At 72.4% G+C, this 54,032-nt stretch carries 47 protein-coding genes and 3 pseudogenes (1 of these 50 only partly in view); 26 read left to right on the top strand and 24 right to left on the bottom strand.

The window, feature by feature from the left end:
- The 4 genes from D7318_RS19295 to D7318_RS19310 form a co-directional block, all read left to right on the top strand.
- Positions 1-143, top strand: partial view of a GNAT family N-acetyltransferase gene (locus tag D7318_RS19295; RefSeq protein WP_120698356.1) — the 3' portion only. 622 nt of this gene lie to the left of the window's left edge; the window shows 143 of its 765 coding nt (coding positions 623-765); its start codon lies off the left edge, out of view; the stop codon is at positions 141-143.
- 33 nt (positions 144-176) lie between these two features.
- Positions 177-851, top strand: a complete 675-nt coding sequence (locus tag D7318_RS19300) for an ATP-dependent endonuclease (RefSeq protein ID WP_120698357.1) — start codon at positions 177-179, stop codon at positions 849-851.
- 8 nt (positions 852-859) lie between these two features.
- A complete protein-coding gene (locus D7318_RS19305) occupies positions 860-1,588 on the top strand; it encodes a PH domain-containing protein (protein ID WP_120698358.1) in 729 nt (242 codons plus the stop codon).
- A gap of 128 nt (positions 1,589-1,716) precedes the next feature.
- Positions 1,717-2,439 (top strand): DinB family protein, encoded by a 723-nt coding sequence (locus D7318_RS19310; RefSeq protein WP_120698359.1) that lies wholly within the window; start codon positions 1,717-1,719, stop codon positions 2,437-2,439.
- A gap of 94 nt (positions 2,440-2,533) precedes the next feature.
- On the opposite strand, the gene D7318_RS19315 is transcribed toward D7318_RS19310, so the two are convergent.
- Positions 2,534-3,223 carry a class I SAM-dependent methyltransferase gene (locus D7318_RS19315; protein WP_120698360.1) on the bottom strand — a complete coding sequence of 230 codons (690 nt, stop codon included), beginning with the start codon at positions 3,221-3,223 and terminating at the stop codon, positions 2,534-2,536.
- Positions 3,224-3,347: 124 nt separating this feature from the next.
- Complete coding sequence (locus D7318_RS19320) at positions 3,348-3,806, bottom strand: glycine-rich domain-containing protein (protein WP_120698361.1); 459 nt, start codon at positions 3,804-3,806, stop codon at positions 3,348-3,350.
- A 246-nt stretch (positions 3,807-4,052) separates the two neighbouring features.
- Here D7318_RS19320 and D7318_RS34045 point away from each other — a divergent pair.
- A pseudogene (locus D7318_RS34045) lies at positions 4,053-4,190 on the top strand (helix-turn-helix domain-containing protein); the annotation flags it as partial.
- Positions 4,191-4,259: 69 nt separating this feature from the next.
- On the opposite strand, the gene D7318_RS32900 reads toward D7318_RS34045, so the two are convergent.
- From D7318_RS32900 to D7318_RS19345, 5 genes are all read right to left on the bottom strand, one after another.
- Positions 4,260-5,060 carry an aminoglycoside phosphotransferase/kinase family protein gene (locus D7318_RS32900; protein ID WP_183091551.1) on the bottom strand — a complete coding sequence of 267 codons (801 nt, stop codon included), beginning with the start codon at positions 5,058-5,060 and terminating at the stop codon, positions 4,260-4,262.
- 139 nt (positions 5,061-5,199) lie between these two features.
- Complete coding sequence (locus D7318_RS19330) at positions 5,200-5,940, bottom strand: protein kinase family protein (RefSeq protein WP_230423892.1); 741 nt, start codon at positions 5,938-5,940, stop codon at positions 5,200-5,202.
- 63 nt (positions 5,941-6,003) lie between these two features.
- Entirely contained in the window at positions 6,004-6,915 is a 912-nt protein-coding gene (locus D7318_RS19335) for a radical SAM protein (RefSeq protein ID WP_120698362.1), read from the bottom strand.
- A 219-nt stretch (positions 6,916-7,134) separates the two neighbouring features.
- Positions 7,135-7,356: a DUF397 domain-containing protein gene (locus tag D7318_RS19340; RefSeq protein ID WP_120698363.1), complete on the bottom strand. Its 222-nt coding sequence runs from the start codon at positions 7,354-7,356 to the stop codon at positions 7,135-7,137.
- Positions 7,353-8,228: a helix-turn-helix domain-containing protein gene (locus D7318_RS19345; protein ID WP_120698364.1), complete on the bottom strand. Its 876-nt coding sequence runs from the start codon at positions 8,226-8,228 to the stop codon at positions 7,353-7,355. The genes D7318_RS19340 and D7318_RS19345 overlap by 4 nt, the downstream gene beginning before the upstream one ends.
- A gap of 493 nt (positions 8,229-8,721) precedes the next feature.
- Here D7318_RS19345 and D7318_RS19350 point away from each other — a divergent pair, with 493 nt between their 5' ends.
- Complete coding sequence (locus D7318_RS19350) at positions 8,722-9,405, top strand: hypothetical protein (protein ID WP_147437759.1); 684 nt, start codon at positions 8,722-8,724, stop codon at positions 9,403-9,405.
- Here the strand turns inward: D7318_RS19350 and D7318_RS19355 are convergent.
- From D7318_RS19355 to D7318_RS19380, 6 genes are all read right to left on the bottom strand, one after another.
- A complete protein-coding gene (locus D7318_RS19355) occupies positions 9,377-10,384 on the bottom strand; it encodes a CehA/McbA family metallohydrolase (protein WP_120698366.1) in 1,008 nt (335 codons plus the stop codon). The genes D7318_RS19350 and D7318_RS19355 overlap by 29 nt on opposite strands.
- Positions 10,385-10,469: 85 nt before the next feature.
- On the bottom strand, positions 10,470-11,096 hold the full coding sequence (locus D7318_RS32905; RefSeq protein WP_183091543.1) for a hypothetical protein: 627 nt from the start codon (positions 11,094-11,096) through the stop codon (positions 10,470-10,472).
- Between the two features lie 136 nt (positions 11,097-11,232).
- Positions 11,233-11,826 (bottom strand): hypothetical protein, encoded by a 594-nt coding sequence (locus D7318_RS19365; RefSeq protein WP_183091542.1) that lies wholly within the window; start codon positions 11,824-11,826, stop codon positions 11,233-11,235.
- The gene (locus tag D7318_RS19370; RefSeq protein ID WP_120698368.1) at positions 11,819-12,373 is read right to left on the bottom strand and encodes a SigE family RNA polymerase sigma factor; all 555 of its coding nucleotides are present in this window, start codon (positions 12,371-12,373) and stop codon (positions 11,819-11,821) included. Before D7318_RS19370 ends, D7318_RS19365 begins: the two co-directional genes overlap by 8 nt.
- 88 nt (positions 12,374-12,461) lie before the next feature.
- Positions 12,462-13,403 (bottom strand): hypothetical protein, encoded by a 942-nt coding sequence (locus tag D7318_RS19375; protein WP_183091541.1) that lies wholly within the window; start codon positions 13,401-13,403, stop codon positions 12,462-12,464.
- Positions 13,404-13,642: 239 nt separating this feature from the next.
- Complete coding sequence (locus D7318_RS19380; RefSeq protein WP_120698370.1) at positions 13,643-14,683, bottom strand: LacI family DNA-binding transcriptional regulator; 1,041 nt, start codon at positions 14,681-14,683, stop codon at positions 13,643-13,645.
- A gap of 183 nt (positions 14,684-14,866) precedes the next feature.
- On the opposite strand from D7318_RS19380, the gene D7318_RS19385 reads away from it, so the two are divergent.
- The 6 genes from D7318_RS19385 (at position 14,867) to D7318_RS19410 (ending at position 22,900) form a co-directional block, all read left to right on the top strand.
- A complete protein-coding gene (locus tag D7318_RS19385) occupies positions 14,867-16,201 on the top strand; it encodes an extracellular solute-binding protein (RefSeq protein ID WP_120698371.1) in 1,335 nt (444 codons plus the stop codon).
- 50 nt (positions 16,202-16,251) lie between these two features.
- Positions 16,252-17,220 carry a carbohydrate ABC transporter permease gene (locus D7318_RS19390; protein WP_408055511.1) on the top strand — a complete coding sequence of 323 codons (969 nt, stop codon included), beginning with the start codon at positions 16,252-16,254 and terminating at the stop codon, positions 17,218-17,220.
- 101 nt (positions 17,221-17,321) lie between these two features.
- Positions 17,322-18,155, top strand: a complete 834-nt coding sequence (locus D7318_RS19395; protein ID WP_120698372.1) for a carbohydrate ABC transporter permease — start codon at positions 17,322-17,324, stop codon at positions 18,153-18,155.
- Positions 18,156-18,232: 77 nt separating this feature from the next.
- Entirely contained in the window at positions 18,233-20,050 is a 1,818-nt protein-coding gene (locus D7318_RS19400; protein WP_120698373.1) for a glycoside hydrolase family 2 protein, read from the top strand.
- Between the two features lie 71 nt (positions 20,051-20,121).
- Entirely contained in the window at positions 20,122-20,922 is an 801-nt protein-coding gene (locus D7318_RS19405) for a DUF427 domain-containing protein (RefSeq protein WP_120698374.1), read from the top strand.
- Between the two features lie 91 nt (positions 20,923-21,013).
- Positions 21,014-22,900 (top strand): heparinase II/III domain-containing protein, encoded by a 1,887-nt coding sequence (locus D7318_RS19410; protein ID WP_120698375.1) that lies wholly within the window; start codon positions 21,014-21,016, stop codon positions 22,898-22,900.
- Here D7318_RS19410 and D7318_RS19415 read toward each other — a convergent pair.
- A pseudogene (locus tag D7318_RS19415) lies at positions 22,897-23,535 on the bottom strand (aminotransferase class I/II-fold pyridoxal phosphate-dependent enzyme); the annotation flags it as partial. The gene D7318_RS19410 and the pseudogene D7318_RS19415 overlap by 4 nt on opposite strands.
- Positions 23,536-23,752: 217 nt before the next feature.
- On the opposite strand from D7318_RS19415, the gene D7318_RS19425 reads away from it, so the two are divergent.
- The 3 genes and pseudogenes from D7318_RS19425 (at position 23,753) to D7318_RS19435 (ending at position 26,479) form a co-directional block, all read left to right on the top strand.
- Positions 23,753-24,928, top strand: a complete 1,176-nt coding sequence (locus D7318_RS19425) for a CapA family protein (RefSeq protein WP_120698377.1) — start codon at positions 23,753-23,755, stop codon at positions 24,926-24,928.
- A gap of 10 nt (positions 24,929-24,938) precedes the next feature.
- Positions 24,939-25,669: pseudogene (locus D7318_RS34050) on the top strand (DNA-formamidopyrimidine glycosylase family protein).
- A 42-nt stretch (positions 25,670-25,711) separates the two neighbouring features.
- Positions 25,712-26,479: a sulfite exporter TauE/SafE family protein gene (locus D7318_RS19435; protein WP_120698378.1), complete on the top strand. Its 768-nt coding sequence runs from the start codon at positions 25,712-25,714 to the stop codon at positions 26,477-26,479.
- A gap of 19 nt (positions 26,480-26,498) precedes the next feature.
- Here the strand turns inward: D7318_RS19435 and D7318_RS19440 are convergent, their stop codons facing one another.
- Both D7318_RS19440 and D7318_RS19445 read right to left on the bottom strand, forming a co-directional pair.
- Complete coding sequence (locus D7318_RS19440; protein WP_120698379.1) at positions 26,499-27,938, bottom strand: ATP-binding protein; 1,440 nt, start codon at positions 27,936-27,938, stop codon at positions 26,499-26,501.
- Positions 27,939-28,304: 366 nt separating this feature from the next.
- Positions 28,305-29,246 carry an acetamidase/formamidase family protein gene (locus D7318_RS19445; RefSeq protein ID WP_220729701.1) on the bottom strand — a complete coding sequence of 314 codons (942 nt, stop codon included), beginning with the start codon at positions 29,244-29,246 and terminating at the stop codon, positions 28,305-28,307.
- A 172-nt stretch (positions 29,247-29,418) separates the two neighbouring features.
- On the opposite strand from D7318_RS19445, the gene D7318_RS19450 reads away from it, so the two are divergent.
- Positions 29,419-30,519 carry a Gfo/Idh/MocA family protein gene (locus tag D7318_RS19450; protein ID WP_120698417.1) on the top strand — a complete coding sequence of 367 codons (1,101 nt, stop codon included), beginning with the start codon at positions 29,419-29,421 and terminating at the stop codon, positions 30,517-30,519.
- A gap of 163 nt (positions 30,520-30,682) precedes the next feature.
- Here the strand turns inward: D7318_RS19450 and D7318_RS19455 are convergent, their stop codons facing one another.
- The gene (locus D7318_RS19455; RefSeq protein ID WP_120698380.1) at positions 30,683-31,258 is read right to left on the bottom strand and encodes a TerD family protein; all 576 of its coding nucleotides are present in this window, start codon (positions 31,256-31,258) and stop codon (positions 30,683-30,685) included.
- Between the two features lie 166 nt (positions 31,259-31,424).
- Entirely contained in the window at positions 31,425-32,210 is a 786-nt protein-coding gene (locus D7318_RS19460) for an IclR family transcriptional regulator (RefSeq protein WP_120698381.1), read from the bottom strand.
- A gap of 117 nt (positions 32,211-32,327) precedes the next feature.
- Between D7318_RS19460 and D7318_RS19465 the strand changes: the two genes are divergently transcribed.
- Complete coding sequence (locus D7318_RS19465) at positions 32,328-32,939, top strand: Ldh family oxidoreductase (protein ID WP_120698382.1); 612 nt, start codon at positions 32,328-32,330, stop codon at positions 32,937-32,939.
- 555 nt (positions 32,940-33,494) lie between these two features.
- On the opposite strand, the gene D7318_RS19475 is transcribed toward D7318_RS19465, so the two are convergent.
- The gene (locus D7318_RS19475; protein ID WP_120698384.1) at positions 33,495-36,581 is read right to left on the bottom strand and encodes an AfsR/SARP family transcriptional regulator; all 3,087 of its coding nucleotides are present in this window, start codon (positions 36,579-36,581) and stop codon (positions 33,495-33,497) included.
- A gap of 205 nt (positions 36,582-36,786) precedes the next feature.
- Between D7318_RS19475 and D7318_RS19480 the strand changes: the two genes are divergently transcribed.
- Positions 36,787-39,357 carry a tetratricopeptide repeat protein gene (locus tag D7318_RS19480; protein ID WP_230423895.1) on the top strand — a complete coding sequence of 857 codons (2,571 nt, stop codon included), beginning with the start codon at positions 36,787-36,789 and terminating at the stop codon, positions 39,355-39,357.
- Between the two features lie 62 nt (positions 39,358-39,419).
- Here D7318_RS19480 and D7318_RS19485 read toward each other — a convergent pair whose 3' ends face one another.
- Positions 39,420-40,658, bottom strand: a complete 1,239-nt coding sequence (locus tag D7318_RS19485) for a hypothetical protein (protein ID WP_230423897.1) — start codon at positions 40,656-40,658, stop codon at positions 39,420-39,422.
- A 284-nt stretch (positions 40,659-40,942) separates the two neighbouring features.
- Between D7318_RS19485 and D7318_RS19490 the strand changes: the two genes are divergently transcribed.
- Together D7318_RS19490 and D7318_RS19495 are read left to right on the top strand one after the other, a co-directional pair.
- A complete protein-coding gene (locus D7318_RS19490; protein WP_120698385.1) occupies positions 40,943-41,521 on the top strand; it encodes a TerD family protein in 579 nt (192 codons plus the stop codon).
- 120 nt (positions 41,522-41,641) lie between these two features.
- Entirely contained in the window at positions 41,642-43,381 is a 1,740-nt protein-coding gene (locus tag D7318_RS19495; protein WP_120698386.1) for a TerD family protein, read from the top strand.
- A 239-nt stretch (positions 43,382-43,620) separates the two neighbouring features.
- Here D7318_RS19495 and D7318_RS19500 read toward each other — a convergent pair whose 3' ends face one another.
- Complete coding sequence (locus D7318_RS19500) at positions 43,621-44,235, bottom strand: TIGR04141 family sporadically distributed protein (protein WP_230423898.1); 615 nt, start codon at positions 44,233-44,235, stop codon at positions 43,621-43,623.
- A 62-nt stretch (positions 44,236-44,297) separates the two neighbouring features.
- Here D7318_RS19500 and D7318_RS19505 point away from each other — a divergent pair, with 62 nt between their 5' ends.
- The 4 genes from D7318_RS19505 to D7318_RS19520 all read left to right on the top strand — a co-directional run bounded on the left by D7318_RS19505 (position 44,298) and on the right by D7318_RS19520 (position 49,254).
- Entirely contained in the window at positions 44,298-45,401 is a 1,104-nt protein-coding gene (locus D7318_RS19505) for a hypothetical protein (RefSeq protein WP_120698388.1), read from the top strand.
- Positions 45,398-46,906, top strand: a complete 1,509-nt coding sequence (locus D7318_RS19510; protein ID WP_120698389.1) for a hypothetical protein — start codon at positions 45,398-45,400, stop codon at positions 46,904-46,906. The genes D7318_RS19505 and D7318_RS19510 overlap by 4 nt, the downstream gene beginning before the upstream one ends.
- A gap of 14 nt (positions 46,907-46,920) precedes the next feature.
- A complete protein-coding gene (locus tag D7318_RS19515; RefSeq protein WP_220729703.1) occupies positions 46,921-48,258 on the top strand; it encodes an AAA family ATPase in 1,338 nt (445 codons plus the stop codon).
- A 201-nt stretch (positions 48,259-48,459) separates the two neighbouring features.
- On the top strand, positions 48,460-49,254 hold the full coding sequence (locus D7318_RS19520; protein ID WP_120698391.1) for an SGNH/GDSL hydrolase family protein: 795 nt from the start codon (positions 48,460-48,462) through the stop codon (positions 49,252-49,254).
- Between the two features lie 70 nt (positions 49,255-49,324).
- Here the strand turns inward: D7318_RS19520 and aceA are convergent, their stop codons facing one another.
- On the bottom strand, positions 49,325-50,647 hold the full coding sequence (aceA, locus tag D7318_RS19525; protein WP_120698392.1) for an isocitrate lyase: 1,323 nt from the start codon (positions 50,645-50,647) through the stop codon (positions 49,325-49,327).
- A 302-nt stretch (positions 50,648-50,949) separates the two neighbouring features.
- On the opposite strand from aceA, the gene D7318_RS19530 reads away from it, so the two are divergent.
- Positions 50,950-52,362 carry a short-chain fatty acyl-CoA regulator family protein gene (locus D7318_RS19530; protein ID WP_120698393.1) on the top strand — a complete coding sequence of 471 codons (1,413 nt, stop codon included), beginning with the start codon at positions 50,950-50,952 and terminating at the stop codon, positions 52,360-52,362.
- Here D7318_RS19530 and D7318_RS19535 read toward each other — a convergent pair.
- Positions 52,329-52,727, bottom strand: coding sequence for a MerR family transcriptional regulator (locus D7318_RS19535; protein WP_120698419.1), 399 nt, complete (start codon positions 52,725-52,727; stop codon positions 52,329-52,331). The genes D7318_RS19530 and D7318_RS19535 overlap by 34 nt on opposite strands.
- Positions 52,728-52,760: 33 nt before the next feature.
- Positions 52,761-53,519 carry an SDR family NAD(P)-dependent oxidoreductase gene (locus D7318_RS19540; RefSeq protein WP_230423899.1) on the bottom strand — a complete coding sequence of 253 codons (759 nt, stop codon included), beginning with the start codon at positions 53,517-53,519 and terminating at the stop codon, positions 52,761-52,763.
- Between the two features lie 198 nt (positions 53,520-53,717).
- Between D7318_RS19540 and D7318_RS19545 the strand changes: the two genes are divergently transcribed.
- Positions 53,718-53,909 (top strand): hypothetical protein, encoded by a 192-nt coding sequence (locus D7318_RS19545; protein ID WP_120698394.1) that lies wholly within the window; start codon positions 53,718-53,720, stop codon positions 53,907-53,909.
- Positions 53,910-54,032 lie beyond the last annotated feature (123 nt).

The raw sequence follows: 54,032 nt of genomic DNA on the forward strand, positions 1-54,032 counted from the left end.
TGACCACGGCCCTCCACCTGGCGTCGGCGGCGGGCTGCGCGACCCGTTTCCTCGTGGCGTCCGAGGACGACTGGCCGCGTCACTGGTACGCGCGCCGGGGCTTCACCGCGATCGGCCGCACCCACACGTTCGAACGCGGGTGAGTGGATTGCGAGACTGAGCCCATGAACGGGCCCATGAACGAGATGGCACGCTTCCGCCGGGCGCTCGTCGCCGGGGCGGCGGGCGGCGCGGCGGCAGCGACGACGGCGACCGCGACGGCGGTGGCGACGGCGCACGACCTGGCCGCCGCCGTCGGCCTGCGCACGGTCGTGCTCGTCGAAGGGGGCAGCGACCAGGTCGCGGTGGAGGCGCTTGCCGCGCGCCGCGGCCGTGACCTCGACGCCGAGGGCGTCGCGGTCGTGCCGCTCGGCGGCGTCACCAACATCGGCAAGTTCCTTGCCCTGTGCGGCCCTTCGGGCCTCGACGTCCGGCTGGCCGGTCTGTGCGACGCGGGCGAGGAGCGCTTCTTCCAACGCGGCCTCGAACGCGTCGGCCTCGGTACCGACTTGACGCGCGCCGCGCTTGAGCCGCTCGGCTTCTACGTGTGCGTCGCCGACCTGGAGGACGAGCTGATCCGCGCCCTCGGCGCCGACGCCGTGCGGGAAGTCGTCGACGCGCAGGGCGAGTCGCGCCCGTTCCGCACGTTCCAGAACCAGCCCGCGCAGCGCCGACGCACCGTCGAGCAGCAGCTCCGCCGCTTCATGGGCACCCACAGCGGCCGCAAGTCCCTCTACGCCCAAGCCTTGATCGAACACCTCCCCCCACCCCGCACCCCCCGCCCCCTTGACCGGCTGCTCGCCCACATCTGACTCCGCTCATGAGCGATACGACGGAGGTGAGGGCGCCGAAGCGGATGTACCGGGCCTCGGTGGTGCGGCGGACGGGCGTCACGCTCGTCGTGTGCTGCGCGGCGGCGCTGGTCGTGCAACTCCTGGTGTCCGCCTGGTTCTTCGGGACCGCCCTGGTGCTCCTGGTGGTGGCGCCCGTGCCGGGCGCGATGCTCGGCTTCATGCTGCTCGACGTCTGGAGCGCCACCACGGTCGACGAGCGCGGGGTCGCGGTGCGCCGACTGTTCCGGGTGCGGCGAACGGCGTGGCGCGACGTCCTCGCGATCGAGGCCGAGGGCGAGCCCGCGACCCATGTCACGATGTACGCGCACCCTGGCCGCGCGATCGTGCTCCCCAAGGTCGACGGCGGGCGCGGGCCGTCGCCGCGCGACGAGATCCACGCCCTGCGCGCGACATGGGAGCGGCACCGCGGCGCGGACTGGACGCCCAGGCCCGGACTCGTCGAGGCGGCGAACGCGAGGGCGCGGGACGACCGGCGGACCGAGGACGCGCTCGGCTCGGCCGGGTGGGCCGCGTGGACGGCGATCCGGATCGCGGTGTTCGGCGTGCTGCCCGCGGCGCTCCTGGCCGCCCTGTGCGTCGGCGCGCTCGACGCCGTGCTCGACATCCCGTGGCGGGCGTTCATCTGGTCCGTCGTGGGCGTGGCGGCGGCGACGTTCGTGGGCGTCTTCCTCAGGAAGCGGCGCCGGGCCCGTTGAACGTCCGAACGCGGGCCGCGGCCGTTCGGGTACGGGCCGGTCGGAAACCTGTCGCGCCGCGCGCGGGTGAGCCGTTAGCCTCCGCCTGAGCGGGGCCAGGGACGCCACCGCGAAAGGGGGAGCTCGGCATGGAGACCATTGCGGGCGTGCGCACCGATCGACTCGGCCTGCTGCTCGACCAGTTCGACAAGGCCAGGGAGATGGGCCAGGTGCGGCTGGCGGGGCTCGGCGACGAGGAGTACCTGTGGGAGCCGGTGCCCGGCTGCTGGTCGATCCGGCGCCGGGGCGAGGCGGAGACGCCGAGGGCGTTCGGGCCGGGCGACTGGCTGCTCGACCGGGGCGCCCCCGACATCCCGGCGAGCGAGTACGCCGAGATCGCGCGGCAGGCCGCGGGCGGCATGTCGGTCGCCAAGATCGCCGAGGACTGGAGCGTGAGCGCCGAGCGCGTCGAGGAGGTCCTCGCCCACACCGGCCCGGTGGAGCCCGACGAGACCCCGGTCACGACGATCGCGTGGCGGCTCAGCCACCTGCACTTCTGCTTCGCGGGCAGCTGGGAGTGGACCTTCGGCGAACGGCGCGTGGACCCCACGCTGCTGGTCGACTTCACACCCGACGCCGCCGTTGCCGTCGAACGCTTCTGGGCGTTGATGGACCGCTGGCGCGACAGCATCGCCACCGTGACCGAGGCGCAGCTCGACACGGTCGGCTTCTCGCAGTACCCGTACGGCTCCGACCCGGACGAGCCGTACGCGTCCGCGCTGGCGGGCTGCAACCTCGAGTTCATCCACCACATGGCCGAGATCGCCCTGCTCCGCGACCTCTGGCGCGCCCGCACGCCCGGGCGCGGATAGCGCGGGGAGCGGGGGGCGCGCGGGGCGGCGCCGGTCAGCGACGGTGTCGTCGGCGCGGGCGACCCGACCCGGGCGTGGTCATCTGGTGGGGCGTTCAGGTCGGCCGTGTCGCGGTCACCAGCAGGGCGTCGGCGGTGCGCGTGCCCTGAACGTCGGCGCGGAGCAGGTCCGTGTTGATCCGCGTGAACCCGGCCTCGCCGAGCAGTGTGGTCCACGTGCGCTCCTGGAGCACCCAGCGGCGCATCGTGGTCGCCTCGTCGTGGGGTGTCGTCGCCGGGATGTCGGTGTGCGTCACGTCGGGTCGGGCGGGCGCGCCGTCGAGGTGGTGGGCGAGGGTGGCGAACACGAGCCGTCCGCTCGGCCGCAGAGCGTCCGCCGCCGTGGGCAGCAGGTCGCGTGGGTCGGTGAAGTCGACGGCGCCGAAGACGCTGTAGAGGGCGTCGTAGGTGCTCGGCCTTTGCCGGAGGTGGGCCACGGCGTCGGCGTGGAACAGGCGCAGGCGTGGGGTGAGGTGGGCGTAGAGGTCGGTGGCCATGGCGTGCTGGGCTGCGGAGGCGTCGATGGCGTCCACCCGGGCGGGCTGGTGATGGGTCGCCAGGTGGGCGGCGTGGCGGGCGGCCCCGGCACCGAGGTCGCCGACGCGCAGGCCGGTGAGGTCGCCGAGCGTTTCGGCGCCGGGCCCGGTGTTCTGGCTCCAGGCCCAGCGGAAGGTCGCCGGGACGGTCCGGTCGGTGGTGGCACGGGTGCGCCCGTAGTGGTGCCAGAGGTCTGGGGTGGTGATCACCGCCTCATCCTGGCCGGTGCGTCGCGGCCACGGGTCCGGTTCCGGGAGATCTCACCCTGGCGTGCCCAAGGGCCCGGCCGAGTCGGGTCGGCCGGGCCCTGGCGCGCTCCGTGCTACGAGGTGGTCAGTGGGCGTCGTTGCCGGGGTGGCACGGGCCGCACTCGGCGGCGTCGGCCCACAGCGGCAGGTCGACCTCCCAGCCGTCGGCTGCGATCAGCTGGGCGGTCTTGAGTACGGAGCCGTCGTTCTTGAACTCAACCTTGGGGACGTGGTGCAGGAAGCGCCCGTCGTTGTGGCGGTCGCACAGCTCGGCGTAGGCAACGGTGTCGAGGATGATCGTGTGGACGCCGATGTCGACGAGCGTGCTGGGCGCGAGCCCGAGCTGCTGACCGCGATGCCTCATCGCGGTCAGCAGGTAGGCGTAGCCCTGGTCCAGGACGCGAGCGGCCATGATCGAGTCGTAGGGGTAGTCGCGCTGGAGGAGCCCGACCTGCTTGTCCCACAGGTCGCTGGGCACGATGTCGCGTGCGGAGCGGCGCGGGCCGGTTGTCGGATTGCTGGTCAAGAAGGGTGCGATTGCCATGGTGCCTCCGATGGGGCGGCGCCCCGCGATTCGGGGCGGCAGTTCAAGCACACCGCGCCGACGGCCTGACGAGCGATCAATTGTCTTGCGACGCAAGGATTTTGCACGTGCTGCAAGCGGTCTGGTCGAAGGCCGCGTCGCGGCCGTACCGTGGAAGGCCCCGGTCGCGCGGCGTGGGAGGGGCCGGTGTCCGTTGACCCGCTCTGGAACAGCACACGAGCGCGCGAGGCGGCCGCGCAGCGGCGTGTGGGTGCGTTGATCCGGCTCGGCCGCGAGCACCGTGCGTGGACGCTGGCCGCGCTCGGGGACCGGCTGGGCTGCTCGCCGTCCACGGTATCCCGGCTGGAGCGCCGCACGCGGATCGCCGACCTAGGCCTGGTGCACCGCGCCGCGCGTATCGGCTGTTCCTGCTGGGACGCCGCGCGGAGCGGATCGAGACGTTGGCGGAGTCGTTCAGGACGGTGTGAGGCCGCGGTGGGCGGCCCAGGCTGCCGTTGCCGTGAGCATGGCTTGGCGCGCGGCCACGTGTGGCTTGCGTTCGGTCATCTCGTGCCGCATGCGGAGGTATGCGGCGGCGAAGGCGTCGACGGCCTCGGGGCTCGCGTCGCGCCAGGCCGCGCAGCCGCTCACCCAGCTCTCGGCGCCAGCGGGTGTGTGTCCGGAGGCGATGAGCTGGACGACGAGCATGGCCGGGTCGATGAGTCCGGCGCCCCGGGTGGGCCATCCCCAGTCGAGCGCCCTGATCCCGTTCGCCTCGATCAGCAGGTTGTACGGGTTGAGATCCGCGTGGAGCAACGTGTCACCGCGGAACAGTTCGCGTTCGGACTCCCGCGTCACGAACCGGTCCCATCGGGTCTCCGTCCAGGTCAGGGCGGGCTCGGGGAGCTCGATCGATCCGATCCGGTCGACGAGCTCGACGACGGCGGGCAGATCGGGGGAGTCCGGGCCGAAGTCGGGCGTTCTGCCGTCCACGACGTCGAGGCCGAGCGCGATCCACTCGTCGTCGCCCGCGTCCCAGTGCAGCGTGGGTGCGAGGGGGGCGAGGAACGGGGTGATCAGCCGCTCGCGATTGATGGAGGCGCACCGCCACCCCTCGTTGCGCATGGCCTTGACGAAGAACGGCCCCTTCTCACACGTGACCACCCCGGCGAAATCCGTCCAGCCAACGGTCTCGGCGCGGCGGAATCCGGTCACGACTCCGGTGTGTGGGCGGATGAGCTCTCGGAACGGCAACGTCGTCGGATCGTCGGTCATGGCACTCACCACCCCAGGTTCTCAGCCGAATGCCGGGCGTTCGCCGTTTCGGACAGCGATCTCTCGCCGGACGCGCGCAACGTGACCGCCTTCGGGTGGCGGAACTCCGCGAGCAACGGCGGCGCCTCCCACGTTGAGGTCAGAACGGCTCGAGGCCCCGGTGGGCGGCCCACGTTTCCGTGGCGTCGGCCATGGCGCCGAGCCAGGGCTGATCCGGCTTGCGCAGGGCTCGGTGGCGGTGCATGCGGGTGTGGGCGATGACGAAGGCGTCGATGGCTTCGGGGTCGGCGTTGGTCCAGGCCGGGCACTTGGCCGCCCATGCCTCGGCGTTCCCGGGTGTGTGCTCGGCGGCGATGAGCTGGAATACCAGCATGGCGGGGTCGATGAACGCGGCTCCGCGCGTGGGCCAGGACCAGTCGACGAGCCAGGAACGCCGGTCGTCGATGAGGAAGTTGCTGGGGTTGATGTCCGCGTGGAGGAACGCGTTCCCGCGGAACAACGCGGGGGCGCCGCGGTCGGCCCACCAGTCCCAGCGGGTTTCTGTCCAGTCCTCGGCGATCTCGGGGAGGGGCAGCTCGCCGACGCGGTTGATGAGGTCGACGACCACCGGCACGTCCGGCGAGTCGGGCGCGAAGTCCGTTTCCCGGCCGTTCACGCACTCGAATCCGAGCACGATCCACTCGTCGTCCTCGGCGGACCACAAGAGCGCCGGGGCGAGAGACCGGACGAACGGATTGATGTCCCTCTCCCGCAACATCTGATCACGCCGCCCACCGGGCCGGTTCCGCATGGCTTTGACGAAGAAACGGCCGAGTTCCCCGGTCACCACGGCCGTCAGGTCCGTGCTGAACGCCCTTTCGATCAGCTGGATTTCGGTCACGGCCCCGACAAGGGGACGGATCAGTTCCCGGAACGCGGGGTCGGGATCGCTTGCGGTGGACACTTATCTCCTGGGGCGGCATTCGATGCTTGGGACGCCGGGGCCACATTCCTCGTCGTCGGGGTTGCACGCCTCGGGGAAATCCCCCTTGGGAGCGCAGGGTGTGTTCGCAGGGTAACAGGGGGTCTGGTTGGGATAGCACTTGGGCTGACAATCCCCTTTACTCGCCACGCGGCGGATGGCGCTGTTGGCCTCCGCCATGGCCTTGCTCGTGAGGACCGAGACCAGCGGGCTACGCCGGACATTACCGACCCCCATCCAGGTGGAGAAGACGCACGGACTGACCCGGCCGTCCGGTCCGATGGCCGCCCGGCCGTCGCCGCACCGCCCACACAGGTTGGCCGCATCCGGGGCTTCGCCACCTGAACCTCGGCCGAACTCTCGGATGCGGTCGACACCGATTCTTGTCACTCCCAGGGACTCGAGATCGGCTCTCGCCTCGACGGCGCGCTGGTTGTCGCTGGCGACGATGATCCCGGCGCGTAAGGGGATGCCGAGGCGGACGGCCTTGGCGATGTTGGCCCTGGTACGGGCGTGGCTGGGGCGGCCGGTCATGGCGTTGTGTTCACCGGCCTGGTCGGAGTAGTACGACGTGGCGAGCGAAACACCCTCGCGTCGGTACAACTCCCAGTGCGCGTCGGGCACGTGGACGAGGTTGCTGAATACCTCGGCCTCCAGGCCGAGCGCCCACGCGTGGTCCAGTATCTCGGTGAAGTGCGGGTGCAACGTCGGCTCTCCGCCGATGAGTTGAACGTTGCGGACACCGGCGTCCCGCGCCTGATCGAGGACGCCGATCCAGTCCTCGCGCGTCATCACGCCATGGGAGCCGTCCGACCCGGATGCGTTGTAGCAGTGAACGCACGCGAGTTGGCACTTGCGGGTCAGGTCGAGCCACAGCAGTCGAGGTGCTGGCATCGGGGCCCCTTCTCGCCGGTTGGTGGACGCCGGATGCCTTTCACCTTGCGGTGTCATCGGTGTCCCGCCGAGCGGGCGCACGAGGCATGAGGGCGGCGCGACGGAGCGTTGGGGGGCGCGCGAGTTCTGCGGGTATGAACGGAGTCGATCGGGTAGAGGGGTGGGGCGGGGCCGTCTTTCCCCGGCTCTCTCGGGGGAAGACGGCCCCGTTCGTTCGATTTACAGCGTGCCGTCGAGGATGGCCTGGCGGAACGCGTTCCACTCGGCGGCCGTGTAACGCAACGCCTCCCGCTCGGGGTTCTTCGAGTCGCGCATCGCGACCCCGCCGCCGGGGAGGTCGGTGATCTCGACGCAGTTGTTCGCTCCGTTGCTGCGGGGGGACTTGCGCCAAACCGCGTTCGACAGGTCGAGGGCGTAGAGGTCTTCCTTGAGGGCGTTCACTTGCTGTTCCTTTCCAGGAGGGTCTTGATGAGCTGCCGTGAGTCATCCACGGACAATGCGGCGGCGACGACGCGTTCGAAGGCGGCCTCGAAGGCCCTTACGTCTTCCATGCCTTCGATGAAGTGACCACCCTGGATGTTCTCCAGCATGACCACGGTGGGCCAGGGGTGCGGGAAGCGCACGATCTCGAAGTGGCCCAGCATGCCCGGGTGCGGAGTGCCGACCAGCGGCATCACCTGGATGGTGATGTTCGGGAGGTCGATCATGTCCAGCAAATGCCGGAGTTGCTGGCGCATGAGATATGGCAGCCCAGCGAACCGCTGGTGCAACGCGGCCTCGTGGATGACGGCCCACAGCCTCAACGGCTGGCCGTCCGCCCTGGTCGTCAGGATGGCCTGACGCGTCTTGCGGACCTCGGCGAGGGCGGCAACCTCCTGCGGTGTGAGCGAGCCATCGATTGCCGCGATGATCTCACGGGCGTAGGCGCCGGTTTGGAGCAGTCCGGGGATCAGTCCCGGCGTGAAGATATGGAGGCTCTCCGCGTCCGTTTCCAGGGCCAGATAGTCCTTGTAGCTCAGACCGAGGGTGCCGCCGTACGCCTGCCACCAGCCCTGCTTTCCGGCGTCCTTGGCCAATTCCTCCAGTGCCCTGATCACCGACAGGTCGCTGACGCCGTACTGCGCCAGCAGCTTGGCGACGTCCTGGGGGAGGAGGCGTGCGACGGCGTTCTCCATGCGGGAGAGCTTGCTGTCGTCCCACCCCATCGCTCTGGCCGCAGTGACCAGAGTGATCCCGGCGTCGTTCCGGTACCTCCGGATGGTTTGGCCGAGCCGCCGCCTGCGCAGCGTGGGGATCGCTCGAACATTCGGCATGGTGCTATTTCACACTCCCTGGGTGTCGGAACAGAAGCTCTGGGTGCGCGTTCGGCCCCCTCGGGTGCGACAGACAAGCCCTGTGGTGCCTCAACTTCTGGCAATTGGGCATCCAACGTTGCCTGTTGACCCTTCGTAGTCGCATTCTTCCTCACCCGGCGCGATGTCGCAGCCCGCTGCGGATCGCTCACCGGGAGTCGAACGCCCCCACGGCGACAAGGGGTTAAACCATGCCCAAAGCCTTGGCCCCCCGGCCACCCGACTGGTTGACGTTCGGTGCCCGCGTGCGTGATGCGGGGACCGGCAGTGTTGGCACCGTTCAACTCCTCCAGGACGCACGGCACTTGGTCACCACACGCCGCATGGAACGGCCCGTGCGCGTCCTGTTGAGGCCGGAGTGCCGGGAGCGGTGTCCGTGGTGGGCGTCCGTCTGTGACCTCGAACTCGCGCCGGTCCGACCGTCCACCCTCTTTTGAGAAGGACCTCAATTGCCATGCCTGTTCGCGCTGTTCCCGCTCCGCCGCGTCTCCTCTCCTGGGGGCCGAGGTCCCTGCCCGTTCCGTATGCCGCCGCGTGGACGGGGGAAGGCGGGGGCCTGGTGGGCGCGTTGACCGTTCGGCCCGACGGGAAGGGGCTCGGCTACCGCGACGAGGTGCCTCAAGACCGCGACGCGCAGGGCGTGTTGTGGACGCGGATGAGTGAGGCGCCGGGGAAGGGGCGGCCTGACTTCGGGGCGTTGCACCCCGCGCGGCAGCGGAACGCGTTGCTCAACAAGCTGTGCCAGGTCTGTGGCGGGCAGGCGAGCCGGACGTCGCAGGGCTGGCTGTTCCTCATCGAGGGGTCCGAGATGCCGGAGTGGGCGGGCGACGACTGGCCCGAGGGAGCGCTCTCCACCAAGCCGCCGATCTGCCGCCCGTGCGCCGCGTTGGCCGTGCGGCACTGCCCGCACCTGCGGCACCCGTTGCTGATCCACTCGCGCAAACCCCGCACCTGGGGCGTCTTCGGCGGCTTCTTCACGCCCGACGCGGTCGGCACTCCCCGCCCCCACCCCACCGACGGGTACCTGCCCTACGGCCACCCGTCCGCGCCGTGGTTCATGGCGTCGCAGCTGCTCGTCGAACTCACCCGCTGCACCGTCGACTTCGAATTCAGTCCAGCTCGCGTTCATCCAGGATGACCGGATTGCCCAGCGCCGCCATGTGCCCGTGGGGATGGCGCACTTCGACGCGGACGAAGCCCGATTCGTCGGCGCCGGTGCGCCACTCGACGGTGCCCGCGCCCGTGGTGGGCAGCGAGGCGCGGTGCGCCGTTCCCGCCTCGGTGTGCAGGCTGACCGTTCCCGAGGGCACGCCGCGGACCTCCACCCGCACCACGGTCGGGGCGCCGCGGGTCGCCAACCGCTCGCCGAACTCCGCGCGGCGATCACCGGCCGAGGCCGTGCACGCCAGCTCGACGGCGGCGGACTCGGCGATCCAACTCCGGCCTGCCCGCAGCCCGTCGAGGATCGCCCCGGTGCTCAGCTCGTCGGCCTGCACCACGGTGTGCGGGGTGCCGAGCTGGCCGCTCAGATGGGCGTCGCTGTTGCCCACCGCGGGGCGCCAACGGCCCCGGTGGACGTCGGCGGCGAGGGCGCGGCCCCACTCGGCGAGGGCGGCCTCGTTGTCGGCGTTCCACGGCTGGTCCGACGCCCACAGCCCGTTCCACACCTCGACCACGTCGAACCCCTGGTACGGGTACATGAACGTGCCGGACGCATACGGCGCGAACGGGTGCGCCGCCACGCACAGGCCGCCGACGCCGTGCACCTCGTCCAGGTGCCGTTCGACCGCCGCGTCCCGCACCCCGTACCGCCAGTCGATCACCTGACCGGGGCGGATGCCGAGCGCGAGCCAGTGCCCGGTCCTCGTGGTGACCTCCTCGCCCAGGATCACCAGCAGGTCGTCGCCCGCATGACGCCCCCAAGCGCCGTGCGTGGCCGTGGACTTGTGTTCGGTCGTCGCGAGAAAGTCAAGCCCCGCCGCCCTGGCCTCGGCCGCCAGCTGCCCGGGCGTCAACTCCCCGCCGTCCGAGGCCGCCGAGTGCACATGAAGATCCCCGCGATACCAGCCGGGCCCCCGCCCGGGCACCCGCATCGGCGGAACGTCCGACTCCGGCATTCCTCCCCCTTCGCCGATCGGCCCCCTTCGCGGGTCCGCGCCCTACGATACGGGCGGACCCGGACGAGGTCAGGGCCCCGCGCGTTCAGGACGTGTACAGCGACTCCAGCCTGGTCACCTGGCCCTCTCCGTCGAAGCTCAGGTCGTACCCGAAGCGCGGGCGGACCGAGGGCGACTGGGCCGTCAGCCTGCTGACGAACTCGGCCTGGGAGTACGACGATGCCGCGGATTCGTCGCCGAGCGGGACCGCGAGCAGCACCTGGGCGTCCTCGGCCAGAAGCACCTCGGTGAAGGGACCCTCGCTCGGGACGACCACCCATGCCTCGGAGTGGTCGGTGACGTGCGCCTCCTTCTCGGCGGGCCGCACCGACAGGTACGTCCTTCCGTCCTCGCTCCAGGCGTCGTCGATCTGCACGAACTGTCTGGCCCCCGCCCAGGGGTTCGCACCGGTCGACGCCGATGCGTCGTCGGCGTCGGTCTCGGTGTCGGTGTCGGCGTCGTCCGTGTCGGCGGCGGCGTCGGTGTCCGCCGCGTCGTCCGTGTCCGCGGCGTCCGCCGTCTCGTCGGCCGAGGCGGAAGGCGCCGCCGATGTCTCGGGCGCGGCGGCGGCCTCCTGCCCTTCGCTCTCGTCGGCGCACCCGGTCAGGGCCGCGAGGCCGAAGGCGAGAACGGTGAGGTAGCGGACGGCGGCCCGTCGGCGTGAGTGGTACATGGGAAAGGTCCCCCAAGGATCAGGTGCGTTCTGGATACATGGGCTCTACGCGCTGGCCCACCCCTCGGGTTGCACCCCGATCCCCACTTCTTCGCCGACCGCCCCCCTCGACCACCCCCTGAACTCACCGGGGGACTCACCCGGAGAGCCAGTACGCCTCCCGCAGCGAGTGCACGCGGCCCTCGCTGTCGTAGTCGATGGCGAACACCCACCGCGGCCCGCCGGACAGCTGATCCACCAGCTCGCCCAGCTCCACGTCCGCGGGGCTCCCTTCGGTCAGCTGCCGCGCCTCGACGAGCGTCCGCCGTGGCAGGGTCAACGTGTGCACCACACCGACGGGTGCGACGTTTCCGCCCTCGGCGCGGACCTGCTCGACGGTGACCCGCACCGTGTCCCCCGTCAGCGCCGCGCCATACACATAGCCCAGCTCGCTCGCGTACTCCTCACCCGGAGCGGGCGTCGGCGGCACGAACAGCGAGGCGGTCGGCGTCGGGTCCACGGCGGTCGGCTCGGGCCCCTGGGCGGCCCGGGTCAGCGACACCCCTCCCACGGCCAGGGCCACGGCGAGCACCGCGCCGCCGGACGCCAGAGCGGCCCGCCTGCGGCGCAGGCGCCGTTCACCGCGCGCCCGGATCCGCTCCGCGGCGAGCGGCTCCGCGTGCCGCCGACCCGACTCGGCCAGGTCGGCCAGGTCGGCGAGGTAGCCCTCCAGCTCAGTCCCGTCAGCCATGACGCACCTCCGACACGCGGGCGGTCCGCGGATCCAGCTCAGTATCGGCCAGCAGCCGTGCCAACGCCGCCCGCCCCCGGCTCAGGTGCGCCTTGACCGTGCCGATGGGGCAGTCGGCCTCGGCGGCCACCTGCTCGACCGTCAGGTCGCACAGGTGGTGGAGCACCACGGCCCGTCGCTGGGCCTCGGGGATCTGCCGCAACGCCTGGACCAGCAGCACATGGTGCGGCTCAGGTGGCGGCACCGCGGCCGGGGGGCCCTGGCGCCTGGCGAAGGCGAGCGCGGTGCGCACCCGCCGCCACCGGCTGACCGCGAGCCGCCAGGCCACCGTGCGCACCCACGCCTCGGGTGCGGCGTCCAGGTCCAGCTCGTCCCGGCGTTCCCAGGCCCGGACGAAGGCCTCCTGGACCACATCCTGCGCCTCGGCGAGGTCGCCTGTCATCGCGTACAGCTGCCCGATGAGCCTGCCGACGCTCGCGGTGTAGAAGGCGTCGAACGCGTGTTCGTCCGCACCCCGGCCGCCGCGCGGTTCTTCTGGTGGTCGCATGACTCTCCTATCACGCCGCACGGTGCCACCCGCGTCCCTCGCAGCACAAGCGGTCGGCGACGTGCGCGGCCCCGGGCCCCGGTGACCCTCAGTGGCCGAGGCCGGGACCGCGCTCCCGCGTCGGCCACAGCAGCAGGGCGAAGCCCGCCACGGCCAGCGGGATCGAGACGACGTGGGTCAGCAGGTCGAGCACCCCGCGCGTGGAGTCGAACGACTCGTCCCACCAGTCGAGTTGGAAGCGCAGCGTGATCGCCCGAACCTCCAGGTACGTCAGCAGCGCCAGCACCACCACGCCCGCGCCGCGCGCCGCCGGGCGGTTCGCCACGGCCAGGGCGCCGACCACCACGGCCGCGACGAGCAGCGCCGCCTCGTGGAAGTAGACGCCGCCGCTGAGCGAAAGCGGCGCGTGCAGGAGCGAGGGGTCCACCAGGTCGCGGGCGTAGTCGCCCCACGAGAACGCGTTCACGTCGGCCAGGATCCGCTGGCGGTCGATCACCCACGCGATGTGGATCGCGGCCAGGACCAGCAGCACCGCGCCGCCGAGCGGGGCGGTCACCGAGGAGCGGCGCTCCTCGCGCGCCCGCAGCAGCGACACGACGATCGCCACCGCGATCACGAAGCCGCCGACATAGGTGAGGGCCGTCCAGGCGCCGTAGTCGGGGTCGTCGAAGCCCTCGCGGTAGGTCGCGTCCAACGCCCCCACGCCCTGCCGCAGGCACAGCGCGAGCAGCACGAACGCCAGCAGCAGCGCGCCGCCCCGCGCGAACCGCCGTTGTGCGAGCGCCAGCAGGCCCACCGCGACCAGCGCGACCGTGAACACCCACTCGTACGGCGCCAGCAGCCGCTCGGGCACCGGGTGCGTCGGGTCGAAGAACGCCTTGATCAGGTCGATCGGCCGGGCGCCGGACTGGTCGAGCCCGTTGAGCAGCCAGGCGAGCACGCCCCCCGCGAAGACCAGCAGCAGCGTGCCGCTCAGCAGGTACGCGCCCCGCTGCGCGCCCGGCGCGCGCCCGTCACCGGGGCCTCGCACCGGGGGCGGCGGCGGCCCCCAGGGCGGCGGGCCCCACGGCGGAGGCGGCCCTGGCGGCGGCCCCGGCGGACCCCACGAAGGCGGCGGTGGTGGTGGTGCGTTCCCTGTGGCCATGCGACCCCCCGAAGACACGCGCCCTGCGGGCACCCTGCTCCGACGATCCCAGAAGCGTGACCCGGGAGGAAAGGGACAACAGACGCTTGTGGCACGACCGTTGCGTACCGGCGACCCGCGTCAGCTCAGCGCGGACCGCCCGTGCTCTCCCGCACCACCAGGCGGTGCGGCACCACCCGGTTCCTCGGGGGCAGCGGCGGGAGCCCCTCGGCGCGCGCCGCGATCCGGTCCACCAGCAGCTCAACGGCCACCCGCGCCACCGCCGCCTTGTCCGGCGCGACCGTGGTGAGCGACGGCACGCTGAAACGCCCCGCCTCCACGTCGTCGAACCCCACCACCGCCACGTCCTCGGGCACCCGCAGGCCCCGCTCGTGCAGGGTGCGCAGCGTGCCGAGCGCCATCTGGTCGTTGAGGCACAGGATCGCGTCGGGCTTGTGGCCCGCGGCCAGATACCGTTCCACCGCGGCCGCCCCGTCCGGCGTCCTGAACTGCCGCACCGGCAGCACCGCCGCCGGGTCGTAGGGCAGGCCCGCCGTCTGGAGCGCCTCGCGGAAGCCGCGCGTGCGGACCTGCGCGGTGCCCGTCGTCGCGGGCTCGGGGCCGCCCGCCTCCTTGCCGCCCACCGCCACGATCGAGCGGCGGCCCATGCCGACGAGGTGCTCGGTGGCCTCGCGGGTGGCCAGGACGTTGTCGATCGCGACGTGGTCGGCGCCCTCCTGGATCAGCTCGCCGAGCAGCACCACGGGCAGGTGCCCGCCGCGTTCGGCCACGTCGTCCGCCGTGAGCGCGAGCGGCGACATCAGCAGCCCGTCCACGAAGTCCGAGCCGAAGCCGTCCAACGCGGTGAGCTCGTGCTGCCGGTCGGCCAGCGTCTGGTGCACGAGCACGGTCAGGCCGCGCCGCTCGGCCTCGGCGATCACATGCGTCGCGACCTCGCCGAAGTAGGAGAAGTCCAGCTCGGGGAGGATCAGCGCGATGATCCCCGTGCGCCCGCGCCGCAGGTGGCGACCCGCGAGGTTGACCCGGTACCCCAGCTCGTCTATGGCCTGCCTGACCGCGGCCCGCGTGCGGTCGGAGACGTGCTCGTAGTCGTTGATCACGTTGGAGACGGTCTTCTCCGAGACTCCGGCGAGCCGCGCCACATCCTTGATCCTCGGCCTCGCCACCGCACACCCCTTACCCACCCACCCAGACACAGGACCCGACGATCGTAGCTCTCGCGAACGAGGGGCGGCACAGGTCTTTACAGGCCATGTACATCGATGTAAAAACGGGATCGGGACAACGGCCGCCCCAGGTTCACCCTCCGTGTTCGGGCGGGCGTCCGACCGAGCCTGAAAGGGTCGACGATGAGCCTTCCTCCCCCCGCCCGCGGGATCAGCCGCCGGGGCCTGCTGCGCGCGGGCCTCGCCGGGACGGGCGCGCTGCTCGCCACCGGGTCGCTCGCCTCGTGCGCCTCGCCCGCCGCCTCGACCGGGGCGTCGTCGCTCCAGGTGTGGGACCCGTTCTCGGGCGGCGACGGCATGTTGATGGACGAGATGATCGCCGCCGTGTCCTCGGGGCCCGACGGCTTCACGGTCGACCGGACCATCCTGGAGTGGGGCGCCTCGTACTACACGAAGCTCGCGATGTCCGCGGCGGGCGGCCGGGCCGCCGACGTGGCGGTGCTGCACCTCTCCCGCCTCGCCGGATACGCGCCAGGCGGGCTGCTCGACCCGTGGGACCTCGACCTGCTGGCCGAGTTCGGCGTCACCGAGCGTGACTTCACGCCCGCGATCTGGAGCCGCGTGCAGCACGAGGGAACGGTGTACGGGATTCCCCTCGACACCCACCCGTTCATCGCGTTCTTCAACGTCGACCTCGCCGATCAGGCCGGACTGCTCGACTCCGAGGGGCAGTTGCTGCCGCTCGCCTCGCCCGAGGCGCTGATCGCCGCGGGCGAGGCGCTCGCCGGGGCGAGCGGCGGCCAGGGGATCGTTTTCGGCCATGTCAACGACACCGCGCAGAACTGGCGGCAGTTCTTCGGCCTCTACTCCCAGACCGGCGCGGAGTTCACGCTGCCCGACGGCGGCACCCCGCGGGTGGACAGGGACCAGGCGGTGCGCGTGGCGTCGTTCATCCGGGAGCTCTACGGCGGCGGCCCCAACCCAGGAGGGCTCGACTACAACGGCGCGATGGCCTCCTTCATGGGCGGGCGCGCCGGGATGCTGATGTCGGGGGAGTGGGAGCTGCCCACCCTGCGGGACTCGGGGATAGCGCTGGGCGCCGCGCCCTATCCGCAGGTCTTCGAGCAGCCCGCCGCGTACGCCGACTCGCACGCGTTCGTGCTGCCGCGCCAGGAGCGGCCCGACGCCGAGCGGCGGCGCGAGGCCCACCGTTATGTGGCCAGCATGATCAAGGACAGCCTGACGTGGGCGGGGGCGGGCCACATCCCGGCGTACCAGCCGGTGATCTCCCGGCCCGAGTACGCCGAGCTGACGCCGCAGTCCTCCTATGTCGAGGCGGGCGAGTTCGTCGTCCTCGACCCGGCCAACTGGTTCGCGGGCGCCGGGTCGAACTTCCAGAACGCCATGAGCCAGCAGCTCCAGTCGATGCTGCTCGGCAACTCCTCGGCCGAGCAGGCGGTGGACCGGATGATCTCCGAGGCCCGCACCCTCCTCGACCAGCCCAACCCGGTCGCCTGACGGCGGGCCGAGCGAGTCAGCGAGTCAGCGAGTACGAGGGAGCGACTTACGTGAGTACCACCGCTTCGACAGGCGCCGCGGGCCCAAGGCCCTTGAGTGAGGGGGCCGCGCGGGACAGCGCCGCACGCCCCGCCGTGACCGAGGCCGCGCCCGGGGGACCGGGCAGGCGCGGGCGCACCGGGCTGCTGTTCGTGCTGCCGTTCACGGTGGCGTTCGGCCTGTTCATGGTGTGGCCGATCGTCTACGGGATCTGGATGAGCTTCACCGACGAGTCGCTGTCGCTGCGCGGCACGAGCTTCGTCGGGTTCGACAACTACGCGGAGGCGTTCGGCGACCCCGACGTGTGGAGCAGCCTGGGGAACACGGTGTTCTTCACGCTGATATCCAGCGTCCCGCTCGTCGTGATCGCCCTGGCCATGGCGCTGCTTGTGCACACCGGGCTCGCGGGCCAGTGGGTGTGGCGGCTGGCGTTCTTCGCCCCTTACCTGCTGCCCGTGACCGTGGTGACGCTCATCTGGAGCTGGCTCTACCAGCCCGATCTGGGCCTGGGGAACGAGCTGGTGACGGCGATCGGCCTGGAGCCGGTGGGCTGGCTCTCGGACGAGTCGGTGGCGATGTGGTCGATGGCCGTGCTGACCATCTGGTGGACGGTGGGGTTCAACTTCCTGCTCTACCTCGCCGCGCTCCAGTCGCTCCCCGACTCCCTCCACGAGGCGGCGGCGCTCGACGGCGCGGGCGCGTGGCGGCGGCTGTGGTCGGTCGTGCTGCCGCAGCTGCGCCGGACGACGGGCCTGGTGGTGATGCTCCAGATCCTGGCGTCGCTCAAGGTGTTCGACCAGATCTACATCCTGACCAAGGGCGGCCCGAACGAGTCGACCCGGCCGATCCTCGAGTACATCTACGACGTCGGCTTCACCGGCTACCGGCTCGGCTACGCGTCGTCCATCTCGTACCTCTTCTTCGCGATCGTCATCATCGTCTCGATCGCGCAGCTCCGCTTCTTCCGGCAGGGGGACTGACCGTGTCCGCGACTGTTTCTTCCCGGCCCTCCTCCGGGCGGACCCGCCGCCCCGCGGGCCCCCCGCGCCGCCGCGCGCCCCGTGAGGCGCAGGGCTCCCCGATGCTGCTCGGCGCCGGGCGGTGGCCGCGCGCGCTGGGCGGGACCGCGTTGATCGTGATGGCCGCCGTGTGGCTGCTGCCGTTCGTGTGGGCGGTGGTCACGTCGTTCCAGAGCGAGGCGGATGTCACGACGCCGGGGCTCTCGCCGTTCAAGGGCGCCTTCACGCTGGAGTCGTACCGCGAGGTCTTCGACCGGGGCAACCTGCCGGTCTGGGCGTTCAACAGCCTGCTGATCGCCGCGGTCGTGACGGCGCTGACCGTCGCGATCTCGACGCTGGCGGCGTACGGCTTCTCGCGCGGGACGTTCCGCGGGCGGCGCGCGCTCATGGCGCTCACGGTCGCGTCGATCATGGTGCCGCCGCAGCTGCTGATCGTGCCGCTCTTCCGGCAGATGCTGGCGTTCGACCTGGTGGACACCTACTGGGCGGTGATCCTGCCGCAGATCGTCGCGCCGATGATGGTCTTCATCCTCAAGCGCTTCTTCGACGGGATCCCGCGCGAGCTGGAGGAGGCCGCGCGCATCGACGGCGCCTCCGACCTGCGGGTCTTCTGGTCGATCGTGCTGCCGCTCTCCCGGCCGATCGTGGCGGCGGTGGGCATCTTCGTGTTCATCGGCGCCTGGAACAATTTCCTGTGGCCGTTCATTGTGACGAACGACTCCGACCTGATGACCCTGCCTGTCGGGCTCGCCACCGTGAAGGACGCCTATGGCACCGTCTACGCGCAGTCGATGGCGTCCGCGCTGCTGGCCGCGCTGCCGCTGATCGTGGTCTTCCTGCTGTTCCAGCGGCGCATCGTCCGGTCGGTCGCGACCACCGGACTCGGCGGGACGTGAGGCCGACCTCACGCGCCGCCGACTCGCTTCACCCGCCCGGTTCCACCTGCTCAACCCGTATCCCCCCAGGAGCACCCGTGCCCTCTCACTCCGCCGTACCCCGTCCGGAGTACCCGCGCCCGCAGTTCGCCCGTCACGACTGGCTGAACCTGAACGGCACCTGGCAGTTCGAGCTCGACCGCGGCGACAGCGGTCTCGAGAGGGGGCTGACCGACCGCGAGTTGAGCGGCGAGATCCTGGTCCCCTTCCCGCCGGAGTCCGAGCTCTCGGGCATAGGCGAGACCGACTTCCTCCACGCCGTCTGGTACCGGCGCACCGTGACCCTGCCCGCCGAGTGGGCCGGGCGGCGCGTGCTGCTGCACTTCGGGGCCGTCGACTACGACACCACCGTGTGGGTCAACGGCACCGAGGTCGCCCGCCACCGCGGCGGCTTCACCCCGTTCACCGCCGACCTGGACGGCGTCGCCGAGCCGGGCGACGAGGCCGTGATCACCGTCAGGGCCCGCGACCCCAGGTCGGGCCCCCAGGCGCGCGGCAAGCAGGCGATCAAGTACGCCAACCACGACTGCAACTACACGCGCGTCACCGGCATCTGGCAGACGGTGTGGCTCGAGCCGGTGGCCGACCTGCACCTGCGCCGCCCCCGGATCACCCCCGACCTGGCGGGCTCGGCGTTCCACCTCGAGCTGCCGCTCTCGGGCAACCGCGAGGGCCACCGTGTCGCCGCCGTCCTCACCGACGCCGACGGCGAGGTGGCGCGCGCCGAGGCGCGCGCGGACCTCGACCTCGCGCCCCGCCTGTATCTGCCGGTGCCCGAGGACCGGCGCCGCGAGTGGAGCCCCGACGACCCGCACCTCTACGGGCTGCGGCTCGCGCTGCTCGACGCCGAGGGCGTCGAGGTGGACGCCGCCGAGAGCTACGCCGGGCTGCGCGCGGTCGGCATCCGCGGCAAGGCGATCACGCTCAACGGGCGCACCGTCTTCCAGCGCCTCGTCCTCGACCAGGGCTGGTACCCCGACGGGCTGATGACCGCGCCCACCGACGAGGCCCTGGTCCGCGACATCGAGCTGGCCATGGCGGCGGGCTTCAACGGCGCGCGGCTGCACCAGAAGGTCTTCGAGGAGCGTTTCCTCTACCACGCCGACCGGCTCGGCTACCTGGTGTGGGGCGAGTTCGGCGACTGGGGCTGCGAGGTCGGCGGCTCCTCGGGCGACAACCAGCAGCCCGACGCGTCCTACGTCGGCCAGTGGCTCGAGGCGATCGAGCGCGACTACAGCCACCCGTCGATCGTCGGCTGGTGCCCGCTCAACGAGACCTACCAGAAGCTCCACGACCGCGTCACCCAGCTCGACTCGGTCACCCGCGCGATGTTCCTCGCCACCAAGGCCCTTGACACCACGCGCCCGGTCGTCGACGCCTCCGGCTACGCCCACCGCGTCGCCGAGACCGACGTCTACGACTCGCACTCCTACGAGCAGGACCCCGCCGCGTTCGCCCGCCAGCAGGCCGGGCTCGCCGACGGCACCCCCTACGTCAACCGCCACGCCGACGGCACCGCGTACTCGCTGCCCTACCGCGGACAGCCGTACTTCGTCAGCGAGTTCGGCGGCATCTGGTGGGACCCCGAGGCCGCGGCGACGGCCGCGGGCGACGACAGGACCGCGTCGTGGGGATATGGCGACAGACCGCGCGACGAGGAGGAGTTCCACGCCCGCTTCGAGGGCCTGACCGGCGTGCTGCTCGGCGACCCCGACATGTTCGGCTACTGCTACACGCAGCTCACCGACGTGTTCCAGGAGCAGAACGGCGTCTACCGCTTCGACCGCACGACCAAGCTCGACGTGGAGCGCGTGCGCGCGGCGCAGGTCCGCCGCGCGGCGATCGAGGAGCGCTAGGGCCTGCCGCTAACGTCGTGGCCGGGGCGCCCGCGCGGTGCGGGCGCCCCGGCGAGCGATTGGCACGGAACGTGACACTGACCCACGCCCACGGACCCCTCTCCCCGACCCCGCCCGAGACCGTCAACTACACGATCGAGGGCCCCGAACACCGCCTCCTCCTGACGCCCTTCCCACGCCGGGTGCGCGCCGAGTTCGGCGGCGCGGTCGTCCTCGACACGCGCGAGGGCAAGCTGCTCTACGAGACCGGTCTGCTGCCCCAGCTCTACGTCCCCACCGCGGACGTCGACCACGAGCTGCTGACGAGGACCGAGCACAGCACCTACTGCCCGTTCAAGGGCGACGCCTCCTACTGGACCATCGCCGTCGGCGACCGCCGCGCCGAGAACGCCGTCTGGGCCTACGAGCGGCCGCGCGCGGAGTCCGCGTGGCTCGCCGGGCACCTCGCGCCCTACTGGGAGGCGGCCGACGCCTGGTACGACGAGGAGGAGCGCGTCGAGGGACACCTGCGCGACCTCTACCACCGCGTGGACGTGCGGCGCAGCGGCAGACATGTGCGGGTGCTGCTCGACGACCGCGTGCTCGCCGAGACCGACCGGCCCGGGCTGCTGAGCGAGACCGGGCTGCCCAACCGGTACTACATCCCCGTCGAGGACGTACGCCTCGATCTCCTGACCGAGAGCACCACGCGCGCCGTGTGCCCCTACAAGGGAACGGCCCACTACTGGTCGTACACCGGCGAAGGGCCGCGCGTCGACGACGTGGCCTGGTCATATCCCCACCCGCTCGAGGCCGCGTCCAAGGTGAAGGGCGAGCTCTGCTTCGCACACCAGCGCGTCACCACGGAAGTGGACGGCGAAACCGTCGTATGAGCCCGCCACCGGGGTAGGGGAGCGGTGCCGCGCCGGGTGCGCACGACGTCCCCGGCGCGGCGCACCGCAGCACCACCAGGAGGATCCCCCCGTGTCCGACAGCCCGCTCTCCGACCTGCTCCCCGCCGACCGCCTCGCCGCGGCCCTGCCCCGCCCCGGCACCTGGCGCCCGCTGCCCCCGGCGGCGGACCGCGCCACGTGGGGGCGCGTGCCCGTCGCGCCCCGCGCACGCCTGGCGCGTTGGGCCGAGGAGCGCCTGGCCGGGTCGTGGCCGCCGCTGCCACCCGACGGCTTCGAGGCGTTCGGCGTGCGCGGGGACCGGGTGCACCACGAGGGCCCCTACTTCGCCCGCCGCTCCAGGATGACCGCGGCCGTGGTGCGCACCCTGCTCGCGGGGCCCGGCGCCGCCACCGACCAACTGATCGAGGGCGTACGGGAGTTGTGCGGCGAGCCGACCTGGTGCCTGCCCGCGCACGAGCGGTCGCCCCGGCCGGGGGGGACCCCCGCGCCCGACCCGGAGCGGCCCACCGTCGACCTGTTCGCCGCCGAGACGGCGGGGCTGCTGGCGTTCACCTCGCTGCTCGTGGGCGACGAGCTGCCGCCCGAGGAGCGCGGGACGATCGAGGCCGAGGTGCGCCACCGCGTCCTGGCGCCGTTCCGCGAACGCGACTGGCCCTGGCTCGGCCTGCGCGGCGAGCCGCTCAACAACTGGACGCCCTGGATCCTCTCCAACGTCCTGCCCGCCACCCTCCTCCTCGACGACGACCCCGGCACACAGGCGTTCGGCGTCGCCCGCGCCGTCGCCGCCCTCGACCGCTACCTCGCCTCGGTGCCCGCCGACGGCGGCTGCGACGAGGGCATCCACTACTGGTGGCGCGCGGCGGCGTCGTTCTTCGAGTGCCTCGAACACCTCGCGTCCGCCACCGGCGAGGACGGGGCGTTCCGGCTGCCCGTCGTCGCCAGCATGGCCCGTTACCCCGTGGCCGCCCACCTCGGCGGCGAGTGGTACGTCAACTTCGCCGACGGCCGCCCCGTGCTGCGCGCCGCCGAGCCCGGGCTGCTCTACCGCTACGGCGTGCGCACCGGCGACGCCGACGTGCGCGCCCAGGCCGCCTCGATGCCCCCCGCCACCGACCTCGACGCCCCCGACCACTCGCTGGCCAGGCTCGTCACCCCGCTCATCGACGACGGCTGGCACCAGGCCCGCCACACGCCCCCCGCCGCGCCCCTGCCCCGGCAGACGTGGCTGCCCGACACCCAGGTGCTCACCGCGCGCGAGCAGGCCGGGGACTCCGGCGGCCTGTTCGTGGCCGCCAAGGCGGGCCACAACGACGAGTCGCACAACCACAACGATGTCGGCTCGTTCATCGTCGGCGTCAACGCCCGCCCCGTCGTCATCGACCTGGGCGTGGGGACCTACGACAGGAGCACGTTCGGGCCCGACCGCTACCGCATCTGGACCATGCGCTCGGCCTGGCACAACCTCCCGCTGATCGACGGCCACGAGCAGGCCGCGGGCCGCCACCACACCGCGGCCGACGTGGGCGCGCAGCTCTCCGCGACCGTCGCCACGCTGACCCTCGACCTCGCGGGGGCGTGGCCGCAGGAGGCGGGCGTCCGCTCATGGCGGCGCGAGCTGACCCTCGCGCGCGGCGCGAAGCCCGCCACCCTGACCGTGCGGGACGACTGGCACCTGGCGGAGCAGCCAGGCGACCTGGCGCTGCACCTGGTCACCACGGGCCCGGTCGCCGTCGACCAGGCCGCGGGCACGCTCGCGCTCGGCCCCGATGGGCACCGGCTCGCCGTCAGGTTCGACGCGGCGGGCTACCGGGCCGAGACGGAGGAACGGTCCGTCACCGACGCCAAGTTGCGCGCGGTGTGGGGCCCGGTCGTGCACCGCGTGCGGCTGGTGGCGGTACGGCCCGAGGCGTCGGGGGCGACGGTGCTGACGTTCCAGGCGGCGAGAAACACCCCCTAGCGGACCGCGTCGGCGATGCGGCGCACGGCCTCGGCGAGGATCTCGGGCGAGGTGGCCAGGTTGAGCCTGGCATGTCCCGCCCCGCCGGTGCCGAACGCGGGACCCGGGCCTCGGGCAGCCGCTCGGCCAGCAGCGTGGCGAGCAGGGCGCGGTTCTCGGCGAGCCCGGCGAGCAGCGCGGCGAGCCAGGGGCCGCCCTCGGCGAACGCGGCGGTGTGCCTTGGCCCCGGCGAGGTTCCAGCCCTTGGACGCGGACATGAGCGAGAAGCCACGCTCGGCGCCGGGGACGGAGAGATAGGGGACATGACGCGCCCCCGCGGCCACCAGGGGCGCGTGGATCTCGTCCGCGACCACGCGCACGCCGTACCGTTCGGCCAACGCGGTCGCCTCGGCCAGCTCATCGGCGGAGTGCGCGACGCCCGTGGGGTTGTGCGGGTTGCACAGCAGAAAGACGGCGCGCGCCCCACCCGCCGTCGCGCGCCGGAACGCCTCGTCGAGCGCCGCCGGGTCGAGCCCTTCCCAGCCCCACCGCCCGGCCGCGAATCGCGACAGCGCCTCCGCGTACGCGTCGCCGTGGGCGTAGCCGGTGTCGCCCCGCGCCACCGCGTCGGTGAGCGCGCGGGCCACGGGCTCGGCGGGCTCGGCGGAACGTGCTGGCTCGGCGGGGTGGGCGGGCTCGGCGGGGTGGGCGGGTGGGGCGAAACGTCGCGTATGCCGTCCATGTGGCCCATGGCAGGCGCGGCCTCCCGGGTGGCGGGAGGCGTCCGTTGCGGTGAGGAGGCCGCTCCCGGGGGCCCGCGTGGTCCGGTTTCTCCATATAAGTATGACTATCTGATCTTCAGGTCATACGAGCATGGAGCCGCATGTGTCTCAGCACCCTCCCCTCCCCGGATCCGCGGCGCTCACCGGCGCCCTGCTGCTCACCGTCGCCGCCCTCACCGCCTGCGGCGGGGACGGCTCCCCCTCGTCGCCCGCGGAGAAGAAGTCGGCCGCCGACGCGGGGGCGACCGAGTTCACGCTGGTGGCCACCGGCGACCTGCTGGTCCACGACTCCGTGATCCGCCAGGCGGTGGCCGACTCGGGAGGCGGCGGCCACGACTTCGGCCGCATGCTCGCGGGCGCGAAGCCGATGGTGGAGGGCGCCGACCTCGCGGTGTGCCACATGGAGACCGTCTACGGCGCGGACGGGGGCCCGTTCACCGGCTATCCGCTGTTCAAGACCCCGCCCCAACTCGCCGAGTCCACCAAGGACCTGGGCTATGACTCCTGCTCCACCGCCTCCAACCACACCCTCGACGCGGGCGTCGACGGCGTGACCCGCACCCTGGCGGCCATGGACGCCGCGGGCCTGGCCCACGCGGGCTCCGCCCGCACACCCGAGGAGCGCGACACCCCCGCCATGCTGGACGCGGGCGGCGCCAAGGTCGCCCACCTCGCCTACACCTACGGCACCAACGGCATCCCCATCCCCGAGGGCCAGGACTGGCTCGTCAACGTCATCGACCCCGACCGCGTCGTCGCCGACGCCCGCGCCGCCCGCGAGAAGGGCGCCGACGTCGTCGTGGTGAGCATGCACTGGGGCACCGAGTGGCAGGAGGAGCCCGACGAGACACAGCTCTCCCTCGCCGACCGGCTGACCGCCTCGGCCACGGACGGGCGCCGCGACATCGACCTGATCCTCGGCACCCACGCGCACGTCCCGCAGGCATACGAGAAGGTCAACGGCACCTGGGTCGTCTACGGCATGGGCGACCAGATCGCCGGGATCATGAACGACCCGCGCGGCCAGTACGGCACCGCCGCCCGCTTCACGTTCGCCCCGCCCGCCGCCGAGGGCGAGCCGTGGGACGTGAAGAAGGCGGAATTCATCCCGCACGCCGTGGACAACGACCCGATCACCCTCGTCAACCTGCCGCGCTCCCTCGACGAGAACCCCGGCAACGCCGCCCACGCCGCCGCCCTCGACAGCATCACCGCGACCGTGCTGAGCCGCGGCGCGGCGGACGACGGGCTGCGGATGGGGCGTTGACGCCGCGGCGGTGGGCCGCCGCCTGATCCGGTCGGATCTGCGCGTTCCCCGGCTCGCCACCGCCGACCTCGCGGGACGGGAGGTGCTGGGCGTCGTGGCGCGCGGCAAGCACCTCCTGACGCGTTTCGATGGCGGCCTCACCTTCCACTCGCACCTGCGGAGGGACGGGGCCTGGCGGGTCTACGCCGCGGGAGAGCGTTGGACCGGCGGCCCCGGCCACCGGATCCGCGCCGTGCTCGCCACCGAGGACCGCACGGCCGTCGGCTACCGCCTCCAGGCGCTCGACCTGCCGCGCACCGCGCACGAGCACCGTGTCGTCGGTCACCTCGGACGCGACCTTCCCCCAGCCTTCGGCCGGGGGGACCCCCATCTCGCTTTGCTCGCAGCCTTCGGCCGGGGGGACCCCCATCTCGCTTTGCTCGCAGCCTTCGGCCGGGGGGACCCCCATCTCGCTTTGCTCGCAGCCTTGGGCCGGGGGGACATGCGCCTCATCGAGGCCAAAGGGACCGCCCCGACCGCACCACCACGACCACGACCAGCACCACGATCACCAACACGACCATCGCCGACCGCCGCGCGGGCCGCCTCCACGTCCACGGCCGCGCGGGCCGCCCCTGCGCGATCTGCGGCGCCCGGGTCGGCGTCGCCGGGGACACCCACGGCAGGCCAGGGCGCCCACGCCCCACCTACTGGTGCCCCCACTGCCAGCACGGCCCCACCCCGGCGGCCTACCCTGCCTGACGTGCACAGAGAAACGAACTGCCCTACGGGCCTGGTGGTCGCGTGACCGGGGCGGAGCTGCTCGCCGTGTTCGCCGCGGGCGTCGGCGCGGGCGCGATCAACACCGTCGTCGGCTCAGGAACGTTGATCACCTTCCCCGTCCTCCTCGCCGTCGGCGTCCCACCCGTCACCGCCGTGGTGTCCAACGCGCTCGGCCTGATACCCGGCTCCATCAGCGGCGCCATCGGCTACCGCAGGGAGCTGGCCGGGCAGCGGCGCCGCCTGGTCAAGCTGGGCTCGGGCGCCCTGTGCGGCGGCCTCGCGGGCGCGACGCTGCTGCTCGCGCTGCCGAGCACGGCGTTCGACACGGTCGTTCCCGTCCTGGTCACCGTGGCCCTCGTCCTCGTCCTGCTCCAGCCGAGGATCGCCGCGTGGTCCCGCCGCCGCCGCGCCCGCACGGGCCGCGCGACGCGCCCTGACGGCGGCCCGCTGCTGTACACGGGGCTGACGCTCGCGAGCGTCTACGGCGGCTACTTCACCGCGGCCCAGGGCATCATCTACTTCTCCCTCATGGGCATGGCGATCGACGACACGGCCCAGCGCCTCAACGCCGTCAAGAACGTCCTCGCCGCCCTCGTCAACTCCGTCGCCGCCCTCTTCTTCCTCTTCGTCGCCGACTTCGACTGGACGGCGGTCGCCCTGATCGCGGCGGGCTCCGCCCTCGGCGGCCAGATCGGCGCCTCGGTCGGCCGCCGCCTGAGCCCGGCCCTCCTGCGCGGCGCCGTGGTGGTGATCGGCAGCGCGGCCCTGGCCCAACTCATCGCGCGATGAGGCCCCTTGACGCGCCCCATCAGGGCGCCCACGCCTCCACCAGCCGCTCGGGACCGTACGCCGCCGCAAGACCCTCGGTGGTGAAGCCCGCCCGCGACACCGCGATCAACGGCGTGTCCCCGTCCGCGCCAGGCACGGCCAGCGTGTCCCTGGCCAGCGCGGCGAGGGCCCGCTGGTCGAAAGGCCGCTGCTCGCGCCACTTGACCGACCCCACGAACGCGATGGCCCGCGCGGGCGCCCGGTCGGTGCCGACGAGGTCCACCTCGGGGTTGTTGGTGCGCGGCCACCAGCCGCCGACCTCGCGCACCCCGGGCCACCGCTCGTCGGGCAGGAGCCTGCTCAGCGCCTCCCGCACCACCGGCTCCACGGCCCGCCCCCGCCACGAGGGCCAGCCGCGCTCGACCGCCTCGGCCACCAGCCGCCCCCGCCCGCGCTCGATCTCCGGGATAGCGCTCTCCAGGAACGCCAGCCAGAAGCGGAGGTACGAGTCGGCCACGCGATAGCGCCGATCGCGGTCGCCGGGCCTGAGCGACAGCGGGGTGTCCACCGCCACGAGGCGCTTGTCGACGAGGGCGCGCAGCACGGGGTTGAGCGAGCCGGGCGGCAGCGGCCGGTCCTCGCCGCCCGCCGCCGAGGCGATCCTGCTGAACGTCCGCTCCCCGCTGCCGACCACCCCGAGCACCTGCCGGGCCCGCACGGCGGCCGGGAACTCCGCCGCCAGCATGCGCTCGCCCGAGACCAGCAACGGCGACGTCGGATCGTCCAACGAGCGGGCGAGGAAGTCCACGCGGCTCTCGCCCTCACGCCACTCCTGGCAGACCAACGGCAGACCGCCGGTGACCAGGTGCGCGTCCAGGGCGTCGGCGGGCGCAAGGCCCGTCATCCGCATCACCTCGTGCGGCGAGAGCGGCGGCAGCACCATCTCGACCCCGCGCTGGTGGAACGGGCGTCCGTACGCGCCCAGTTGCTCCATCATCGCCAGGTCGCTGCCGATGAGGACGAGCAGCACGGGCTTCCGGCTGAGCACCCGGTCCCACACCGTCTGGAGGGTGCCCTCGAACACCGGGTCGCCCTCGATCAGCCAGGGCAGCTCATCCAGCACGACCACGCTGGGGGAGTCGTCGGGCAGCACCGCCGCGAGCTGTCGGAGAGCGGTGTCCCATGAGCCCACGCCGGTGATCCCGGCCAACGGATCCGTGTCGGGCAACGAGGAGCGCAGGACCTCGTCGAGAAAACGCGCCCGCTCCCTGTCCTGGTCCTCGCCCCTGGTGGCCTGGTGCACGACGTACGGCACGCCTGAGCGCTCGCAGAAGACGTCCACGAGCCGGGACTTCCCGACCCGGCGCCGCCCGCGCAGCAGCAGCGCCCGCCCCCGCTGGTCGCCGCGCCCCTCCCTGACCCACGCCAGATGCCGCTCCAGCGCCGCGAGCTCCGCGACCCGACCCACAAAGCCCGCCATCCCGCACCTCTCCCGCCGTCTCCCGCTGCCTCTCACCGAACATACTCGCATGGAGTTGACTCAAATCCATCATAGTAAGTTTGAAGTGAGTAAATGGGAGAGCGCTCTCCGAAGGGGTGAGGAGAGCGCTCTCCACTCTCCGTGACGGGAGAGCGCTCTCCGTTGGAACGGGGGAGAGCGCTTTCCCGTGCGTGGGGGAGAGCGCTCTCCCTCACTCCTTGGTCGTGGTCCCGGGGCGGCAGGGCCGAGGTCAGGGCGGCCCTTGCCCGGGCCAGGACGTGCACCGGCCCGCCGGGTACCTGCTCGCGGCCGAAGTCGCCGACGTCGACGCGGCGTTGTTCGCCGATCTGACCGCGCGGGCGCGACTCACCGTCCGCGCACGGCCCCTTCGGGCAGCAACGCGTGAACGCCCCATGTCTCATTGGCCACTTGGGTCACCCGCAGCTGCACCGCCGCGCTGGAGACGGCCAGGGCCGCCGCGGGGGTGAGGCCGAGCAGCGCCGCGAGCCAGGTGACCATCGCCTCCAACGCCTGCCCCGTCGCCTCGTTGAGGTCGGGGCTGAAGCCGAACGTCACCCGGCCCGCCGGGGTCACCGCGTACGCCGTCGGCAGCGCGGGCTCGGGCACCAGGTCGAGCGTCAGCCGCGTCGTCATCCCGCACTCGATCGCCGTGCCCGACGCCTCGCCGTCTCCCTGCGCCGCGTGCCCGTCGCCGACGCACAGCAGCGCGCCCTCCACGGTCACCGGCAGGAACAGCGTTGATCCGGCGACGAGTTCGCGGCAGTCGATGTTCCCGCCGCCGAACACCCGCGGCGGCACCGTCGAGTGCTCGCCGGGCTCGGGCGGCGGCATGCCGATGACGCCGAGGAACGGGGCCAGCGGCACCGTGTGCCCGAACTGGTCGGTGCCCGTGCCCTGTTCGGCGTCCAGCTCCCACAGCAGCCACGTCGGATCCGAACCGACCAGGCCGAGGCGCCGGTTGACCGGGGTGTCGCGCCCGCCCGCCACGGTCCAGCCCCACCCGTCGGGTCGCAGCGCGTCGAGGCGCACCGCGAGCGCCATCCCCGGCGCGGCGCCCCGCACCTCGATCGGCCCGGCGAGGCAGTGCCCGCGGCGCTCATCGATCAGCAGCGGCCTGGGCTCGCCCGGCGTGCGCTGCCGCTCCAGATGCCCCGAGGCGTCCAGGGAGCGGACCACGACCGAGTCCCCCGGATCCACGGAGAGCACCGGCGGCAGGTCGGCGGAGAAGACATCGGTCACCGTGTCAGGTACCGGATCGAGGCGGTGCTCGACCAAGGGGGCGCTCACTTTCCGTAGGGGCTCCGGCGCGTGCGCGGGGCGCGGGGTGTCGGGCGGGCATGGGGCGGGCGGGCGGCGCGCGGCGCGGTGCCTGAGGGGGACATCCCGCACATCCTGCCCGGTCGGACACCAGTACGGAAGGGGCGTCTTGTCATCCGATGTCCTGGGTAGGCTGCCCGCCGTGAGTGAGACATCTCGGCCGATACGGTTCGGCCTCATCGGCAGCGGGCGGCGTTCGGGGTTCTTCGCGCGGCTGGCCCGCGCCCTGCCGGACCGGCTCTCGGTCACGGGCGTGGTGACCAGGACGGCCGAGCGCGGCGCCGAGGCGGAGGCTGCCTTCGGCGTTCCCTCGTACCGCACCGCCGAGGAGCTGGTCGAAGGGGGCGGCGAGCGGCCGGAGTTCGTCATTCCGTCCGTCCCCTGGTCGGTGACCGCGTCGGCGACCGCCGAGCTGGTGCGGCTCGGCGTCCCGGTGCTGGCCGAGACCCCGCCCGCGGCCGACCTCGAGGGGCTGCGCCAGGTGTGGCGGGAGACCGGCGCGAGCGGGCTCGTCCAAGTTGCCGAGCAGTACCCGTTGATGCCGGGGCACGCGGCCAGGCTCGCCCTGCTGCGCGAGGGGGTGATCGGCGAGGTGACGTCGGTGCAGCTGTCGTCCACGCACCTCTACCATGCCGTTTCCCTCATCCGGCACACGCTGGGCGTCGGCTTCGAGCCCGCGACGGTCACGGCCCGTTCGTTCACCGCGCCGCTCGCCGACCCGCTGTCGCCCGCGGGCTGGTCGGGGGACGCGACGCCGAAGGACGCCTCGACGATCCTCGCCATGCTGGACTTCGGCGGCGGCCGGATGGGGCTGTACGACTTCACCGACAACCAGTGGTGGAACCCGCTGCGCGCCCGGCGCATGGTGGTGCGCGGGTCGCTCGGGGAGATCGTGGACGACACCGTGGTGCGCTTGGCCGACCCGCGCACGCCGGTCGAGTCGCGGCTCATCCGGCGACAGACGGGCACCGACCTCAACCTGGAGGGCCGCGAGCTCCACCACATCACCTTCGACGGCCGCGTGATCCACCGCAACGCGTATCGCGGGGGAGCGCTCTCCGAGGACGATCTGGCCGTGGTGGACCTGGTGTTCCGCATGGGCGCGTGGGTGCGGGGCGAGGGGCCCGAGCCGTATCCGCTGGCCTGGGGGTGTCAGGACCACCTCATCAGCCTGGCCATCCTTCAGGCGGCGCGCACGGGGGAGACGGTGACGACGACGCGGGAGGCGTGGGCGCCGGAGTGAGGTCGTCGGTGCGCGCCGACCCCCGCCGCCCTGGCGCGGCTCGCCCGGCCAGGGCGGCGGGAGGGGTAACGCCTCGGCTCGCGGCGCCCCGGATCGCAATGCCTCAGCGCGCGGCGCCCCGGTCCGCGATGCCCCGGTCCGCGGCGCCTCAGCTGGCGACGTCTCAGATCGCGACGCCGAAGTCCCTGGCGATGCCCGCGAGCCCGGACGCGTAACCCTGCCCCACCGCACGGAACTTCCAGTCCGCGCCGCTCCGGTACAGCTCGCCGAAGACCATGGCGGTCTCGGTCGCGGCGTCCTCGCTGAGGTCGTAGCGCGCGATCTCGGCGCCGCCCGCCTGGTTGAGGACGCGGATGTAGGCGTTGCGGACCTGGCCGAAGTTCTGGCCGCGGTTGTCCGCGTCGTAGACGGAGACCGCGAACACGATCTTGTCGACGTCGACGGGCAGGCCCGTGAGGTTGACCTGGATCTGCTCGTCGTCGCCCACGCCCTCGCCGGTGCGGTTGTCGCCGAGGTGGACGATCGTGCCGTCCGGGGTCTGCTTGTTGTTGAAGAAGATGAAGTGGGCGTCGGAGTACACGCGGCCCGTGGGGTTCACCGCGATCGCGCTGGCGTCGAGGTCGAAGTCCGTGCCGGTGGTGACGCGGACGTCCCAGCCCAGTCCGACGGTGACGGCGGTCAGGCCTGGTGCCTCCTTGGTGAGGGAGATGTTTCCGCCTTTGGACAGGGATACGGCCATGAGGTCTCCTTGGGCTCCGGGCGCCGGCCTTCCCCGGCGCCAAGCTCGACAGAGGACGAATCTACGTCACCCGGGCGAACGCCGACGCGGCCGGTGCGCCGGTCGGCGCATCGGCCGCCGAAACGGTGGGCAGAAGGTCACCCCGCCGCCCAACTCGCAAGGGGCGTCAGTCCGTTGCCCCGCGCAGGTCACAGCGGTGCGGCGGCGCGCCCAGGGTGAGGGAGACGTGCCGGGCCGACTCCGCGACCGCCTCGCCGCAGGCGGCCAGGGCGGAGGCGTCCGCGGGGTGGCTCAACGCGGCCGCGCTGATCCCGCCGATCACCTGCCCCCCGTGGTCGAACACGGGCGCGCCGACGGCGATCACGCCGTCCTCGTGCTCCTCGTGGTCCTCCGCCCAGCCGCGCCGCCGCACCGCGTCCAACTCGGCGAGCAGCGCCTCGGGATCGGTGTGCGTCCGCGCGGTGCGCGCCGGCGTGCCCGCCCGCGCGAGGAGCGCGCGCGCCGTCTCCTCCGGCAGGGACGCCAGGATCGCCTTGCCGACCGACGTGGAGTGCAACGGCAGGCTCATCCCGACGCGCGACGCCAGGTGATAGGGCCGGTCACCCGCCAACTTGGCGGCGTACACGGCCTCGTGGCCGGACAGCAGCGCGAAGTGCACGGTCCACGACGTCCGTTTGCGCAGCTCTTCGAGCGCGGGCCGCACCTGCCCCGACAGGTCGGCGGCGCGCTGGTGACGCCCGATCAGCGTGAGGATCCTGGGGCCGCCCGTGTAACTCCCGTGGCCGGTCTGGCGGGCGAACCCCCGCTCGACCAGCGTCCGCAGGATCCGGTGCACGGTCGGCTTCGGCAGCCGCGTCGCCCGTGAGAGGCCCGCGATGCTGTCGTGCTCGGCCAGCGCCTCCAGGACATCCAGCGTCTTGTCGGCGGCCGTCCGCCGGCCCTCACCGGTCATGTCCCCAGCTTAGGTGCCCGCTTTGGGGGCCCGCGCCCCACTTCCCTCGGAAACCTCGTGTGACCGGGTTCACAGCGGGCGGAACGGTATTCCACCCCACGGAATACAGGAGCGGACGTGTCGGACGAGCAGAGCCTTTCCGAACGACTCACCCCACCCGCCCAACTCAACGCCCTCGCCACGACGTTGCTCACCTCGGCCGGGGTGCCCCCCGACCCGGCCACCACGGGGCGCGTCAGGTCACGGCGCGGCGCCACCGCCCTGGTCGACGGCCAACGCGCGTTCGGCCAGCTGGCCGCCCGCCGCGCCGCCGCCGAACTCGCCGAGTTGTGCGCCGAGTTCGCCGTCGGCGTCGTGGCGATCGAGGACTGCGACCACGTCGGCAGGCTGGGGGAGTACGCCGCGGACCTCGCCGAACGCGGCCTGGTCGCCGTCGCGTTCGCCAGCGCCGACCCCACCGTCGCCCCGTACGGCGGCCGCGAACGCCGCCTCGGCACCAACCCCCTGGCCTGGGCGCTGCCCCGCGCCGACGGCAGGGCGCCCGTCGTCATGGACCGGACCACCGCCGCCGTCGCCGAGGGCAAGCTCGGCGTCGCGGGCGCCGCGTCCACCGACCCGGGCGACTTCTACCGCGGCGGCGCGCTGCTGCCGTTCGGCGGCCACAAGGCGATGGACCTGGTGACGGGCGAGTCGGTGGTCGTGGACGGGGGGAAGCGCATTCGTTACTGAGTGCCACTCTTGCCGGAAACGCAAGCGGCACCCGAGGGCGGGTGCCGTTTTGTTTCTCCGGGGGACGTGCTCGACGTCAGGCGCGTATGGGCCCCGATTCGGGAGTGCCTGTTCCGTTCCCCGCCTCCCACATCGGAATGTGGATACCCAGGATCTCGAGCATCGGAATATAAATTCCGGCGGACGTTGCCGTCGCATACGTCGTCCTCGGCGTCTGCCCACTGTCCTCCTGGCTCGATATGCCCTGGGATATCAGCATCGCGGCCACTGCCGATACGAGGGACAGAACCACGGCGGAGGTGAGCACGAGGAGTCGGCTGCGGAAAATTCGCACGGACGTCGCTTTCTCGAACTGGTGCACAAGGTCCGCTGATCTTAGACAACCCACGCGCGATCCCAAAATCGGGCTGAGGCGGAGGGCTCGGCGGCGCTTGGCTCGTGGATATGCACCCGCTATTGAGGCCAATGTCCACTTTGTCCCGAAAGCGCGAGCGAACGCGCTCTGAGCGGCGAATCTTACCAGCTGAAGCGCGTCCCGAAAATCGAGTTCATGTCCTATTCCGAGTTGCGCGCGATGTGGTGTACCTCCGCCAGGAGTTCACGGGCTTCTCGCTCCTCCTGGTGGGCCTGGCTCGCCCGGGCCACCGCCAGCGCTGCGCTCAGGTGCTGGGCCGCCGCGCTCGGGTTCCCCAGGCTGGCCTGGGCCTTTCCGGCGCCGATGAGGGCCCGCGTCTCCTCGGCCGTGGCCCCGATGAGCTGAGCCGTCTCCCCTGCGCGGAGATAGGTCTCGTGTGCGCGGTCGAACGCGCCGCGGTCGTGGTGAAGGGCCCCGATGCCGAGGAGGGCATGCGCCGTGTTCTTCCTGTCGCCAAAACTTCGGAAAGCCGTGAGGCATTCCTCGAACATGGCCAGCGCTCTGTCTTTTTCCTCGGCATTTTCTGAAGCGGCGAGGACGGAGGCCAGATTCGCCTGGACGATGACCTCGTCGAAAGAAGCGCCGCTGGCTCTCGCCAGAGCCAGCGCTCGCTCGAGCGGTGGCCGCGCCAGGTCCACTCGACCTCTGTCCTGCTGAAGAGTGCCTATATTACTCAGGGTTTTGGTGAGATTTCGGTCGTCGCCGACGGCGGCAAAGTACTCGCTCACCTGCTGGAAGTGCTCCAGCGATTCCCGGTACCGATGGAGCGCTGACAGAATGATCGCCACATTGTTTTTGCAACGGGCCTGACCACGCGTATTTTTTCTCTCCGTGTGGAGGGCGATGGCCGATTCGTGGAGACGCAGGGCCTCCCGCAGGCGCCCGGTATGCCAGTCGACGACTCCGAGGCCGCGCAGTGCCTCCGCCTGGATTCCGCCCTCGTCGATCTCCTGGGCGATTCCGAGTGCTCGCCGATAGGCCGCGGCGGCCTCCTCGTACCGGCCGGTGTTCGCGTGTGTCGCGCCAAGGTCGAGCAGGGCCAGGCTCAACGCCCGTGCGTCGCCCGCCGCTTCCCAGTGCGCCACGGCGTGATGGCGCATGGCGGCGGCGTCGATCCACCGGCCCTCGGCGTCGAGGAACCCCGCCAGCACATGCCCGAGCAGGGCCGACCAGACCGGCGGCAGGTGAGCGCGCGCGAACGCCTCCGTCGCCAAGAGATTCCCCCGCTCCCGCTGGAACCAGCCGTTCCAGTCGTTCGACGACGAAGCCGCCGATGTGCTCGGAAGGGCGATCCTGGGCCGACCGGGGTAGAGAGAACGATCCGCGAGGTCAGCGGCGTTGAGATAGAAATTGATCAGCCGGAGGATCGCCGCCTCGCGCGCCTCTTCCGTCTCCTCCGCGGTGGCCAGGGTCCGCGCGTACTCGCCCACGAGATCATGGAAGTCATAGCGATTCGGAATCTGCTCACGCACAAGATTGCAGTGAAGTAGATGATCGAGAAGGCGCTCGGTTTCGGCCAGTGGAAGACCGGTCAGGGCGGCGGCCGCCGACGGGTCGAAATCATCCCCCGGAAACAACCCCAACAGGCGGAACGCCGATTGTTGATCAGCTTGCAAGGCGAAGTAGCTGAGCCCGAACGCGTTGGCGATAGCTCGAAATCCGTCGTGGATCTGCGCCAATCTGCCCGAAGGTCGGGACAGTTGGTGCCTGAGCGTCGCGAGATCCCAGGACGTGTGGGTGCTGAAACGTCCCGCCACCAGCTCCACCGCGAGGGGCAGATAGCCGCACAGCTCGACCACGCGGGCCAGCTCGGCCGGATCGTCCGCGTCGCGCATCCGCTCCTCACCGGCGGAGGCCCGGAACAGCGCCGCCGCGTCGTCCGGATCCATCACATCGAGGGCGAACGAGCGCACCCCGGGCAGCCCGGTGAGCCGTCGCCTGCTGGTGATGATCAGCAACGAGGGGCTTGTGTCGGGGAGCAGCGGCCTGACCTGGTCGGGCCCCGCGGCGTCATCGAGAACGATCACCGAGCACCTGTCCGCCAGGATGGCCCGCCACAGGACCGCGCGCTCCTCGGTGGACCGGGGGATGGCCTCGGCCGGAATGCCAAGCAGGCCGAGCAGATCGCCGAGGGCGGCGCCCGCGGTCAGTGGCTCCCGGTCGCTGCCGTCCCCCAGCAGGTTGACGTACAGCCCCGCATCGGGGAAGCGGTCGCCGAGCTTGTGCGCGGCGTGGATGGCCAGGGACGTCTTGCCCACCCCCGGCATCCCGGATATGGACTCGAGGGCGACCACGCGCCCCCCGTCCCCTGCCGCCTCCAGGCGGTGCAACTCACGGATCCTGCCGACCAGTTCGATGCGGCGCGGCAGGTTGTTCCGTGGTGTCCGCGCGATGGCAGGGCGGGGCGGGATCCGGGTGGGCCCCCTGCCCGGCGGTCTCGGCAGCAGCCGCCCGACCGGCGTCCGGTTCAGGATCAGTTGATGCACCCGCGCCAGGTGCTCGCCCGGCTCGCTGCCCAGGTCGTCGTGGAGCGTGCGTCGCACGGCCCGATAGGTGGCCAGGGCTTCGGCGTCGCGCCCGCACCCGTAGTAGGCGATCATCAGGTGGGCCGCGAGCCGCTGATCGTGCGGGTGCCTGGCGGCCAGCGCGGACAGCTCGGCGAGGCATTCGGCGAAGCGGCCGAGGCGCAGCTCGGCGGCGAAGCGGGCCGAGGTGACCTGGTGTCTGGACTCCGCCAGGCTGGTGCGCACCTGCTCGGGCCACAGCCCAGGGAGCCCGGCCAGCGCCTCGCCGCGCCACAGGCTCTCCGCGCTGCGGAATAAGTCCGCCGCCCCCTCGTCGTCCCCTTCGCCCTCGAGGCGGGCGGCCCGCGCGGCGAGGCGCTGGAAGCGGTGCCAGTCCACCTGGTCGGGATCCATCTCCAGCGTGTAGGTGTGGGCGTGCCCCCTGATGAACCGCGTGCGCGCCGCGGCCGGGTTCCCGTCCTCCCGCGCGGCCTCGCGTAACGCGCGGCGGGTCCTGGAGACATGCGAGTGGGCGTTCTCGCGCGGCCGGGCGGGCAGCTCGGTCGCTCCGTCCCAGAGACGGTCGATCAACGTGGACAGCGCGACGGGGCGACCCACCTCGAGTGCGAGCGTCGCCACGACGATGCGTTCCTTGTCCGAGCGGAGCGCCAGACGTTGCCCCCGTGCTGCAAGCGTCACGGGGCCGAGCACCGCGACCTCCACCAGCCCTCCCCGGCCGGTCCGTCGTGCTTTGGCCCAAGGGTGACAGAGCCGCCGCGGGGGTGCCAGAGGGCATGGGGCGGCGGCGTTGGCCGATTTGGGGCTGCCGATCGCTTTTCTTGTTCTCGGTGTGATCCTGATGGGTAAGAAAGAACGCAGCGCGCGTAGTTGTGTGTCATGGCACTGGCTCGGTCTGGGGGGATGGCCCGTGCATCCTTATTCGCAAGCCCATCGCAACGTCATCGGCGGATCGGCCAGGATCGACGGGGCGAGCATTCAGGCCGGTCATGTGAGCGGTGGGATCCACGTTCACCAGGAGAGCCCGCCACCTCGGCCCGTTCCCCGTCAACTGCCCCGGGTTCCCTCACACTTCACCGGCAGGGAACGCGAGCTCGCGGCGCTCTCCGAGGTCCACGACCGCGCCGCCGAGGGCGAGGCGCCCCTGATCGTCGTGAGCGGGCCGGCCGGCATAGGGAAGACGGCTCTGGTCTCGCGCTGGGTGAGGGCACGCGCGGAGTCGAGCTTTCCCGACGGCTGTCTCTACGCCGACCTGCGCGGCCATGCCCCGGAGGGCCCGGTCGAGCCGAGCGACGTTCTCGGACAGTTCCTGCGCGCGCTCGGCCTGTCGCGGACGCCGACCGAGCTGCCTGAGCTGATGGGGATGTGGCGCACGCTCACCGCGCCCCTGCGCATCGCCGTCGTCATCGACAACGCCCTCTCCGCCGCCCAGACGATTCCGCTGATCCCGGGTGGCGAGGGCAATCTCACGATCGTGACCAGCCGGTTCCGTCTGACGGGGCTGCGGATCGAGGGCGCGGTGCCGCACCAGCTCGGGCCGCTCGACGCCGACGCCTCGTGGGCGTTGCTGTCCAGGGGGATCGGGGAGGACCGGCTGCGCGCCGACACCGGGGCCACCGACCGGGTGGTCGAGCTGTGCGCGGGCTTCCCCCTGGCCCTGTGCCTGGCCTCAGCCTGGCTGTCGTCCCGGCCGCGGCAGCCGGTGCACACCATGGCCGACACACTCGCGCGCGATCCTCGCCGCGCGGTGACGCTCACCGGGGAAGGAGCGGTGGCGGCCGTGCACACCGCGCTCGACGAGTGCTACGCGGTGCTGCCCGCCGAAGCGGCAAGGCTCTACCGGCGGTTGGGCGCGTTTCCCTTCCCGGTCTTCGAGTCCCGGCTGGCCGCGGCGGCCGGTGCGCTCTCGCTCGACGAGACCGACCGGGTGCTCGACGACCTGCTCGAGGCGAACCTGGTCGAGGACATCGACGTCGACCGTTGGCGCCTGCACGACGTCGTGCGGCGGCACGCGGCCGCGCTCGCGCGACAGGAGGCGTCCGAGGACGGCGGCACGGCGTGGGCGGAGGCGCTCAGGCGCGCCTGCGATTGGTTCCTGGCCACGGCGACGGCGGCGCAACGGATCCTGACCCCGGTGCAGGCGGTGCTCGAGCGCACGTTGCGCTACCCACCCGACCTCTCCCTCCCCTTCGCGGACGAGGCCGACGCCCTCGGCTGGCTGGATGCCCGCCGCGCCGACCTGCTCGCCGCGGTGCGGACGGCCGTGGAGCGGGGCTGGGATGACACGGCGTGGCAGCTCGTCGACGCCATGTGGCCGCTGTTCTCGCGTCTGCGCCACTATCCCCTGTGGATCGAGGCGCACGAGCTGGGGCGGGCGGCGGCCCATCGGGCCGGGAACGGGACCGCCGAGCGGCAGATGCTCAACTCCGGGGCGATCGGCCTCAGCGCGGCAGGCCGCCTCGACCGGGCCATCGACTGGTACGCCGCCTCCCTCGAGGCCGCGCGCGGGGCCGGTGACCGGCGGGACGAGGGACAGGCGCTCCTCGGGCTGGGCGCCGCGCACCGTGAGGCGGGGCGGTTCGACCGGGCGATCCCGTATCTCGCGGATGCCATCGAGACGTGGAACGAGGTCGGCTACCCGCGGGGCACCGCGCTCGCCCGCATCGTGCTGGGTGAGATCGCCCTCGAACGTGACCAACTCGACGACGCCGTGGGGCACTTCCGGCGGGCTCGGCGGACCATGACCGAGTTGGACGAGCCGTACGAGGTCGCCCGGGCTCGCGTATTCCTCGGGCAAGCGCTCTCCCGGACGGTGATCACGACGGCGCCGAGAGCGAGTTGCGCCAGGCTCTCGACGTGTTCGAGGCCCGCGGGGCGGCCCACTGGCAGGCCAGAACGCTGGAGACCTGGGGCGACAGCGCCGCGCGCGCCGGAGATCACTCCGCCGCGCGCGGCCATCGTGAACGCGCCCTCGCCCTCTTCGCCACCTACAGCCAGGAGGACGCGGCGCGGCTCAGGGAGCTTCTGGGAGAGCGCTCCCCTTCGGCGGATCCAGGTCCTTCAGCTCCGTCAGGGAGTGGCCCTCGACCAGCCACCCGTGCAGACACGACGCCATCAGCGGACTGACCTCGCCCCGCCATGCCGACGCAGCCGACCGCCGCCCCAGCACCCGGACAACACCGTTGTTGTCCGCCACCAGCCAACCGCCCCCCGCGAGAGGCACGGCAACGAGCCGACACCCGGGGTACCGGGCGAGTCGCGCCCGCGCCCATGGGACCGCCCGCGGCTGTGGGCGCGGCACGTGCCCGTACAGCACGTCGGCGCAGGCGAGCCAGCGTTCCTCCGCACACGCGTCCGCGTCCACGGCGATGTGCTCGTCCACCGCGTCGGGCAGCGGACCGCCGCGCGCCACGAAGGTGCGCGGTCCCGATGTGGTCCGGATCGCCACGGCGACGGAGTCGGCGGGACGGCTGCCCCCTGACGGCGTGGCGACCCATCGCCGACCGACGGACGCCGGGCCGCACCGCCATTCCTCATGCGCGTTCATGCCGTCAGCCGCCTCTCCGCCCATGTGTCCAACCGGGGTGGAAGCGCCAGCGGGAGCGTCGTCGCGGCGTGCGCCGGCTGGCCCAACCCCAGTACCAGATACAGCAGTCGACGCATGTTGCGCGCGAAGAGTCCCGGCTCGGAGCTGATGCGAGAGGCGATGGCCGCGTACTCCTCTCTCCGGTACTCGGCCGCCGCGTAGTCGAGTTGCTCGGACAGCGAGTGCCCCGGAGTGAGCGCGGGCGCCGTCAGGGCGAGTGCCGCCGCGGGCGAGTCGGGGTTGATCTCCTGGGACGGCGAGGCCGCCAGCAGGATCGGCGCCCTCGTCAGCGTTCCGTACAGCGTCACCGAGCCGTGGTCCCCGATGATCGAGTCCGCGGCGACCAGGAGCGCCCGCCAGTCGGCGTGGGGCGGCACGACGGCGATGCCGCGGTCGATGCACCGCGACAGCCAGGCCCGCACCTGGAAGGACCCGTGGCTCGAGAACACATTCGGATGAACGACCAGGGCGATCCGCCGCCCGGGCAGCACCAGTTCGCTCAGCAGCCGCGGCATCAACGCCTCGATGCCGCCGAACGACGAGCGCGGCCCCCACGTCGAGACAACGGTGATCAACTCCTCGTCCGGCAGCAGCCCGAGAGCCGCACGGTAGCGCTCCCGCCCGGGGAGGCTGGCCGCGATCCGGTCGTGCACCGGATCACCCACCACGGTGGCGACCGGCACCGCCTCAGGGCAGGAACGTTCGAGTTGTCGAAGGTCACCCGCGTGCGGCAGCACCACCGCGGCCGGTGGCCTGCGGTCGTCGCCGAGCAGGATGTCCGAAGGGCCGAGACCGTAGACGTGCGTGCGCGAAGCCCCCACCCTCCGCTTGAGGTAGCTGGCTCCGTGCGGCACGGTGACGACGGGCCCCCGTACCTCGCCCATGCCCCGTGGCCCGGCCGCCAGGACCAGGTCGTACTCCCATCGCAGCGCCTCCTCCCACGGCAGGACGGGCCCGCCGAGGTCGTGCAGGTAACGCGACGCGCCGTCCCCCAACTCGTGGGGCGGCGCGGTGAACAGCAGTTGGATCCGGAAATCCTGTGCCAACAGGCTGACGATCTCGCTCAGTCGCTTCCCGTAGGGCACCGTGTGGACGACGGCCAGCACCTTCTTGCGTCCCGGCAGTGTCAGCCACTGCCGATCGCGGTTCCGCCCGTCATGTGCGTGTATGCCTTCGGAGTCTCCGTCGGCTGGCATCACGACATCCCCCATGTCTGTGTGTCATTGCGGGCCCCTCCGAGAAGCGCGCGGCTGCCCGCCGTCGCGGGGGCCCATACATCGGGATGGTTGCCGCGTGTCCGGACAGAAGAGTGGCGAAAACCATGCAGAAACCTTGCCGAACCGGGCAGGGCGCCTTTTCGCCCCGCAGCGTTGCAGGACTGACACAAAGCCGTGCCGTCGCGGGCGACTGTCGGTCGGACTGCGTAGGGTTCCGTGCAACCGCTGGACGTGGCGGCGCGAGACCGGAGAAGGGTTAGCACGTGAGTCTCAACTTGTCCAAGGGACAGGCGATCAACCTCCAGAAGGCCGACGGCGGCACGCTCACCGCCGTGCGGATGGGCCTGGGGTGGCAGGCGGCTCCCCGGCGGGGGCTGTTCGGGACGCGCACCCGCGAGGTCGATCTCGACGCCTCCGCCGTGGTGTTCGCCGACAAGCAGCCGGTCGACGTCGTCTTCTTCCAGCATCTGACCAGCGACGACGGCTCCGTTCGGCACACCGGCGACAACCGCGTGGGCGGCGCGGGCCAGGGCGGCGACGACGAGGCGATCCTCGTCGACCTCCAGCGGCTTCCGGTCCATGTGGACCAGCTCGTCTTCACGGTCAACTCCTTCACGGGGCAGACGTTCGCCGAGGTCCAGCAGGCGTTCTGCCGCCTGGTCGACGAGACCAACGGGCAGGAGCTCGCGCGTTACACCCTGACCGGCGGCGGCGCCTACACCGCGCAGATCATGGCCAAGGTGCACCGGCAGGGCGGCGGTTGGCAGATGACCGCGATCGGCGAGCCGGCGAACGGGCGGACGTTCCAGGACCTGTTGCCCGCGCTGATCCCCTACCTGTAGGCGCCCGTTCCGCACCCATGGCCACGACCCATGGCCACGACCCACCGCTACGATCGGGCCCGGCGGGGCGCGCGACCGCGCCGGGCTCGCCCATCCCCAACGTTCTGAGAGGGCGCCACGATGACAGTCGAGCTGATTCGCGGGCAGAACCACCCGCTCCCGGAGACGCGCCTGGAGATACGGGTGTCCGCAGGCCAGCCGATCGCCGCCGGGGTGACGCTCAACGACGAGCGCGGACGCATGCGCGACGCCACCTGGATCGCCCACCCTGCCTCGCCCCGGCTGCCCGGTGTCGAGGTCTCCAAGCAGGCCGCAGCCGACCACCGACTCGCCGTCGACCTCGACGCGCTGCCCGCCGCCGTGCACCGCGTCAACGTCCTGCTCGCGCTGCCCACCGGCGTGGGCGGGCCCACCAGCTTCGGCGCCGTCGCGCCCCCGACCGCCGCCGTCACCGGCCTGGACGGCGCCGCGATCGTGAGCTACCACATCGTCGACCTGGACGCGGAGTCCGCCGTCGTCGCGCTCGAGCTCTACCGCAGGAACGACGCGTGGAAGGTCCGCGCGGTCGGCCAGGGCTTCGCGGGCGGGCTCACCGCGATGCTGCGCGACCAAGGGCTGCCGGAGGCCGAGGAGTTGGCCGCCACGATCAACGCCGCCGTGGCCAGCGGCATGGCCCGCGCCGTGGCGCCCGCGCCGCCGCCACCGCCCGCGCAGCCGAGCCAGCCGGGCCGACCCGTCGCCGGGGACGCCACCGGCTGGTCGATGGACGAGCGCCTGTACAACCAGGTGTGGGGCATGTTCGAGGACCTGGCCCGCGCCACCGCCGCGTACCGAAGCGCCGTCGACTTCGCCGACTCCCGCATGGACCGCGAGCTGGACGGCGTGCTCTCCGACCCGCGCAACCGCGTCGGCCCCGTCGCCGACGCCGCCCGCGCGAAGGCCCAGGCCAAGCGCGCCCAGCTGGTCGACCAGGCCCGCGCCGCGCTCGACCGCGACGTCGCGCAGCTGGTCGCCGAGTCCGAGGTCGTCGAGCCCGCCCTGCCGCCCGCGTACGCCCGTTGGGACAACCCCTGCTGGCACGCCTACAAGATCCCCGACGAGGTCCCGATGGCCCTGCGCCTCGGCGACCTCAGCCTTCCCGAGCACGTCGGCCTGCGGATCCCGATGCTCATGCGGATGCCGCTCCAGCGCGGCCTGTGGATCGACAGCGGGCGCGGCGGGGGCGGGATGGAGGCCGCGCTGCACGACTCGGAGGACCTGCGCAGGCGCGCCGCCGAGACGGCCACGGCGATCGCCGCGCGCCTGCTGGCCGTTCACCCGGCCGACGGCCTCAGCGTCCGCGTCATCGACCCCACGGGGTCGGTCGGCGGCCTCGCGCCGCTGGTCGAGGCGGGGGTGCTCGCCGAGCCGCCCGCGGTGGGCGAGGCGGGCGTGACCGCGACGCTCGCCGGGCTGACCCAACGCGTCGACCTGGTGCAGATGGCCATCCGCAGCGGCGCGGGCGACGCGTTGCCGCCGGACATCGACCTCGCCGAACAGCTCCTGATCGTCCGGGACTTCCCACACGGCTTCGACGACCGCGGCGTGACGCACCTGCGGTACCTGGCCGACGAGGGCGCCTCGGTCGGCGTCCACCTGATGATCATCGGCGACCGCGAGGACGCCCGCGCCTACGGCCCGCTCCTCGACCCGCTGTGGCGCGCGCTGCTGCGCGTCACCCCGGTCCCCGACGACCACCTGGCCGACCCGTGGGTGGGCCACGCCTGGACGTACGACCCTGGCCTGCCCCCGCAGAACAGCCAGATCGTCCCGCGGATCCTCCGCCAGGTGGCCGCGGCGCGGCAGACGACGCAGCCCTAGGCCCTGCCCGGGCGGGCATCGAGGACCGGTCCGCGGCGTCAGGCGCCTGATCGCGGGGCGCCGGGTCGCAGCCACCGGGGCGGCGGCAGCACGGACGCGGGCCGTCGTCCCCGGCCCGAAGGCGCCGACCCGCACCGCGGCGGGCGCGCGGCCCCGGTGACCCAGGAGAGCGCGGCACGCGGGAGGAACGTCGACATCCGAGGGCCACTCCGCGCGGGCCCCGAGGGGACGCGCACGGCTCAGGCCGCGCGGACCGCGCCGCTCTCGGTGGCGGTGTCCTGGCGGATGCCGATGACCTCCACCTCCACTCCCCAGGACTCCAACGTGCGGGCGGTGTGGACAAGGGTGATCCGGGAGAAGGGGTACAGGGTGCTCGGCGTGAGGTCGGCGTGGCCCTTGAGGAGGACGGCGAAGACGACCTTGGTCGGCCTGAAGTCCGGCGGAAGCCCGGCGGCGCGGGCGAACTTCCCCCGTGCCTCCGGGGAGTTGAGGAGTGTCTGAACGGCCACCACGCCCTGGCCGAAGAGGTGGCTCAGCGGCCCTGAGCCACCGGCCCGCTTGACCATGACCAGCGTGCCGTCCGGTGCCAGCAGATCGCAGACCTCCACACCGTTCCCCCGGTGGAACGCCGTGCGCACGGTGTCCCGGTCGAAGCACAGGAAGCCGGGGCGCGCGTCCGGCACCGCCTCGTTGTAGGCCCGCTCGCTCTGTCCGGGGAGCCAGGCGGGCAGGTCGAGCGACGGCCTCCGCCGGATCAGGCGGCGCACCGCCTCCTGGAGGGAGATCAGATAGGCCGGGTCGGTCTCGTACCACTCCCCGTCCAGCAGGAAGAAGCGGCGGGACCCGAGCGACACCTCCGCCTCGATCCAGCGCAGAGCCCGGTCGGAGACCAGCCGGTCGGGCGGGAGAGCCCTCGGTGCCGCCGCTGTCGTACGACGCCCGCAAGATCGCCGCGCTCACCACCAACCCCGGGTGCGCCAGGCGAGCGGTGCTCGACGCCGCGGGCATCGACAAGGCTCGGCTGGCCGGACGACTCGGCGCCACACCCGGCGCGTTCACGCAGTCCCCGTTCGCCCTCACGCGTGGCCGCGCCTTCGAGGCCCTGGTCAAGGCGAACGGGTACGCCGAGCTGATCACCCTGCTCCGCGCCGAGCTCGCCGCCCCGGTCGAGGAGGCCCGCGTCGCCGATCTCGCCGCCGCGGAGGGCGACAGGGCCAGCGTGCGCACACGCGCCCGCGCGACCGAGCGCCTCCTCAAGCGGGTGATCGCGGAGGAGGACAGCAGGCTCATCCTCGACCACCCCGTCCTGACGCTCGAGATCGCCGGACAGACCGCTTACCTCGAGCCCGACGCGCTCAGCCACCGGATCGGGGATCGGATCCATGTGGTGGTGATCAAGTCGTTCGCCGCCATCGACGGTCAGGCGGACCCACGGAAGACGGCCGCCGCGGCGCGGGAGGCCGCCGTCCATGTGCTCGCCCTGCGCCGCACGTTGACCGGGCTCGGCGCCTCCGCCGATCTGGTCGCCGACCAGTTCCTGTTGGTCTGCCCCAAGGACTTCAGCAACCGACCCTATGGCCGCCTCATCGACCTGCGCCAGCAACTCGACGCCGTCGAGCACCAGTTGAGGCGTCTCGCACGCGCGGAGGACCTCGCGGGAGCGCTCGACGCGGACGCCAGCCTCGACCTGTCGGTCCAGGGCGACCAGGGGCCACCCGTGGTGTCCGACGACCACCTGGCCAGGACCGTGGAATCCCTCGACTATCTGTACGAGCCCGGGTGCCTCGACTTCTGCGAGCTCTCCCGCCACTGCCGCGAGAAGGCCCTGGCCGCCGGGGCCCCCGCCCGTCTCGGCGGCACCGTGGGCGGTGACCTGCCAGGGCTCGACCACATCGCCGTCGCCCTGAGCCTCGCTCATGGGCAGGCGGAGCCCGACGAGCACCGGCGCGAGGTCGTCGAGCGGTTGCGGGCGGCCGCCCGCCTTCGGGCCAGGTGCCTCGGCCGGGGGGTGGCCTCATGAGTGTTCTGACGACCTACGCGCGGCTGCGGGCCGCCGAGGCCGGGCGGGCGGAGCCCCTGGCCACCGTTCGCCATGTCCATCTGGCGGCCCGGCCGTTCGTGCTGATTCCCCTGGCCCTCGCCGGGGAGGCGTGCGCTCCCCTCGCCGCCCTCGTCGGTGCCGAGCGAGAGCGGCCCGAGCTCCTGATCGTCGCGGAGCCGAGGGATCGCACACAGCGCTTCGCCTTCGTGGCCGACCTGGCCGATCGGGTGCTCCCCCATCTCGACTCCTTCACGCGCGACACGGAGGAGTACACCGGCAGGCGCGACGGCGCGAAGCGGATCCTGACCCGGTGTACGGAGGCGCCCCAGATCCTCGTTCCGAACCCCGGTGGCATCGCCTTCCTCCGGCTGCTCGGCCGATCGACGCGCTTCCGTGGCACGGAGGGCCCGCACGCGGTGCCGCCGGGCGTTCCGCTCCTCGGCAAGTGGCTGACCTGGTTCACCGATCGTGCCGAGTTCCCCGGCTCGAGCCAGCTGCTCGCCATGACCGAGGCGCTGAGCGTCCACTGGGCCACGGGCCAGAGCGGCACGGAGGACGGCAATCTCGCCTCGCTCATCGGCTGGATCGCCCCTCCCGACGGGCACGACGGCCACGAGGCGGCGCGGCTCGCCGAGGATCCCGCGCTCCGGCCCCCGGCCGGACCTGCCACCGACCCCGTCTTCGACCACACGCTTCACGAGCTGCTCGACCGTTACGAGAGGGCAGGAACGGACCCGTTGCGCGCCGCCCTGCGACACCAGCTCGAGAAGCAGCTCCGCTCCCAGCTCGCCCCCACCTGGGACCTCATGTGGCGGGGCGTCGACCTGCTGCGCTCCCTCCCTCCCGGTGCCAGCGTCGCGGGGCGCTGGGAGTTCGACCGGACGCTCTTCACCGACTACGCCGCCTACCTGGCCGAGACGGGCCTCCCACAGGCCCGCAGGGACCACGCGGTCGGCGCCGCGCGGCGACTGGCCCGCCTCGAGGACGCCACCGCACGCTACGAGCTCGCCCGCGCCTACGACGATCCGCTGGTGATGGCCGAACACGAGCTGGCGGGAAGGGCGTTCACCGGGGTCGTCATCGCCACCGACCCGTCGCGGATGGTCAAGGGGCCCAGGTCCGCGCTGTTCCGGCCCCTGGTGACCCTGCGGACCGACGCCCTGCCACCCCGCCTCGAGCTCGGGGACAAGGTCAAGAGCCCCACCCGCCGCGACCAGCCCGCCAGGCTCCTCGCCGTCAGGGCGCTGCCGGACGGCGACGCCGAGATCGACCTGGAGCTTGAGGGCGGCCTGGCCAGGAAGCGCAAGCCCCCGGCGCCGCCCGGATGCGTGCCCGAGCCGGGTGAGGAGCTGTGCTACACCGTTCTCGACACCGGCCACAGCCCGCTTGCCTTCCCCGACGACGAGGCGACGCCGTGGACTCATGGCGGACCTCCCACTCCCTACACACCGACCGAGGACGACGCCGACGAGGCGTGGGAATGACCGGCGGGAGGGACATGACCGCGGATACGCCCGCAGCACGCGCCGACGCGGCCGTCGCGCGAGTGCTCCACGACGTCGACCACACGACGGGGCGCGGCGTCGTGGTGGACTCGCCCCCGGGCGCGGGCAAGTCCACGCTGGTCGTGCGCGCCGCGGCCCATCTCGCGGAGGGCCAGGGCCCCGTCATGGTCGTGGCGCAGACGAACGAGCAGGTCGACGACCTGGTCGACCGCCTCGCGACGCGCCACCCGCGGCTCCGCGTCGGACGGCTGCTGAAGAGCGGCGGCACCCTGCCCGGGCGCGTCCGGCGGCACGGCAACGTCACGGGCGCCGAGAAGTTGAGCGATCTCGGCACCCTGCCACCTGTGGTGGTGACCACCGCCGCGAAGTGGGCCTTCGTCAAGGCGCCCGAGGGCACGCCGTGGGGCTGGGCCATCGTCGACGAGGCGTACCAGATGCGTTCGGACGCGCTGCTGCGCTGCGCGGGACTCTTCGAACGCGCCCTGTTCGTCGGCGATCCCGGCCAGCTCGACCCGTTCGCGACCGTCGAGACGGAACGCTGGGCCGGACTCACCTGGGACCCGCTGCGCAACGCGGTGGACGTCACCCTCGCCCACAACCCCCGCATGCCCACGCGCCGACTCCCCGTCTCCTGGCGGCTGCCGGCCACCGCCGCGGGGCTGGTCGGGCGCGCCTTCTACCCCTTCACCCCCTTCACGCCCGGCACCTCGTCGGCCGACCGCCGCGTCCGGCTGCCGGTTCCGGCCCTGGGGGCGGACCCCGTGGACCGGGTGCTCGACCGGGCCGCGGCAACGGGCTGGGGATATCTGCGCCTTCCCGCGCGGCACTCCCTCCGTGTCGACGGCGAGGTGGCCGCCGCCCTCGCCACCGCGGCCGGTCGCCTCCTCGCCCGCGGCACGATCACCCACTGCGACCAGGCTCCCGAGGGGCGCGAGCTCACTCCCGAGCGCATCGCCATCGGCGTCACCCACAACGACCAGGCCGACGCCGTGCGCGCCCGCCTGAGCCCCGAGCTCGCCGGTGTCACCGTCGACACCGCCAACAAGCTCCAGGGCCGCGAGTTCGATGTGACGCTGGTGTGGCACCCGCTCTCGGGGCGGGCGGACGCCAGCGCGTTCCACCTGGAGACGGGGCGCCTGTGCGTGCTCCTCTCCCGCCACCGCCACGCCTGCGTCGTCGTCGCGCGCGACGGCATCCGTTCGCTCCTTGACCGCCACCCCTCCAGCCAGCCCCTCCACCTCGACGTCCCTCCGAAGTTCCCTGACGGCTGGCGCGCCCACCAGACGATCATGGAGCACCTCGACCGACCGGACTTCCTGGTCGGAGCCTGAGGAGGGCGCGCGCCCGGTGCCGTGCCGAAGCCCCCGGACGCCCCTTTGGCTTCCGGTCCGTCGAACGCGCGATGTCCCGTCGGGGAAACGGTGGTTGAGGTGGTGACAGAGGTCTCGACGGCGGGGCGGTTGACATGAACACTGTTGTCAACGCGCGTTGCGATCCGACGCGCGATCCTTGACCCCCCACGTGGAGGCTCCGTGAGACCGCCGAAGCTCCTCACCGTCCTGTCCGCGCTCGTTCTCTCCGTCCTGATGGCCCTGGTGGGCACGGGCTCGGCCCAGGCCGCCGGACCGGCCTATGTGGCCCTGGGGGACTCGTACTCCTCCGGCAACGGCGCCGGGAACTACATCGACGCGAGCGGCAACTGTCATCGCAGCAACAACGCCTACCCCGCGCTGTGGGCGGCGGCCAACGCCCCCTCGTCGTTCTCCTTCGTCGCCTGCTCGGGCGCGGTGACCAGCGATGTCACCGGCTCGCAGCTGAGCTCGCTCAACGCGTCCACCGGGCTGGTCTCGATCAGCATCGGCGGCAACGACGCCGGGTTCGCCAACGTCATGACCACGTGCGTCACCGGCTCCGACTCGACGTGCCTCAACCGCATCGCGACGGCCGAGTCGTTCATCACCGGCACGCTGCCGGGCCGCCTCAACTCCGTCTACTCCGCGATCGATTCCCGCGCGCCCAACGCCCATGTGGTGGTGCTGGGTTACCCGCGCATGTACATCGAGCCCTCCAACTGGTGCATCGGGCTGAGCCAGACCAAGCGCGAGGCGATCAACGACGCGTCCGACCTGCTCAACTCCGTGATCTCCGCCCGGGCTTCGGCCCACGGCTTCGCGTTCGGCGACGTGGCCGCGCGCTTCGCCGGGCACGAGCTGTGCTCGGGTGACAACTGGCTGCACGACGTTCGGCTGCCCACGTGGGAGGCGTACCACCCCACGGCCCTCGGCCACTCCGGCGGCTACCTGCCCGCGCTCAACGCCGTCGACTGACCCGAGCGGCGCCGCGTTCATCGGAACGAGCCCCCTGAGGCCCCGCGCCCCAGGGGGCTCACCGCCGTGCTCAGCCGAACTGCTCGGTCTCCGTCGAGCCCGCGAGCGCGGTGGTCTCGGACGCCGGGTTCACGGTCGTCGAGACCAGGTCGAAGTACCCGGTGCCGACCTCGCGTTGGTGGCGCACCGCCGTGAACCCCTCCTTCTGCGCGGCGAACTCCGCTTCCTGGAGGGCCACATACGACGTCATCCCGTCCTCGGCATAGCCGCGGGCCAGGTCGAACATCGCGTGGTTGAGCGAGTGGAACCCCGCCAGCGTGATGAACTGGAACCGGTACCCCATCGCCGCCAACTCCCGCTGGAACGCCGCGATCTGGTCGTCGTCGAGGGCCGCCTTCCAGTTGAACGACGGCGAGCAGTTGTAGGCCAGCATCCGGTCCGGGTACTCCGCGTGGATCGCCTCGGCGAACCTCCGCGCCTGGTCGAGGTCGGGCGTGCCCGTCTCCATCCACAGCAGGTCCGCGTAGGGGGCGTAGGCCAGGCCGCGGGCAATGGCCGCCGCCATGCCGTTGCGCACCCGGTGGAAGCCCTCCGCGGTGCGCCCTCCCGTGCAGAACGGCGCGTCGCGCTCGTCGACGTCGCTGGTGAGCAGCGTCGCGGCCAGGGCGTCGGTCCGCGCGACGATCAGGGTCGGCACGCCGGAGATGTCGGCGGCGAGCCTGGCGGCGTTGAGCGTGCGGATGTGCTGGCCCGTGGGCACGAGCACCTTGCCGCCCAGGTGCCCGCACTTCTTCTCGGACGCCAGCTGGTCCTCGTAGTGGATGCCCGCGGCGCCCGCCGCGATCATCGCCTTGGTCAGCTCGAACGCGTTGAGCGGGCCGCCGAAGCCCGCCTCCGCGTCGGCCACGATCGGGGCGAGCCACTCGGTGGCGTCGGTGCCGCCCTCCGCGGTGGCGATCTGGTCGGCGCGCAGCAGCGCGTTGTTGATCCGACGCACCACCTGGGGAACGGAGTTGGCCGGGTAGAGGCTCTGGTCGGGGTAGGTGTGACCGGCCTGGTTGGCGTCGGCGGCGACCTGCCACCCTGAGAGGTAGATGGCCCGCAGGCCCGCCCTGACCATCTGGACGGCCTGGCCGCCGGTCAGGGCGCCGAGCGCGTGCACGTGGTCGCGGTCGTGCAGCTCGCGCCAGAGCCGTTCGGCGCCGAGCCGGGCCAGGGTGTGCTCCTCGGTGACGCTCCCGGCCAGCCGGATGACGTCATCGGCGCGGTAGGTGCGCCGCACGCCGGCCCAGCGGGGGTCGGTCTCCCACTGGAGCGCCAGCTCGTCGGCCGTCGTCCACGCGGGTCCCCGCGCCCCGGCCCCCGGCTCCTTCCGGGTCGGTGTCTGCGTCATGACCGGTCTCCCTTCGCTCGAAGCCCTGCGTTCTCGTGGGGCGCTCTGTCAATGGTGCGAAGCATGTGACACCAAGTGTCATGATTGGGCGGCGCGTTACCCTGATGGCTCGGGGATGCCGCTCAACTCCGCCTGTTCAACGCCCTTGACCCCACTGTGGCACTGGCACTGAGTGTCATCAACGCTGGACTTCTGCTAATCTCTGCCTATCTTCATGGCCGGTTCTGCGAATCCTGCCAAGCGAACGCCGCGCGCGGACGCCGAGGGATGTGCGCCGAGGGAGGCGCGCCGAGGGAGTGCCGATGAGCAAGATCTACGCCGGGGCGCGCCTGCGTCGGCTCCGGGACGAACGCGGGCTCAAGCAGGCCGAGTTGGCGCGGGTGCTGGCCATCTCGCCCAGCTATCTCAACCAGATGGAGCACGACTCGCGCCCGTTGACCGTCTCCGTGCTGCTGCGGCTCACCGAGGCGTTCGGCGTCGACCCCGACTTCTTCTCCGAACGCGACACCTCGCGGCTGGTCGCCGACCTGCGCGAGACGTTGGCGGACGAGATCGCCGCGGGGCGCCTTTCCCCCGCGGATCTGGGGGAGTTGGCGTCGCGGACGCCCGCCGTGGCGCGGGCCCTCGTCGACCTCGGGCGGCGCAACCACACGCTCGCCGAGCGGCTGTCCCAGCGCACGGCCGACCGGGACTCCGAGGAGCTGGCCGGGCCGCACTCGCCGCACGAGAAGATCCGCGAGTTCTTCTACCGCAGACAGAACTACCTGCACGACATCGACACCGCCGCCGAGGAGCTGGCCCGCGAGGTGGGCATCCGCCCCGGCGAGGGCGGGCGGACGCTGGCCGCGCGCCTCCTCGTGCGCCACGGCGTGCGGCTGGCCACGGGCGCCGGGCGCCTGCACCACTACAACCCCTCGACGCGCGTGCTGCGCCTCTCCAGCAGGCTCCGCCCCGGACAGCGGACGTTCCGCCTGGCCACGCAGCTGGCGCTGCTCGAGTACGGGCGTGAGTTCTCGCGGCTCGCCTCGGAGGACTGCGACGAGGGCTCCCCCGCCTGGTCGCTCGCCCGCATCGGCATCGCCCACTACTTCGCCGCGGCGCTGATCCTGCCCTATGCCGAATTCCACGCCGCCGCCGAGGAGTTGCGCTACGACATCGAGCGGCTCACCGACCGCTGGGGCATGGGCTACGAGACCGTCTGCCACCGGCTGAGCACCCTCCAGCGGCCCCGGCTGCGCGGCGTGCCGTTCTCGTTCGTCCGCGTGGACCGGGCCGGGAACATGTCCAAACGGCAGTCCGCCACCGCGTTCCACTTCTCCCGCGCGGGCGGCACCTGCCCCCTGTGGAACGTGTACGAGGCGTTCGCCGCGCCGGGCCGGATCCATGTCCAGATCGCCGCGATGCCGGACGGCAAGCGGTACCTGTGGACCGCGAGGACCGTCACCCGGCACCGGGGCGGCTGGGGCGAGCCGGGCAAGACGTTCGCCATCGGCCTCGGCTGCGAGATCCGGCACGCGCGCCGCCTCGTCTACTCCGACGGGCTCGACCTGGACAACGCCTCGGCCGCGACCCCGATCGGCATGGGCTGCCACGTGTGCGAACGCCTCGACTGTCCCCAGCGCGCGGTCCCGGCCCCCGGCCACGCGCTGGACATCGACGAGAACAGCAGCACGTTCGTCCCCTACCCGGTGGTCCGCGCCCGGGGGGCCTCGTGAGCCCGCGCCAGCTTCTCGGCGCCCGCCCTGGCCAGCGCGTCGACGAGGCGCGTGCGCGTCGTGTCCAGGGCGGCGATCCGGTCGTCCACCTCGGCGAGCCGCCGCGCGATCACGGCGGCGCTCGCCGGGCAGACCGGGCCCTCGGCGATGTCGTCGCCGAGGCAGGGCAGGAACGCGCGGATGTCGGTGGCGGTGAGGCCCAGGGACAGCAGCAGCCTGATGTTGGCCACCCGCGTCACCTGTGAACCGCCGTACAGCCGATAGCCGTTGGGCGACCGGTCGGGGCGCAGCAGGCCCTGCTGCTCGTAGTAGCGCAGGGCCCGGACGGTGGTGCCGGCGGCGTGTGCGAGCTCTCCGATCCGCATCGCCCCAGTGTCCTCCACGTCGTCCACGCGCGCTCAACCCCCGGCGCTCATCCCGCCGTCGACGCGGATGACCTCGCCGGTGAGGTAACCGGCCTCAGGGCGGGCGACGTTGACGACCCACCACGCGATCTCGTCGGGCTGGGCCAGCCGCCCCAGCGGGATCCGCGCCCGGTACGCCTCGGCCGCCTCGGCGATGAGCTCGTCCGTGAACCCGGCGTGGCTGAGCACGGGGGTGAGCGTGACCCCGGGAGCCACCGACACGACGCGGATGCCACGCCCAGCCAACTCGACGGCCCAGGTGTGGGTCAGGAAGTCGAGCGCCACCTTGGTGGAGCCGTAGATCGAGTTGCCCGGCCAGCCGTGCTGGGGCGGGTTCGAGGTGACGTTGACGACGGTGGAGCCCGACTCCAGGTGCGGCAGGGCGCGTTGGGTGAGAAAGATCGGGCCGAGGAGGTTGGTGGTCAACTGCTCGTCGGCGACGGTCCTTTGGATCTCTCCCAGCGGGGCGGGGCGGGTGATGGCGGCGTTGTTGACCAGGGCGTCGACGCGGCCGAACGCGTCGAGCGCGGCGCCCACGATCTCCTCGGGCCCCTCGGGCGCGGCCACGTCGGCGACGCACGTCCTGATGCGCGGCCGGTCCCTCGCGGTCTCCGCCAGCCGCTCCGCGGTCCGGCCGACCACGAGGACATCGGCCCCCGCGTCGGCGAACTGCCGTGCCACGGCCCGCCCGATCCCGGTCCGGCCCCCGGTGACGAGCACGGCGCGCCCGGCGAGGCTGTTGTTCTCATCCATGCCTCGGACGCTAAACGTTGACCCCGGGGTCAAGGTCAAGCGAACGCCGGGGGCCGGGATGGTCGGCGGCCGTGAACATGTGTCCCCACCTGCCGGGAACGCCCCGTTCCCGGCCGGGGACACCCCGGTGCGCGGGGAGACTCGGGAGAGCGCTCGCCCACCGTGGCGGGCCCATGACACCTACGGAGGAGGACACGGGTGGACCGGCCCCTGCTGACCGTGCGCTCGGCCCTGATCCTGCTGCTCGGCGTGCTCGTCGGAGTGGCGGCCGGGCTGCTGACCGCCCTGGCCGACGGCGGCGGGGCGGCCCGTTCGGTCATCGTGGGCGCGGCGGCGTTCGCCGCTGCCGTAGCGTTCTTCAACGCGCTGATCGCCCAGGACAGGCCCTAGGGAGCGTATCGAGTCGTGATCAATCTGCGGGATTCTCCCTCACGGTGGGGCCTGGACCGGTAGATCTTCTTGCGTGACGCGAGTGCAACTGACGGACGACGAGTGGGAGTTCATCGGGCCGTA

The sequence above is a fragment of the Streptomyces radicis genome, assembly GCF_003626575.1.
GTDB lineage: Bacteria > Actinomycetota > Actinomycetes > Streptomycetales > Streptomycetaceae > Streptomyces > Streptomyces radicis.

What these genes read in the sequence shown, in the direction of transcription:
- D7318_RS19300 (WP_120698357.1), top strand. Translation starts at nt 177, where the DNA reads ATGAACGAGATGGCACGCTTCCGCCGGGCGCTCGTCGCCGGGGCGGCG.
- D7318_RS19305 (WP_120698358.1), top strand. Translation starts at nt 860, where the DNA reads ATGAGCGATACGACGGAGGTGAGGGCGCCGAAGCGGATGTACCGGGCC.
- D7318_RS19310 (WP_120698359.1), top strand. Translation starts at nt 1,717, where the DNA reads ATGGAGACCATTGCGGGCGTGCGCACCGATCGACTCGGCCTGCTGCTC.
- D7318_RS19320 (WP_120698361.1), bottom strand. Translation starts at nt 3,806, where the DNA reads ATGGCAATCGCACCCTTCTTGACCAGCAATCCGACAACCGGCCCGCGC.
- D7318_RS32900 (WP_183091551.1), bottom strand. Translation starts at nt 5,060, where the DNA reads ATGACCGACGATCCGACGACGTTGCCGTTCCGAGAGCTCATCCGCCCA.
- D7318_RS19335 (WP_120698362.1), bottom strand. Translation starts at nt 6,915, where the DNA reads ATGCCAGCACCTCGACTGCTGTGGCTCGACCTGACCCGCAAGTGCCAA.
- D7318_RS19345 (WP_120698364.1), bottom strand. Translation starts at nt 8,228, where the DNA reads ATGCCGAATGTTCGAGCGATCCCCACGCTGCGCAGGCGGCGGCTCGGC.
- D7318_RS19350 (WP_147437759.1), top strand. Translation starts at nt 8,722, where the DNA reads ATGCCTGTTCGCGCTGTTCCCGCTCCGCCGCGTCTCCTCTCCTGGGGG.
- D7318_RS19355 (WP_120698366.1), bottom strand. Translation starts at nt 10,384, where the DNA reads ATGCCGGAGTCGGACGTTCCGCCGATGCGGGTGCCCGGGCGGGGGCCC.
- D7318_RS32905 (WP_183091543.1), bottom strand. Translation starts at nt 11,096, where the DNA reads ATGTACCACTCACGCCGACGGGCCGCCGTCCGCTACCTCACCGTTCTC.
- D7318_RS19365 (WP_183091542.1), bottom strand. Translation starts at nt 11,826, where the DNA reads ATGGCTGACGGGACTGAGCTGGAGGGCTACCTCGCCGACCTGGCCGAC.
- D7318_RS19370 (WP_120698368.1), bottom strand. Translation starts at nt 12,373, where the DNA reads ATGCGACCACCAGAAGAACCGCGCGGCGGCCGGGGTGCGGACGAACAC.
- D7318_RS19385 (WP_120698371.1), top strand. Translation starts at nt 14,867, where the DNA reads ATGAGCCTTCCTCCCCCCGCCCGCGGGATCAGCCGCCGGGGCCTGCTG.
- D7318_RS19395 (WP_120698372.1), top strand. Translation starts at nt 17,322, where the DNA reads ATGCTGCTCGGCGCCGGGCGGTGGCCGCGCGCGCTGGGCGGGACCGCG.
- D7318_RS19425 (WP_120698377.1), top strand. Translation starts at nt 23,753, where the DNA reads ATGGAGCCGCATGTGTCTCAGCACCCTCCCCTCCCCGGATCCGCGGCG.
- D7318_RS19440 (WP_120698379.1), bottom strand. Translation starts at nt 27,938, where the DNA reads ATGGCGGGCTTTGTGGGTCGGGTCGCGGAGCTCGCGGCGCTGGAGCGG.
- D7318_RS19455 (WP_120698380.1), bottom strand. Translation starts at nt 31,258, where the DNA reads ATGGCCGTATCCCTGTCCAAAGGCGGAAACATCTCCCTCACCAAGGAG.
- D7318_RS19460 (WP_120698381.1), bottom strand. Translation starts at nt 32,210, where the DNA reads ATGACCGGTGAGGGCCGGCGGACGGCCGCCGACAAGACGCTGGATGTC.
- D7318_RS19485 (WP_230423897.1), bottom strand. Translation starts at nt 40,658, where the DNA reads ATGCCAGCCGACGGAGACTCCGAAGGCATACACGCACATGACGGGCGG.
- D7318_RS19495 (WP_120698386.1), top strand. Translation starts at nt 41,642, where the DNA reads ATGACAGTCGAGCTGATTCGCGGGCAGAACCACCCGCTCCCGGAGACG.
- D7318_RS19510 (WP_120698389.1), top strand. Translation starts at nt 45,398, where the DNA reads ATGAGTGTTCTGACGACCTACGCGCGGCTGCGGGCCGCCGAGGCCGGG.
- D7318_RS19515 (WP_220729703.1), top strand. Translation starts at nt 46,921, where the DNA reads ATGACCGCGGATACGCCCGCAGCACGCGCCGACGCGGCCGTCGCGCGA.
- aceA (WP_120698392.1), bottom strand. Translation starts at nt 50,647, where the DNA reads ATGACGCAGACACCGACCCGGAAGGAGCCGGGGGCCGGGGCGCGGGGA.
- D7318_RS19530 (WP_120698393.1), top strand. Translation starts at nt 50,950, where the DNA reads ATGAGCAAGATCTACGCCGGGGCGCGCCTGCGTCGGCTCCGGGACGAA.
- D7318_RS19535 (WP_120698419.1), bottom strand. Translation starts at nt 52,727, where the DNA reads ATGCGGATCGGAGAGCTCGCACACGCCGCCGGCACCACCGTCCGGGCC.
- D7318_RS19540 (WP_230423899.1), bottom strand. Translation starts at nt 53,519, where the DNA reads ATGGATGAGAACAACAGCCTCGCCGGGCGCGCCGTGCTCGTCACCGGG.